Source organism: Carnobacterium sp. GW821-FHT04C06, from assembly GCF_059420345.1.
Genome location: NZ_JBWKTN010000006.1, coordinates 1 through 55,071, shown reverse-complemented (window position 1 = coordinate 55,071; position 55,071 = coordinate 1). Strand labels below are relative to the sequence as shown.

Here is a 55,071-nt window from a genome sequence, read left to right as displayed (position 1 = left end):
ATTTGATGACGACGATGAGTTCGATGATGATGACGAATTTGATGACGACGATGAGTTCGATGATGATGACGAATTTGATGACGACAATGAGTTCGATGATGATAACAAATTTAATAAGAAAAAAAAGAAACGATTTAGTATTCTGAAAAGAAACAACTAAATAAACATTAAACTAGCAGTCTTCTGCTAGTTTTTTTTTTATAAAAAAAGAAGATAGCGCATTCGCCATCTTCTTTGATTATTTATTTATTTTCATTTTCAGCCAATGTTTTTAACTCATCTACTTGAGTACGCACATCTGTAAATAAGCCATTTAATTTCAATCTTGTTTGATCTAGCTCGTAATAAATTTCATTGATGTCATTTGATAACGACTTACGTTGTGCTTGAATTTGAGTTTGATATACATTCGCTTCATTGCTTGCTTGAGTAATGATATCTTTCGCCATCTCTTTAGCATTTAAGACCGCATCAGCTAAATCAATTTTTACATTTGTTAACTGTGTTTTCAATTCAATATTTTCTTTTTCTAGAACATTATATTTCGCTAATTTTTTCTCTGTGTCTAGGACATCAAAGCTATACGTATTGATTTTTTCAAGCTGTTTTTTTAATAGTTGATTTTCTTCGTTCACTTGAGTGTATAATTCAATCGTATCATTTAATTGTTTTTTCGTACTTTGTTGACTAAAGTCCGTACCTTGTTGCATGGTTTCAATACGGTCATGCAATTGTTGTTTTTCAATTGCAGTCATTTTTAACTCTTCTTCTGCCATTACCAATTTTTTCTTCAAACGTTCATTGTCTTTAAATAAGCGAGCATTTTCTCGTTCAAATTTACCAGCAATTGCTTCATAATCATATTTTGTACGATCCTCTTCTTCTTCTTCATCGTCGTCATATTCTTCATCATCATAATCTTCGTAATCATCGTCATCGAATTCATCATCATATTCTTCATCGTACTCATCATAATCATCGTGTTTCTTTTTCTTAAACCAAGCAAACGGTAACATATACTTTCCTCCAATACTTTTATAGTTTAATTGTCCTGAATACAGGCTTCTTGCGATTTTTATTTTGAATTTTCAATTTGATTTTCCTGTACCCTAAACTCCCTTTTATATGGTAAAATGGTACTAGTATTTTAATAAATTGAAAAAATCACTCTTATCAATTCTCAAACATCGTTCATTTTGAAAGGAGAACACTGATGCCACACACAAGTTACTATCTTACGTTAACAGTACTCATGTTTTATTATACCATTATAGTAACATTTCGTGTACTCATTCAACAAGGTTTTCTTAGTAAACCATTCTTTGTTTTCCCAAATTTTAGCCATTCTGTCAAAAAAACAACTCCGAAAACAACTAAAAAAAAGGTAAAAAAACGTCACAATCCCTCTACTATCAAGAAATCAAAACTACCTATTCAAAAGAAAAAACAACCGAAAAAAAAATCAATCATTTTACAAATTAAAAATAAATTCGCAATCATTGGCAAACCAAGTAGAAATCAGTTAATCATTATCAGCATTATCAGTTTCACTGCTTATTTTATTAGCAACAGTATGGAAACACTCATCATTACTTTTTTATACCTTTGCTTGATTTATGCAGTTTCATTAATCTACCTTGCTTATGTGGAAACAAAAGAAGAAAATGAACGTTTAAAACAAGAAGTTCTAAACGCTCGCAAACGACGTAAAAAGAAAAAACAACTAAAAAAGACGAACTGATTTTTAATATGAGAAAATCAGTTTTTTTTATTCCTCAAATAAAGAACGTTGATATTTTTTAGTGATCGTCATTAAATCTTTAAAGAAACAAGATGCGTAAGGCTTATAGCTTGGGTCTTTCAATCGACTTACTGCTCGTTCAATGACGACAATCTCTCGACTTTCATCAAAAATTGGGAGATTATTTTTTTGTTTAATATTTCCAATTTCAGTAACCAATTCCATTCTTTTTTCGAATAAAGCAACTAATTGCTTATCTAGTTCATCAATTTCATTTCGTTGTTTTTCTAACATTTCACTATCGCCCATTTCTTTTTGTTGAATTTATTCTGTAATTTCAATTAAATTCCCTTCAGGATCTTCTATTACACTTTCATAATAACCATCTCCAGTTATTCGGGGACCATTTTGACAGACAAAGCCGTCTTCTATTAGTCGACGGGTTAACTCATCTACATTGACCCGATTTCCAACTGAAAAGGCAAGATGTGCCCAGCCTAAATGCTTGTTATCAACGCGCTGTGTAACCGTTGCTTGTTGCATAATTTCCAAGCGTGTTTTATCTTGAAAAGTTAAAAAATAAGACTTAAATTGATTTTTCGGATTCTCATAAAGACCACTTACTTCTGCTTCAAAATAATGTTCATAAAACTTTCTCATCACATCAATATTTTCAACCCAAATAGCTACATGCTCAATTCTCATCCATTTTCTCCCTTTCTATTTATTATTCTTTTGGCTCAATAATTTTAATGATTTTTGCTGGGTTTCCTGCAATTACTGCATCTTTAGGAAATGATTTTGTTACTACTGCTCCTGCTCCTACAACCACATTATCCCCCAACGTAACACCTGGAACAATAATCGCCGAGCCACCTACCCAAACATTATCACCAATTGTTATTGGTTTGCCAAGTTCTAAGCCATTATTACGCTCTGTAGGATCAAGTGGATGGGTTGCTGAATAAAGCTGTACACCAGGTGCAAACATCACGTTGTTCCCAATTTTAATCGGACAAATATCTAAAAATGTGCAATCAAAATTTGCATAAAAATTATCTCCTACTTCAATATTGTATCCATAATCTACCCGAATATTAGGCTCAATAAAAACATTCTCGCCTACTTTACCAAGCAATTTTTCTAAAATAAGCTTTCCTTTTTCTCGGTGGTCATTTTGATTGTATTCTTTCACTAGTTTACGAGCGTTCCGCCTGCCTATTCTTAGTTCAGCATCTCCTGGATTGTAAAATTCCCCAGCAATCATTTTTTCTTTTTCAGTTTTCATCTTTCTCCCCCTCATGTAAACGTTATTACTTCTATTATCTAATACTTCGCTTATTTTTACCACTTATTTATCAAGAAATTAAGAACTTTTTCAAGCTTGCAAAATAGAAAAAAGTGACCTACACTTAAAGATAACAGAAACTATCTATGGGAGGGAATTACATGAAAGAAAAAGAATTCAAAGGACACCCTTTAAAATTAAAAAGTTTAGTTAACGTTCGTGACTACGGAGGCTACCAAACAAAATCTGGTACGATTTTACCAAAAAAGGTCTTACGTGGTGCTGAGTTATATGGTCTAGATTCTGGCGATCAAGACATTTTAATGAAGGAATATCAGTTAAAGCAAGTAATCGATTTTAGAACAACTGTTGAAGATCAAGCACGTCCTGACCCCAAACTCCCAAATGTTCAAAATCACTTCATTAATATTTTAGGAGACGATTCCCCAGTTTCTGCAGACCCCGCAGAAATTATGAAGGAAATGAGTCAAACAGGAGCAGAGCCAGAATCTTATTTGTTAGAAATTTATCGTGACTTTGTAACAAGTTCCCATGCACACCAAGGCTATCAACAGTTTTTCAACTTATTGCTTCAAGAAAAAAAGGGCGCTACTTATTTCCATTGTACTGCCGGAAAAGATCGCACAGGTTTTGGTGGAGCCTTATTTTTAAGTGCGTTAGATGCGGATAACGACTTGATTATGGCTGATTTTCTATTAAGTAATACTTACCGGAAAGCTTACAATCAACAAGTTTTAGCTCAGTTAAAATCGGCTAATGCTCCAATTCAACAAATCAATATGGCTAAGGTAGCACTCGAAGTCCGCCCAGAGTATTTAGAAGCCTCTTATCAAACAATGTTAAAAGAATTCGGTTCTGCGGATAATTATTTAAAAGAAGCGCTAGATTTAACAGATGACAAGCGAGAGTTGTTAAAAGAATTGTACTTAACTAACCGCTAATAACCGCTTTTATTTGTAAACGGATATTTTTTTCGCATAAACCTAAACATTCATCTACAGTTAAGTATCTCAATTGGCGATAATAATGATTGAGAGACAACTTTGTTACCATTTTGTCTTTAGGATACATTTTTTGCAAAATTTTCTGCTGAAAATCAAGTTCTGTTAAAGAACCTTTTTCCTTAGGTATCCTAAAAAGCGAAAAGGGAGTCGAAGGATTTGCTGATGTCTTCATTATATAAAGATAGATGTCTGTAACTGGACTTACAAGATGTGTTGGAATGACTGCTATACTATGAGAAGGTGGCAGTTTAGTTTCACCTGTCTCCTCTAAATATATTTTTTCAACTGTTGCTAGGAATTTTAAAACAAGAAAGGCTAACTGTTGATTGCTAGCATCCGTTATATTTAAGGGGTATTCATTGTAGTTAGTCGATTCTGGATCGTTATTTTTGTAGTTGATTAGTTTCATTGTTAGCCTCTCCTTTTTAAATTATGTATGAAAAGGATCTTCTATTATAGAAGATCCTTTTCTTATTTGTTAATGAGCTTCAATATAAGCATTTTTATACGTGTATTTCGCTCCTACTTGATGATTGTAAACATCTTTTACATAAGATTTTTGCAAGGTTGCTCCTGCTCGTTGGAACATCGGTGAGATGCCTGCTTCATCTAACAGGATTTTTTCTGCTGCTAGTAAATCATTCCAACGTGCTTCTGGATCCGTTGCGTGAATCGTTTTTGAATCTTCTAACAATTGATCATACTTCGCATTACTGTAGCTTGCACGATTGTACGGGCTGTTTGTTTGTTGTAAATCAATAAAGTTTACTGGGTCTGCAAAATCCGCTCCCCATCCGCCTTGTTGTAAATCATAGTCCTGATTTGTCGCCATTTCTAAACGAACCTTGAATGGCAATGAACGGATTTTGATTGTGACACCTGGTAAGCTTGTTTCAATTTGATCTTTTAAGAACGCGCTGATTTTCTTATTCGTTTCATCATCGTCTGCAATTAAGTCAATTTCAAATTTTTCTGTGCCTAATTCTTTTTTAGCAGCATCAAAATATTTTTTCGCTGCTTTTTTATCATATGGCAAGTAGTTCCCTGACTCTTTTCGGAAATCCTCATCTGTCTTAGGATTTGAAGCAAGACTAGGTGGAACAAAACCTGTTAATGCTTTTGAACCATTTGCTAGAATTTCTTCAGTTAGAAGCTTTTTATCGTAGGAAGCCGCAATTGCTTGACGCATATTTTCATTTGCTAATGGCGTTTTTTGGCCGTTGCGTAATTGATTGTATTGCATATACGCTGATCGTGCTTCTGTTTCAACGTCATATTCACTGTCTCCTTGATACTGTTTTGCATATTCACCCGTTAATAGAACACGATCTAATTTATCTGCATCGTATAAATTCAAAGCCGTTGCGGTTTCTTTAATAACTTCTACATTGATAGTATCTAAGTAGACATTTTTCTTATCCCAATAAGTTGGATTTTTTTCATACTTCCATGATAAATTCGTTCCTTCCCAGCCTTTGAAAACAAACGGGCCGTTCGAAAGCATGGCATCACTTGAAGTCCCATACTTATCTTTTTGTTCCGTAACAAATTTTTCATTTTGTGGGAAAAATGTTGGAAAAGCCATTAATGAAACAAAATAAGGAACCGGTGTTTCCATTGTTACCTTAAACTCGAAATCATTCACTGCTTCGACACCTAAAGTAGCAGGATCTGCTCCTTCTTCCATAATACTTTTAGCATTTTTGATTCCTTCAAATAGGTACGCATATGGTGCTGATGTTTTTGGATCAACTACTCGCTTCCATGCAAAAACAAAATCATTTGCTGTTACTTTATCGCCATTTGACCATACAGAATCATCTCTTAATTTAAAAGTATAGGTCAATCCATCTTCACTTGTGGTCACTTTTTCTTTTGCAAGTGCCGGAACTGGATGATTTTTCTTATCTAAACGATACAAACCTTCCATTACTTGATTGAATACGGTAAAACTAACCGTATCTGTTGCAAGTGCTGTATCTCCTGTAGGCAATTCTGCTATTTCTACTAAATTTAAAACCTGCTCATCTGCTAATTTTTTACCTGAATGATCCTTTTTAGTGCTATTTTTACTTTTATCGTCTGCTGTATTGGAACAACCCACAGCCAGTACTACTGAAAATAAAAGTATTCCCAAACCTACTTTTTTTAATTTCATTATGTGCACCCCTTATCTCTTATCCTTCACTTTTAAATCCCCTTTTTAAAAGTGATTGTTATTAATATAACTGATAAATGAGAAAGAAGCAAGATAATTATGAATATTCTGATAATTTACCATTAGACAACTCTCATAAATCGCATTTATGAAAGAAATCAATTAATTTAATTTCACTGAATTGGGTATACAGCATAACAACCAAATACCTTCACTACACCACCTAATAATTCAATTTCTTCAATTGCATGCTGAATTAAGGTTTGTTGATTGTTTACATATAAATCAATTAAGAAAAAATACTCACCTAATACCGTTTTTAGCGGTCTTGATTCAATCTTACATAAATCAATTTGGCGCCAGCTAAAAGCTGCTAGTACTTTATGAAGTGCTCCTGGAACATTATCTGGTAATGTCACGCTCATCGATATTTTTTCTTTATGACTGATTCTAGGCAACTCAACATTCTGATGACTCAGCAAAACAAAACGTGTTTGATTGTTTTCCAACTCTTGAATATTTTCAGCTACAATGGTGAGTTGGTATTCGTCTGCAGATACTTTTGAGGCTACGGCTACAAGATTTTGCTCAGGATGTTGTGAAATAAACTCAGCAGCATACGCCGTTGAAGGTGTTGACTCCACAACGGCTTTGGAAATTTCTGTTGTCAAAAAATGCTGACTTTGAGCTAATGCTTGTGGATGAGAAAGTACCTTAGTTGCTTTTTTCCACTCAGATACATGTCTTGGGTGAACCATTAGATGCTGATGAATTGGTAAAACAAGTTCGGCTTGAATCGACAAATTCGATTGATGATATAAATAATCTAAGGTGACATTTACGGGACCTTCTATTGTATTTTCAATCGGAACAACAGCTACATCTACGCTGCGCTCTTCAGCTGCTTGAATACAGGCAGGAATCGTTGGGTAAGGAATCAACTCTGCATTAGGAAAGGCTAATTGAGTTGCTAAGTAAGTAAATGAAGCGCTAGGACCTAAATAGGCAATTTTCATCATTAAACTCCTCCTCACTTTCCACTTTCTAATGCTGCTAAAATAGCTTGAGCTACCTGTATTTGCGTTAACTGGTCTGTTTTAATAATCAAGTCTGCTGTTTCTTCATAAAGCTTGATCCGTGGTTCAAAAATAGCTCGTATTTCAGTGGGCGTTTTTTCTTGAACTAACGGTCTAGTTGTATCTCCCTTTAAACGTTCTAAAAAGATAGCTGGATCTGTTTTCAAATAGACAACTGGATATTCTTCTGCTAAAATACGACGATTTTCAGGTTTTAAAATAATCCCTCCACCTGTTGAAATAATGGCCTCTTTTGCTACAACTTCTTTTAATTTTTGATGTTCTAAGTCACGAAATCCTTGTTCGCCATAAGTTTCAAATAATTCCGTAACAGACATTCCTTGCTCTTCCATGATTTCGCTGTCAATATCTGCGTGTTCACTGGCTGTTAATTTTGCCAATAGCTGACCAACGGTAGTTTTTCCTGCACCCATAAATCCGGTTAATATGATTTTCCTCATTTAGGCGACCCTCCATTTATTGACATAATGACGCGACATCCTCGAAGAAATTAGGATACGAAACGGAAACCGCTTCTGATCGTTCTAATTCTACTTCTCCTGTCGTTACTAGCAAGGCTGCAATTTGCAGCATCATTCCAATCCGATGATCGCCGTAACTCGTTACGTTTCCTCCGTGAAGAGGCGTTTGCCCTTCAATAATCATGCCATCATCTGTATCTGTAATCACAGCTCCTAATGTGGTTAATTCTTTCACGACTGCGTCAATTCGATTGGTTTCTTTCACTTTTAATTCAGCTGCATCTTTAATGATGGTTTTTCCAGTAGCTTGAGTGGCAAGTAAGGCAATAATTGGCAGCTCATCAATTAAACGCGGAATCATTTCACCACTTATCTCAGTTCCGACTAATTCACTTGTCGAAACAGTAACCGTTCCTGCCAACTTACCTGTTTCTCTGCTTTCATCAGTAATAGTTAGCTGACCATTCATCGCTTTGATAACGTCAATGATTCCCGTTCTTGTTGGATTTAAACCCACATTTTCTAATCGTATTTCACTATTAGGAAGAATTAAGCCTGCCACCATAAAGAACGCTGCAGAAGAAATATCTCCTGGCACAACCATCTTTTGTCCTGTAAACTCTTGCTTTCCTTTTAATCGGATCGTCAACCCATCTACTTCAATATCCCCACCAAATTGACGAATCATATGTTCTGTGTGATCTCTGGTTTTTTCCTTTTCAACAATCGTCGTTTCGCCTTCTGCTTGTAAAGCAGCAAACAAAACTGCGCTTTTCACTTGAGCGCTTGCTACTGGCATTTCGTAATGAATGGCTTGTAAGCTTGTTGACCCTTTGACTGTAACTGGCGGAAATTCAGTACCTTCCTTGCCTTTGCAGTCTGCTCCCATTTGATTTAAAGGCAACATCACTCGATTCATTGGACGCTTTGCTATCGATTCATCTCCAAAAACAGTAGTTGAAAAATCACGTCCTGCAAGAATCCCCATCAGTAAACGAATCGTTGTTCCTGAATTGCCAATATCAATCGCTTGAGAAGGTTGTTTTAATGCATCCCAGCCTTTGCCGTGTACGATAATTTCTTCTGGCATTTCATCAATTTGGACACCTAGTTGACGAAATGCGTTAATCGTACTTAAACAATCGTCTGCTCTTAAAAAATGCTGAATCCGTGTTTCACCTGTGGCAATAGCTCCAAACATAATGCTACGATGTGACATGGACTTGTCTCCTGGAACTTTGATGGTACCGGTTAAATTGGTCTTATTTGTCATTAATTTCATTGAATGTCGTCCTTTCACTTGTTGTAACAATGGTAGCTACTGTTTTTTTGAATGCAAGATTTAGCTTGTTTTAAGTCTTCTTGGTTTTGGAAAGTTAGCTGCAAAATCCCATTAATTTCTTCTCTTGTTTCTAAAATTTTCAAATTGATTACACTAATTTTTTCTTGTGCCAAGTAACCTGTTACCTCTGAAATAACACCTGGGTAATCCGGTACATCAATAAATAAATCAAAAAATGCTGGCAAGGCGCCTTCTTTGTGAATCGGCATGGCATCTCTTGTTTCTTTTGCTTGATCAAAAAAATGATAAATAGCCTTGCTGTCGTTCGATTCAAGCATCTCAAGTAGTTGACTCATTTCATCTCGCCAATTTGTTACTAGCTGAATCAATACTTGATTATTTGATAATAAAATATCTGTCCACATCGTTGGATCAGATGATGCTATGCGCGTCATATCTCGAAAACCACCTGCAGCTAATCGTTTCGCTAGCGGGTACTTTACGCTAAAATCCGTCGTCTGATTGACTAAAGAAGCCGCAATAATATGTGGAAGATGGCTCAACATTCCTGTAATCTGATCGTGTTCTGCAGGGCTTAAAATTAAAAATTTGCTTGCTGTTCCATCAAACCACTGTTTAAATTCTTCCACTACTACCTGACTATCTGGTTGATTATCTGCTGGCGTAATCAAATAGTAGGCATTTTCAAATAAATCAACTTTTGCCGCTTGTACACCTGATTTATGTGAACCTGCCATTGGATGCGCACCAATAAAGTGAATCCCTTTGGCTAAAAGTCCTGCTGCTGCATCCATAATAGAGCCTTTTGTACTTCCTGTATCCGTTACTAAAACAGTCGGCTTTAGCGACCAACTAACCATTTGAGTTAAAAAGGTTTCTGTCGCCTTAACTGGGCAACTAAATACTATTAAATCCGCACTTTCAGCTTCTTTTTTGATTTCATTACTCGCTTCATCAATAATTCCTAATGCGCAAGCTATTTTCAGCTGTTTTTGATCTAAATCAATTCCAATAATCGTTACAGCTGGGTGCTTTTTACGGATTGCTAGAGCAATTGAGCCGCCAATTAAACCTAATCCAATAATTACTACTCTTTTTTTCTCCATCCAATCCTCCTTAGCTTTCTACGAATTAAAAATTCTTGATGTATTCACGGTATTCAGCTAATTCTTCTTTTAGACGCTTAAATGAATCTCCGTCAAATTTATCTAATAATGCTTCTGCAACTTCCCATGCCACAACGGCTTCTGCGACAACACTCGCAGCTGGAACTGCACAACTATCTGAACGTTCAATATCTGCTTTAAAGGTTTCTTTTGAATCAATATCGACACTTGGTAATGGTTTATATAAGGTAGGAATTGGCTTCATTACACCACGAACCACAATTGGCATACCGTTGGTCATGCCTCCTTCAAATCCGCCCAAGTTATTCGTCGTTCTTGTATAGCCTGTTTTTTCATCCCATTCAATTGCATCCATCACTTGGCTGCCTGGTCTTCTTGCAGCTTCAAAGCCCACACCAAATTCTGCACCTTTAAATGCGTTGATACTCACTACGGCACGCGCAATTTTAGCGTCTAATTTTTTATCCCATTGTACATAGCTTCCTAACCCTGCTGGCACACCACCAACAACGACTTCAACAACGCCACCGATTGTATCTCCCGCTTTTTTAGCTTCGTCAATTTTCGTCATCATTTGTTGTTCTACCTCTTTATCTAAACAACGCACTGGTGAATTCTCTGATAGCTCTTTGATTTCAGCTGTTGTATAGCTCTTTCCAAGCTCTGCACGAACGCCACCAATTTCTAGCACATGTCCAACGACTTCGATACCAAGTTCATGCAATAATTTTTTTGCAATCGCACCTACTGCTACTCGAACAGTGGTTTCTCTAGCGCTTGATCGCTCTAATACATTTCGTAAATCGCGGTGTCCATATTTCATGCCACCAACCAAATCTGCATGTCCTGGACGGGGTTTTGATACACGACGCATGCCCACTTTTTTTTCGTCAATTGGTTCAATGCTCATAACGGTTTCCCAGTGTTTCCAATCTTTATTTTCAACGGCTAATGAAACAGGCGAGCCCATAGTTCGTCCATGTCTGATACCAGCAGTGATTCTTGCTTGATCCTTTTCAATTTTCATTCGTCCGCCACGTCCGTACCCTTGTTGACGACGTTTTAATTCTTTATCAATATCTTCTTTTAAAAGCGGCATTCCGGCTGGCAAGCCTTCAATAATAGCTGTTAGTTCTGGTCCGTGTGATTCCCCTGCTGTTAAATATCTCATTTTCTGTCACTCCCCTTTGATTAAATAAGCTGATAATTCATTTGTTGAAATGCGCTTCAAACTGGCTTTTCCAATCTCTTCTAAATAGATAATCCGTAAAGTATCGCCTGTTGCTTTTTTATCGTGGTTCATTGCTTTTAATAATTTTTCAGGCTCCCACGGTTCCCAGCTAAGTGGCAAATGAAATTTATCCAACATATCCTTTAATTGCTGCGTTGTGCCAACTGCTGTGAGTCCTTTTTTTTCGGTAATGGTGTTCATTTGAACCATTCCAATAGCAACGGCTTCTCCATGTGTGCAGATGCCATACCCTGCAACTTGCTCAATGCCATGGCCAATCGTGTGCCCAAAGTTTAGTAACAAACGATTTCCAGTATCAAATTCGTCTTCTTCTACTACTTTTCGCTTGATTTCACAACACGCAGCAATAACTTCTACGCTGTGAGCAACTAGCTCTGCCTCATCTTTTAGACTCGCTAGTAGTGTCCAAAGTTCATAATCCGCTATCGCAGCCATTTTCACTATTTCAGCAATGCCTTCACGAATTCGGCGTGGCTCTAAAGTATTCAATGTCATGGGATCAATTAAAACCCCATCAGGTTGAGCAAAGGTGCCGATCAAATTTTTCCCCTGAGGTAGATTAACCGCGGTTTTGCCTCCAATGCTGCTATCGACTTGTGCTAATAGCGTCGTTGGAATTTGCATAAAATGCACCCCTCGCAAGTAAGTAGACGCAACGAAACCTGTTAAATCTCCAATTACTCCACCGCCCAACGCAATCACACCATCGGTACGGGTTAGTCCAGCATCTAGAAACGCACCATATAATGCTTCTGCTACAGTTAAGCTTTTACTCGTTTCTCCCGGTTGTACAACGGCTAAATGAGCTTGAAAACCTGCTTTAGTTAAGCTCGTGATTACCGTTTCTCCATATAATGCCTCAACGGTTTCATCTGTCACCACCACAATACGTTGCGGCTGCCATTTTTTTTTGACCCAATTGCCAACATCTTGTAGCAAGCCCTTTTCAATGGTAAGTGTGTAGCGATGGTCAGGTAAATTTACATTGATTTCCATGAGTTGTCCACTTCCTATTCGTCGATTTCTTTCATGAACGCTGTTAATTTTGTTACTTTTTTCATCATTTTTTCGTAGTTTTCAGGAGTTAGCGACTGCGGCCCATCAGATAATGCGTTAGCTGGATCTGGATGAATTTCCACAATCAAAGCATCGGCTCCAGCAGCTATTCCAGCTAATGACATTGACTCTATCATTTCCCAGCGACCTGTTCCGTGACTTGGATCTACCATAATTGGAAAATGACTTAATTTTTTAATCGCTGGCACTGCACTTAAGTCAAAGGTATTTCGAGTGTAAGTTTCGTATGAACGAATGCCACGTTCAACAAACAGAATATTAAAGTTTCCTTCATTGGCAATGTATTCAGCCGCATGAATCCACTCATCTATCGTACCTGAAATGCCACGTTTTAGCGCGATAGGCATTCCCGTTTTTCCTACAGCACGTAACAATTGGAAATTTTGCATATTTCGGGCACCAATTTGAAGCATATCTGCGTATTTTGCTACTAATGGTAAATTTTCAATATCCATTACTTCGGTAATTACTTTTAATCCAGTTAAATCTGCAGCTTCACGCATGTATTTCAAGCCTTCTTCTTCTAGCCCTTGGAAGGCATATGGCGATGTTCTTGGTTTAAAGGCACCTCCACGTAAAAATTGAGCGCCTCCTGCTTTAGCAATTTTTGCTGTTTCGATAATTTGCTCTCTAGATTCTACCGAACAAGGACCTGCCATTGTAACAAAATGACCATCTCCAATTTTAATACCGTCAACGTCAATTACGGTTGAACTTGGGTGGAATTCACGGCTTGTTAATTTGTAAGTGGATGAAATTTTCTCTGCATTTTCAACACCATCATAGGCTTCAAATAGTGCTTCTTGAATTTTCGTTGTGTCGCCAATAACGCTGATAACAAGTTTTTCTAACCCTTCATTCAGTTGAATTGCTAAGCCTTCTTCTTCAACTTTTTTAATCACCGCTTGAATCTCTTCTTGTGTTGCTTCTGCTTTCATTGTAATAATCATTATCTGTTCCTCCATTAATTGTTTTTAGTTAAAATAATAACTCTTTGATTTCAGCAACCGGCATTTCTTTTCCTGTCCATAATTGAAATGCTGCAGCTCCTTGCCAAAGCAACATCCCTAAACCGTTTAACGTTTGGCAACCCGCCTCTCTTGCTTGCTTAAGCATTATGGTTTCTCTTGGAGTATAGATAACATCTACCACCACTAAATCTTTTCTAAATATACTTCTATCATGAATGGGGGTTTCATTTTCTAATGGCTTCATGCCTACGTTTGTAGCATTGACTAAAATTGCACTGTTTTTCACTTCAATGTGTAATTTATCCGAATCTGCTAAGTCATAAATCTGAATAGTACAATTCGTTTCTTTTTTGATAGTCGCAATTTTTTCTTTATATTTTTCTGGATAACGGTCAAAGATTGCAATTGATGACACACCGTCTAACGCTGCTTGAATGCAGATAGCAGTTGCCGCGCCCCCTGCTCCAAGTAGAGTCATTTTTTTCCCTATAATTTGAATTCCTTCTTGTAGCAAACCACTCATAAACCCTGTTCCATCGGTTATATGTCCTGTTAATACTCCATTGTCGTTGACAATTGTATTGATTGCTCCCGCCAGTTTTGCTGCTGGGGAAAGATAATCCATATAGTGACATGCCAGTTGCTTATTTGGCATTGATAAGTTAGCGCCTCTCATTCCGAGTGTTTTGATAGATTGAATTGCGGATGGAAGTTGTTCTTGTCCAACTTCAAAAGCTAGATACGCATAATCCAACTGTAAACGTTGAAAAGCTTCATTATGCATTTGCGGAGAAATACTATGACGAATCGGTGTTGCAAATAAGCCAATTAGTTCTGTTTTTCCTGTGATTCTTTCTGCCATTTAGTGCTCCTCCTTTGGATAAGTTTTCTTGAATTCAGTTTGGATTAGTGATTTTTAGATCAAAATGCCAATAAAAAAGCATCCACTTTAGATTTGTCAAAAATCTAAAGTGGATGCTAACGGATGAACAGAATCGTCATCACTAAACTATTAAAGCCACATAGATTTTTTCGAAATCTATGTGGCGAATTTGGTCAACTTAAAATTCTCTAGCCATCATAGATACAAACAAGTTTGCGTTGTCTGCACCCATGAGTTTCATGACTACAAACTTATCTAAAATAGCTAAAGTAACGATTATTTAATTGTTTATTAGTATTGTTAGTTAAACTCATGTCACTCACTCCATAACTAAATTTTTGAATTGTTACAAGTATAGAAAAGATTTTTAGGTTTGTCAACTGTTAATTGAAAAAGCTTTTTTATTAGGACTTAATCTAATTGATTATAGTCCTAATAAAGGTGCTGGATTGACAACATTTCCCATTCCGCCATTTTGCGCTGTGCGGATTTCAAAATGTAAATGTGGTCCATCAACTTGTCCCGTTGCGCCAGTTGCACCAATAACTTGTCCTTTTGTGACACGATCGCCTACACGAACTGATTGAGAAGATTGGTGAGCATACAGCGTCCATGTCCCGTTGTCATGTTTGATAACCGTTGCGATACCATAACCTGATACAGGCATTCCGTCTTGTTGTGCAATGACAACCACTCCATCTAATGAGGCGTGGACTGGAGTTCCAACTGGGCTAGCAAAATCAATTCCTTTATGGAAACCGTTTTGGTCGTAACCAGAACGAGGTCCGTAAGACGATGAAACTGGGCTATTAACAGGCATTCCATATGCTCCGCCACCAACAGGCGTTGAAGATGAGCCTTGGTTGTTGTTATTCGTAGTTGTATTTGCTGGTGCTGCTACAGCCGGTGTTTTAACATTTGCTTTTGCAGCTTCTTCAGCAGCAGCTTTTTGAGCTGCGGCATTTTCTTGCGCTTGTTTGTCGGCTGCTAATTTAGCAATTCTAAAGTCCTCGGCTTGTTTTTCAGCTGCAACTTTTTGAGCTAAGAAGGTTTGTTTATCTCCTTCGGCAGTTGATGTATCAGCTGCTAATTGAGCTACAATTGTTTCTTTTTCTAATTTTTGTTGTTGCAACTTGCTTTGTGTTTCTGATAATTCTTGCGCTAATGTTTTTTGCTCATTCACTTTTTTTGACTCTTCTTTTTCTTGAGCTGCAACTTTAGCTTTATCTTCAGCTTGTTGTTTTACCATGTTGCGATTCGCTGAAACGACTTGGCTTACGACGTCAATTCGTCCAATAACATCCGATAAAGACTCGGCTGAAATCACAAATTCAATGTAATTTTCAGATGCGCCATTGACTTGGACAGAGCGGGCTTGCTCTTTTAATTGATCGTTGCGTTGCTCAATTTTTTTAGTTAGCTTCATATTTTCTTTGGCTAAACGATCCACATCATTTTGTGTATTTTGGATATCTGTCAAAATTTGTTTTGATTTGTCTTCATTTTTTGATACAGTATCTTCTATTTTCACTAAATCATCTTGAGTTAATTTTGTTTGACTTTTTAATGTATCGATTTTTTTATCTTGTTCTTCGATTTTTGTATCAATTGTTTCTGCATGAACTGCAATAGTTGAAACAACTGGGCTAGCTAATAGCACTGTTAAAACGGCTAATTGGGTCATTTTTTTATTCACTGCTGTTTCCTCCGCTTTTCTCTTCATATCTATATTTTTTTATTCATAATGTTTGTTTTGTATGAACTGAGTATAGCACAAAAAAGCAGCTTAATAATTTTCGTTTCAGTGACAAAAAAATTACTTACTGTAATATAGTAAATAGTTACACTATACCAATAACGTATATAGCATGGGATTTTTATTAATTGAAAGATACGATGAATCAAAACTTCTTACACGTTCCTCGAGTTCAGAAGCGTCACTCTTCTCTTTTAAGATAATTCCGATGATAACAGGACCACTTCCTCGATTTACTTTTTTCGTGTATTCAAATTTTGTAATATCATCATTTGGTCCTAGTACAACGTTCACAAATTCTTTCAAAGCACCTGGTCTTTGTGGGAAATTCACTAAAAAGTAATGCTTTAGTCCTTCAAATAACAATGACCGCTCTTCAATCTCTTGCATTCGATTAATGTCATTGTTGCCTCCACTAATCACACAAACCACTGTTTTACCAACTAGTTCTTCCTTCATCACTTCTAATGCTGCAACCGATAACGCTCCTGCTGGCTCCGCAACAATCGCTTGCTTTGTATATAAATCTAAAATCGTTGAACAGACTGCACCTTCTTCAACGCTTATCATTTTATAAATCCATTTTTTACAATGTCGGTAATTTATCTGCCCTACTTTTCCAACTGCTGCGCCATCTACGAACTTATCGATTTCTGATAAAGTCGTAACACTCCCTTGAGCTAATGATAGCTCCATTGAAGCAGCACCGGAAGGTTCAACTCCAATGACTTTAGTAGTTGAGCTTACCTCTTTAAAGTAACTGAGCAGACCTGAAATAAGGCCTCCTCCACCAACTGCAGCCAATAAATAATCGGCTTTGATTCCAGCTTTATCTAAATCTGAATTGATTTCCATCCCCACTGTTCCTTGACCTGCTATAATCGCTGGATCATCAAATGGATGAATAAATACAGACCCTTTTTCTTTTGAAAAAGCGCTCGCTGCAAAGGCTGATTCATCGAATGTATCTCCTGTTAACACAACTTTTACCATTTCTCCACCAAAAAATTCTACTTGGGAAATTTTCTGAGCTGGAGTCGTTGTAGGCATAAAAATAGTTGCTGGTATTGCTAATGTAGCACAAGTATAAGCGACTCCTTGTGCATGATTTCCAGCACTCGCACAGGTTACACCTTGTTTCATTTGTTCTTTTGAGAGTTGAGAAATGGCATAATAAGCACCTCGTAATTTAAATGAACGGACCCATTGTAAGTCTTCTCTTTTTAAGTAAACATTGCAATTGTATTTTTTTGAAAGATACAGATCTTTTTCTAACGGTGTCTGTTTTACAATTGGCTTTAAGACTTGATAAGCTTTCTCGATTTCTGTTTTTGTAACAAATTTCTCCACAAAGTAACCTCCTTCTATTGATAATTAAAGTCAACTTTCTTTTCATAATTCGTTAATGCTTCTTGATGGCTTCCTAGGGTCACTGCAATATCGTCTAAGCCATGAATCAGTTTGTGTTTCCAAACGGGGTCAATCGTAAAGGAGTACTCTCCAACGGGACTCTTCACTAGTTGTTGTTGTAAATTAATTTCAATTTTTTGATGACCATTTAATGTAGCTAATGCTTGTCTTGCTTTTTTAGGCAGTTCAATTGGTAAGATGCCATTTTTTGTACAATTCATATAAAAAATATCACTATAGCCTCCCGCAATAATGACGCGAAAGCGGTAATCTAACAATGCCCATGCTGCGTGTTCTCGAGAAGATCCACATCCAAAGTTTTCTCCCGTAATTAAAATCGTTGCAGTTTGCCTCTCTGGATCATTTAATGAAAAATCTTCATTTAGCGTTCTGTCAGGCAAATAGCGCCACTCATCAAATAAAAATTCTCCAAAGCCTGTTTTTTCAATTCGCTTTAAAAATGATTTGGGAATAATTTGATCAGTATCAATGTTATCATTCATTAAAGCAACCGTTGTTCCAAAATGTCTGTTAATTGGCTCCATCTTCATCACACCTCCTGTCTTATATCAATAAAATGTCCGTGAATAGCTGCTGCAGCTGCCATAGCGGGACTAACTAAGTGTGTTCGAGCTCCTTTTCCTTGCCGCCCTTCAAAATTCCGATTCGAAGTCGATGCACAATGTATCCCAGCAGGAACTTGATCTGGATTCATTCCTAAACACATGGAACATCCTGGCTCACGCCATTCAAAACCAGCTTTTTTAAAAATTTGATCCAATCCTATTTTTTCAGCTGCTCTTTTTACTTGTCTCGATCCCGGTACAACCAAGGCACGTATCTCCGCTTTCACTGTTTTTCCATCCACTAGTTTTGCGGCTTCTTTTAAGTCTGATAACCTTCCATTTGTACACGACCCTATAAACACGTAACCTAAAGGGATATCTTCTGCCTTTTGCCCTGGTTTTAAACCCATGTAATCGTACGCTCGTTCATGATTCATGGATTCACTTGCAGGAAAAGCAGTTCCAAAGGGCACGCCCATTTCGGGATTCGTTCCCCACGTCACGTAGGGTGCTAATTCACTCACATCTAGCTGTAGTAATGTATCAAAGTGTGCATCGGCATCCGTCGTTAACGTTTGCCAATCTGACACAGCTTTAGCAAAGTTTTTGGGTGCGTAGCTTCGACCTTCAAGGTAATCAAATGTGGTTTGATCTGGCGCCATCATCCCCATTTTTGCGCCACCTTCAATGGCCATATTGCAAATCGTCATGCGTTCTTCCATGGTCATTCCACGAACCGTTTCGCCAAAGTACTCTACTGCATACCCCGTTCCAAAAGCAACCCCGTATGTTGCGATTAAATGAAGAATGATATCCTTTGCATAGACGCCTTTAGCCAATTTCCCCGTAATTTCAATACCCATTGATTTAGGTTTTTGCTGCCAAATTGCTTGCGTAGCCAACACATGTTCCACTTCACTACTTCCGATGCCAAAACCGATAGCACCAAAGGCTCCATGAGTTGCTGTATGGGAATCACCACACACGATTACCTTCCCTGGCTGTGTTAGACCCGTTTCTGGTCCAACCATATGCACAATCCCTTGATTTTCACTGCCGTTATCAGCCAACGTGATGCCAAATTCTCGACAATTATTTTGGAGAGCTTCAATTTGTTTCTTAGCAACTAAATCTTGGATATGATAAATATCCTCGGTTGGAACATTGTGATCCAATGTCCCATAAGTTTTATCTGGTCTTCTAACTCCTCGATTGGCCAAACGAAGACCTTCAAATCCTTGAGGAGACGTGACTTCATGAATTAAATGCAAATCAACATATAATAGTTGTGGCTCACCGATTTCTCCGTAAATCACATGTCGATCCCATAGCTTATCAAATAAGGTTTTCCCCATTAGTCGCTCCCTCCTTCACGAATTTTTTTACACAACTGTTTTGTAAAGTCAGTCGTTGTCGTACTTCCCCCTAAATCAGCTGTTAGATAACCGTTCCGCATAATTTGGTCCGCTGCTAGTTCAATTGCATTTGCTTCCTCATGTAACCCAAAGCTTTGTCGCAACATTAGGGCGACAGATAAAATCATCGACATGGGATTGGCACAATTCTTTCCTGCAATATCTGGGGCTGAACCGTGGATTGGCTCGTACAAAGAAGGCCCTGATACACTATGGCTCGCTGAAGGCAACATACCTAACGATCCTGTTAAAACCGAGGCTTCGTCACTTAAAATATCTCCAAATAGGTTTTCCGTTACCAACACATCAAATTCTGTAGGGCGTTGAATTAACAGCATGGAAGCAGCATCAACATATAAATGTTCCACCGTTACTTCTGGAAAATCAGTTCTTATTTCCTCCACCGTCTGACGCCATAATTTACTGGTGGCTAGTACGTTTGCCTTATCTACCGAAGTGATTTTTTTCCGTCTTGTCATCGCCAGTTCAAAAGCGTAGCGTACAATTCGATCAATCTCCTTTTTTGTATAGTGCAACGTATCCACTGCATCAAATTCCCGAAGCTCCTTTGGCTCTCCAAAATACAGGCCCCCAGTTAATTCACGAACTACCACAAAGTCGCTTCCTGTCACTATTTCTGCTTTTAATGGCGACAAGTGAGCAATGCTGTTAGGAACTTTAATCGGGCGTAAATTTGCAAATAAGCGTAGTTCTTTTCGTAATCGCAACAGACCCATTTCTGGCGTATTTTCTGAATTTTTCCATTGTTCGCCACCAATTGCTCCTAGTAAAATCGCATCTGCTTGCTGACAAGCGGTTACCGTTTCTGCTGGCAACGGATTTCCTTGTTCTTCAATGGCAATCCCTCCAAAGGGTTTTTCTTGAATTGTAAAACGGTGCTCAAATCGTTCGCCTATTTGGTTTAATACCTGCAAGCCACTCGCCATAAGCTCAGGACCAATACCGTCTCCTGACAAAGCTGTAATTTGGTATGCCACTAATTTATCCCCCTTTTTTCAGTTTGCTCTTTTACTTTGCTGCATGCTTGTAGATACGCTTTTGCGGATGCATTCAACACATCGAAATCAATACCTATTCCGTGATACAGCTCTCCATTTTGTGCTTTGACTGCAACGTGCACTTCTGCCTGCGCATCTTTTCCATTAGTGATTGACTGAATTCGATAGTCTGTCAATTCCACTTCTTGACCCAATAAACGGCTAATTGTATTATAGATAGCCTCAATACTCCCAGATCCTGTAGCCGCATCTTCTAAGATGACCTTTTCATCGGTTATGATGGTTAAAACGGCTCCTTGAACGCCACCAGTAACGTACTGTAACTGCAAATGAGTCAGCTCGTATTTAGCTGATTTTTCTACTTCTTGACTCAGCACAAGGGCGTGAAGATCCTCTTCTGTAATGTTCTTTTTCATGTCGGCTAATTGTTTAAAGCGCTGAAAAGCTCCTTTTGCTTCGGCTTTTTCTAAGTGATAACCAAGTTCTGCCAAACGCGTTAAGAATGCATGTCGGCCAGATAGTTTTCCAAGTGGCAAGCTATTCTTTTCTACGCCTACTAAAGAAGGTGTGATAATTTCATAGGTGTCAGGATTTTTCAAAACGCCATCTTGATGAATTCCTGACTCATGCGCATACGCATTCCCTCCAACTACAGCTTTATTTTTAGGTACCATCATGCCGGATAACCGACTAACCAACTCACTGGTTCGTTTGGTTTCATTTAAAACAATCGTCGAGTCAGCTTGATAGTAGTCCTTTCGAATATGCAATGCTACAGCGACTTCTTCTAAAGAGGTATTGCCTGCACGTTCTCCAATTCCATTGACAGTTCCCTCGACACGCCTTGCACCATTTTCAATTGCGGCGAGCGCATTGGCAACAGACATTCCTAAATCATCATGACAGTGGGTTGAAAAAATCACCTCGTCAAATTGAGGAATCTGCTCTTTTAAATGACGAAAAAGAGCGCCAAATTCAGTCGGATTGGTATAGCCTACTGTATCAGGAATATTAATAATCGTAGCCCCTGCATCAATTGCCGTTTGAACTGCTTGGACTAAAAAGCCCCATTCCGTTCGAGTGGCATCTTCTGGAGAAAACTGTACAACTTCAAAACGCTCTTTTGCATAGCGAACTTGCTCTTGAATCGTTTCTAAAACTTCTGTTTGAGTCATTTTCAACTTATATTTTAAATGAATGTCACTGGTAGCTATAAAGATATGTATTTGTGAAGAAAAAGCTTCTTTAAGAGCTTCGTAGGCACAATCAATATCTTCCTTGACGCAACGAGCTAGTCCACAAACAGTCGCTTTTTTTAAAGCTCTAGCAATTGCTTGTACAGATTCAAAATCACCCTTTGAAGCAATTGGGAATCCTGCTTCAATCACATTTACGCCCCATTTTTCAAGTTGTTTTGCAATTTGAACTTTTTCGTTTTGGTCAAAATGAACACCTGGCGTTTGTTCGCCATCTCGCAAAGTCGTATCAAAAAATTGAATCTCTGTCATTTCCAATTCCTCCTCCGTTGTTTTTATAAAGGAACACCCTTCTTCCTTAATTGAAAGAAAGGTGCTGCTATTTAGTTTAATTTTTTGGATTTACAAAAGGCATCATTTCACGTAATGTTGCCCCCACTGCTTCAATCTGATGACCCTTTTGTTTTTCACGCATCGCTTTAAATTCAGGAAAGCCATTGGCGTTATCTGCTGTAAAGGCTTTTGCAAAGGTTCCATTTTGAATATCTGCCAATACCTCTCCCATTGCTGTTTTCGCATCCTCCGTCACTACACGAGGGCCTGACACATAATCCCCGTATTCAGCCGTATTGGAAATCGAATGGCGCATCTTACCCATTCCACCTTCATACATCAAATCAACAATTAATTTCATCTCATGTAACACTTCAAAATAAGCTACTTCTGGTTGATAACCTGCCTCCACTAGTGTTTCAAAACCCGCTTGAATTAAACGCGTCACTCCGCCACAAAGAACGGCTTGTTCACCAAATAAATCCGTTTCAGTTTCTTCCTTAAAGGTGGTTTCTAAAACACCTGCTCTTGTTGCCCCAATTCCTTTTGCATAGGACAATGCTAAGTCACGTGCATTTCCGGTGGCATCTTGATATACCGCAAACAATGCTGGAACAGCTGCTCCTTCTACAAAAGTTCGACGTACTAAATGTCCTGGACCTTTTGGTGCTACTAAGAAAACATCTACATCCGATAAAGGTTCAATGACATCAAAATGAATATTAAAACCATGAGCAAAGACTAACGCATCACCTGCTTTTAAATTCGGTTTGATTTCAGCTTCATAAACACTTCCTTGATTTTCATCTGGTAATAAAATCATCACTACGTCACTTTGCTTCGTTGCTTCGGCAACTGAAAGCACCTCAAATCCATCTGCTCTCGCTTTATCTGCGGAATCCCCTTCGCGAATGCCAATTACAACTTCATGACCTGTATCTTGTAAATTTTGAGCATGAGCATGTCCTTGCGAACCGTATCCAATCACTGCAATTTTTTTACCTGTTAACGCATCTGTTGCTACTGAATTTTCATAATATATTTTTGCCATTTTTTGTACCTCCAAGTTTTTTAGTTTATTGGGTAGTGCTATAATTCCTGATTATTTTTAGGACTTCGTGTAAAACCAGCAACACCTGTTCGTGCAATTTGTTCAATACCGTAAGGAGTAATTAGTTCAATGAAGGCTTCTATTTTTTCACTTGTTCCTGCTAATTGAATGACGATGTTTTCTGTTCCAACATCAATCACGGTTCCACGGAAGGGTTCCATCAATGCGTTGATTTCAGCACGTTTTTTGAGTGGAGCGGTCACTTTCAATAAAACCAATTCCCGCTCGACATGAGAACAATCCGTAATATCTTTGACCTTTAAAACATCAATTTGTTTCTTAAGTTGTTGAACCACTTGTCTAGCATCTTCCTCCGTTGGAATCGCTGCGACAATGGTGATTCTTGAAATACCTGCTTCAATCGTTTTTCCAACAGCGATGCTTAATACATTGTATTGCCTTCTAGCAAATACACCTGTAAAGCGATTCATCACTCCGGTCATATCTTTAACTGTAGCTGTAATCAATCGTCGCATTTACTCCACTCCTTCCATACAATGATTGGGTTGACCTGCTGCTACCATTGGCAAAACCAACTCGTTGCTGTCTACAATAATATCGATGACCGCAGGACCCGTTTCATTAAAGATAGCCTTCAGATCTGCTTCTAAGGTTGTGGGGGCCGTTAGCTGAATTCCTTTAATACCATAGGCATCTGCTAGTTTTACAAAATTGGGTTGACTATTAAATATCGAATGAGAAAAGCGTTCGCCATGAAATTTTTCTTGCCATTGTTTCACCATTCCTAAAACGCCATTGTTTAAAATAATAAATTTAACATTTAACTGATAGTCGTTTAAAATAGCCAGTTCTTGATTGGTCATTTGAAACCCTCCATCGCCTACAAAGCAGACGACTAATTTTTCTGGATAGGCAAACTGTGCGCCAATTGCAGCTGGAATTCCAAAACCCATCGTTCCTAATCCACCACTTGTGACCAATTGATAACGTTCTTTAAATGGATAAAATTGTGCAACCCACATTTGATGTTGCCCTACATCAGTTGTAACAATTGCTTCACCATTTGTTATTTCTCCAATTAATTCAATCGCTTTTTGAGGTTTGATAATCTCAGTCGAATCTGTGTATTTATAAGGATAGTTTGTTTTTCTTAATTGACTTGTTCGAAGCCATTCTGCTTGAGGAAAAAGTGGTTCCTTCTGCATCGTTAGCAATTGAGTTAGGACTTCTTGACAATCACCATGAATCGGAACATCTGTCTGAATGACTTTTCCCAGTTCAGCTGGATCAATATCAACATGAACAATTGCAGCATTAGGTGCAAATTCAGTTGGCTTCGTTGCTAAACGATCGTCAAAACGGGCCCCAAAATTAAGCAACACATCGCATTCAGACAACGCCATATTCGCTGCATAAGAACCATGCATACCGCCCATTCCTAAAAATAATGGATCGTTATGGGGGATACTTCCTAGTCCTAATAAACTTGTTAAAACAGGGATTTGATGATACTGACTAAACTCTTGCAACGCCTCTACTGCTCCACTATGATGTATGCCCGCTCCAGCTAAAATCAAAGGTTTCTTCGCTTTTTTTAACAACTGGAACACTCGGCTTAGTTGATCCTCGTTAAAAGTAGATTCTGGATGATAACCTGGCAACTCTATGTCAATGGGATGAACGTTGGCTGTTGTTAAGATTCCAATATCCTTAGGAATGTCGATGACTACCGGACCTTTGCGACCGGTTGAAGCGATATAAAAAGCTTCATTGACAATTCTTGGCAATTCTTTTACATCGCGAATTTGATAGTTGTATTTAGTAATTGGTGTAGTTAAGCCGATCATATCTGCTTCTTGAAAGGCATCTTTTCCAATTCCCGGCTGATGAACTTGCCCTGTAAAGACAACTAAAGGAATCGAATCGCTCATTGCATCTGCAATTCCTGTCAAAGCATTCGTCGCTCCCGGACCACTCGTAACTACCACCACTCCAGGCTTTCCAGTTACACGTGCATAGCCTTCTGCTGCATGAACTGCGCCTTGCTCATGTCTGGTTAGGATATGGGGAATGTTACTTTTATAAAATTCATCGTAGAGAGGCAAAACGGCTCCGCCAGGATAACCAAAAATCAAATCTACGTGTTGGTTTTCTAAGGCCTCTACTAAAAGTTTTGCGCCACTTTTCATTGCTTGTTTATTCGATTCCATCGGATTCACCTCTCATTTAATCTAATAAGTCATCTGGAATTTTTAATACCCCACCGGTATGAGCAGAAGTGACTAAAGCCGTATATCTTGCTAAATAGCCGGTTTTTACTTTTGCCTTAAACTTTGGTACTCGTTTTTTCCGTTGCTCTAGCTCTTCATCTGAAACCGCCATATCAATTTTTCGTTGAACTAAATCAATGGTAATTTCATCGCCATCTTCAATTAAACTAATTGGTCCACCTGCTGCTGCTTCTGGCGAGATATGTCCCACCGCAATTCCTCTTGTTGCTCCTGAAAAACGACCATCTGTAATGAGAGCTACCTCTTTTCCTAAACCACGCCCAACAATAGATGAGGTAGGCGCCAACATTTCAGGCATTCCAGGACCGCCCTTTGGTCCTTCATAACGAATCACCACTACATGTCCTCGTGTAACGCGGTGATCGTCAATAGCTGCCACTGCTTCATCATGAGTGGAAAAACAAATGGCTTTTCCCTTAAAAACTTTGATAGAAGGATCAACGCCACCTACCTTGATAGTTGCGCCTTTTGGAGCAATATTGCCAAATAGCATGGACAAACCGCCAACTGGGCTGTAAGGATTTTCCTTTGGATGAATAACCTCCGTATTTAAAATCTTAGCGTTCGCTGCATTTTTTCGAAGTGTTTTTCCTGTTACTGTTATTCGATCGGGATGAATAGCCGTTTCTAAATCAATTAGCTCTTTGATAATCGCAGGTACGCCACCCGCTTCATGGACATCGTGCATTGAATAAGCAGAAGAGGGAGCAATTTTGGATAAATAAGGAACACGAGCTGCGATTTCATTGATTCGCTCTAGTTCATAGTCGATTTCTGCTTCATTGGCTAAGGCTAATGTGTGTAAAACAGTGTTAGTTGAGCCTCCCATTGCCATGTCTAAAGCAAAGGCGTCATCAATGGCATCTTTTGTAATGATGTCTCTCGGTTTGATATTATTTTTCACTAAATCCATCAAATGAAAAGCTGATTGCCTCACCAACTCACGACGCTCATCTGAAATGGCTAAGGCTGTTCCGTTAAAAGGGACTGCCATTCCAAGAATTTCCATCAGACAATTCATTGAATTAGCCGTAAACATTCCCGCACAAGAGCCACAGGTTGGACAAGCATTTGCCTCCATATCTAGAAATTCTTCTTTCGACATTTTGCCTTCTTTAAAGGTTCCTACCGCTTCAAAGACAGAAGAGAGTGTCAATGCTTTACCAGTTGCAGAAAGTCCTGCTTTCATGGGACCTCCTGAACAAAAAATAGCGGGTACATTCGTTCGAACAGCTGCTAATAGCATACCTGGCGTAATCTTGTCACAGTTTGGTATGTAAAAGACGCCGTCAAACCAATGGGCATTAATAACTGTTTCTGCAGCATCGGCAATAATTTCACGGCTTGGTAAGGAGTAACGCATCCCAATATGTCCCATCGCAATTCCGTCGTCTACTCCAATCGTATTAAATTCAAAAGGAATTCCTCCAGCTTCACGAATGGCTTCCTTTGCCAAATCTGCTAGTTCTCTTAGATGAACGTGACCTGGAACAATATCAATATAAGAATTACAAATTGCAATGAACGGTTTGTCCATATCCCCCGAACTTCTTATTTGACCTGTTGCATGCAATAAACTTCTTGCTGGAGCTTGTTCTACTCCTTTTTTGATCGTATCACTACGCATCCTTATCACTCCTTTTCTTTAAAATAAAAAAAGCATCCCTATACAATAAAGTAGGGATGCTTTTAGCGAAGAATCCCGTTTAGCAATCACAAACAGGACTCAAACTACTGATTTTTCAGTGTTCAAAGCCCTTCTAAAGTAATAAAATTGTAATGACTGAATGGAACATTGGCGTTTTTTGGTTAGCTTTAGTTGTTTGAGTCATCATCATTGTATTCTCCTTTTCGTTTGGGTTCTCCATTTATTTTTTAATTTATTTTTAATCTAATTCTTATTTACTAATCTAATTCTAATCTCATGGGATGTCAAGTATTATTTTTTAATTTCCAGACTATTTTTTAATAAAATAACATCAAAAAAAATTGAAGACACGCTAAAAATTCAACTATAAAACAAAATAAAAAGACCCAAGAAACCGGTATACTGATAGTTTCTTAAGTCTACTAAATCAATTAATTATTTTTCCACAACTCTTCTGTATTTATAATAACATGATCTGAATTTCTAACTGTATCTTTTCTGGTAGGGTTGTTTGGGAAACTTGCATTTCCATCAAACTCAATAATTTCTGTTGTATCATTGCCTTTAATAAATTGAGTGTAGCTTCCGCCAGTACCACTGATATTCGTAACATGAAAGGTTAGTTTATTTCCTGCAGTTTCAATATCTACTTCTCTCTTCAACCAACTGTTTAGCCAGCCTCATTTTCTTCAACAAATGCTTTTGTCCGCCACCCTCATGGCCATTGTAAGGATAACAAGTCATCGTTTTTTTTGATTGAATTCGATTGTAGGAAGCAAAATAATTTTTCGCAGGACAAACAGGGTCTTTCAATGCTACTGAGGCATAAACGGGGCAGGTAATCCATTCCGCTAAATTCATAGTATCAAAATAAGTTTGGACATCTAGCACAGCCGTTTCATTTTCTGGATTCATACGCAAATAGTCCGCAATGGCTTTGAAACTTCCTGTTTCTTCTTGAATACGTGTGGCTATATCTGAACTGCTAGGAACATCTGGAAAGGAAGCAAAAATTCGTTCTTTGCCTAGTGCAGCTGTGGCCATTACTAAGGCACCTCCTTGACTTGCTCCAGTAAGGCTGATGAACTTATTGTCAATTTCAGGCAAAGCTTCTGCTGCTTCGACACACCGTAACGCATCCGCGAAGAGTCTTCGTTGGTAATAAACTTCTCGATTGAGTAATCCATGAGTAATTGGCATTGGTAGTAATGGAACTGGGTATGGATGCGCATCTCCTGTTAACCCACCTTGTCCGCGAACATCCATGACAATAGTTGCAAATCCTAATGACGCCCAATGTAAATGGCCAATCGGCTCTCCAACAACTGATAAATACCCTAAATAGTCAATCATGCAAGGAACTTTCCCTTGTCGATTTTTGGGTAAAAGATACCATCCATTTAACACTTCTCCAAATAACCCTGTGAATTGAATGGAAAAAATCTCAATCGAGTCACTCGGGTATTCATAGGGGGTTAATTTTAAAGCCAGTTTTTCTGAAGCTAGTTCTTTTAAGGTTCGTTTCCAAAATTCTTCAAAATCCGGTTTGCGGGTCATTTCGGGTAAATAGTTTTCAAAAACCATTAATCTTGCACTCCTTCCACCGATTCCCCTCGAATCAAGGTTGTGTAAATTCGCTCACTTTTTGCAGGAGTACCCTCAAGCAACGCTAATATTTTTTCTGCCGCAACCGCGCCCCATTTGTACATCGAATAATCAACAGTAGCCAGTCTAGGCTGGATATAACGACTGACCTCCGAATGATCAAAACCAATAATTCGAATATCCTTCCCAATTTCTAGGTCGGTTTTTGCTAAATAATCATACATCCCGATGGCCATTTCGTCATTTAAACAAAAAACAGCGACGTTTTTTTCATTTTTTTCCGCAATCTTTTTAGCTGCCCGCATTCCAGATTCTTTTGTAAAGTTTCCTTCCAGCACCTCGTACTCAATATGTTCAAAGCGTTCCAGTTCTTGCTTGGCAATCGCTAACCGAATATTGCTGTCATATGTGTGGTCAGGTCCCGTTACAATATAGGTTTTCGTTGGACTTTGCGCTAACAAATAATCTAAAGCTAACGTCGTTCCTGCTTGATTATCTAACAAGACATGACAGACTTTTTCTGATTCTAGTTCGCGATCCAATACAACGATATTCAGCTCTCGCTCAGCATATTTTTCGATTTCAGCTGTTGGAAAAGTAGCATCTAAAATAATGGCTCCATCAATTAATTTTTCTGGTAAAAATAAATGGGACTTTGTTCCGGAACACACAATCATATCGTAACCGTGTCTCCCAAGAGTTTTAGTTACGCCTTCAAGGAGCGATCCATAAAATGAGCCTCCATAATTCGTTAAATAAACACCAATCAAATTCGTTTGTTGCCTTTTCAATGTCCGCCCTGCCATATTTGGAATGTAGTTCATCTCATCGGCAATTTTCATAATACGTGACCTTGTTTCTTCTTTTACTTTTGGACTATTGTTCAACGCATAGGAAACCGTTGAAATAGAGACTCCCGCTTGATTTGCAATGTCTTTAATTCCAACCAATTGTCATCCCTCCTTTAATTGTTCTAATTGTGTAACGATTTTTTTAAAGAAAATAAGTTGAAGTTGTGCTGTAACAGAAAAACCAAACAAGGTGACAAAGTAGAATGTCTGACGATAAAACACCGGCAAAATCACTAATAAGACAAGGCCGACTAAGAACATCATCATCACGTAAGGTAAAAAGCGAAACACAATCAACAGCGCATTTTTCATTGTTTCTTTCACACTATTTTTAAACTGACTTTGTAAGGCATAGGGTACGATAAAATAGAGAGCTAAAACTGAACCGATAATTGCCATCGGTAACGTAAAGACTGGAAATGAACGAATGACGTAGGCTGTTACACCAACATAAGGTAAAATCATCACTAAATGAATGCCCCACAACAAGCTACTCTGTTTAAAATTTTCTCGAAAGGCTTTAAAAAACTCCTTGGCAATGGCCAAATGGTCATCCTTATTCGAGCGATAAATCACACTAAATAGCGCTGTTATCGCCGCACCAATAGTAAAAATTGGGAGACATGCAAGGATAAACAAGACATTTAGAATTGCTAAGTTCGCGATTCGATTTAATAAGGTAAACAGCGGGCCATTTAATTTAAAGATATCATTCATGGTCAGTTTCCTTTCCTAGTTGAAAGAAGCCAAAAAGACGATTCTTTTTGGCTTCTCCCCTACTCTTAGTCTTTCGTTTCAAGTTTTTCTTTGTTTTCTTTCATTTTTTCATTTCTTACTTTTTCAATCTTATCCCAGTTGTTTTCTTTCAGGAATGTTTTGTAGTCTGCTAATTTTTTATCAAATCCTGCATCATCTTTTGAGCGAATCATTCCAACTAACGCTGTGCTCCATTTCGTTTTAATGCCGTCAAAGCTTCTAGCTTCTGGAGTACCCGCATCAGGATTGGTATTTTCGATAATGAAATGAGGTTTTAGTTTTCCCTTGCCCCACTCTTGCATTTGATTCACAGAAGCATCTGTTGAACCAACACCTAACGCATTGTTGCGGTCGTGGTTAAAGTATAAGAATTCGCTGATACGATATTTCTCACTATATTCAACTGGATTGTCTTCTTTTAGTTTTAATACTTCTGGTAAAAATTCAATTTTTCCGTCTTGGTTGTATTGATACGTTTCGCCTTCAACACCGTAACGAGTTAAAATTTGTCCTTTTTTATCTAATAAATAGGTGAATAATTGGATTGCTTTAGCAGGATCTTTAGCGTCTTTTGTAATATAGTTTACTAACCAACCAGAAATACCTGTTTGATTTAATGTAGGCTCATTGCCAAGTGTGCTCTTTGGTCCGTCAATCGCCATATACGCATTGCCCTTGTTGTTATTTGAGAAGGTTTGTAGTTGTGGCACAAGTCCACTGGTTCCATTGATAAATAAAGTTGCATACTTACCAGACTTGATTTTTTCATCAAAAGTTGGGCCATCATCAGCGAAGCTATCATCACTAATATTACCATCACGATAGACTTTATTCAATGTCTTCACCCAGCTTAGATAGTCTTTATCTAGGTTACGATCATAGAATTTTCCGTCTTTTTCTAGCGGTACACCTAACCAATCTTGTAAGGGCTCACCTAGCGAACCTGTGGTATCTCCTAATGGGCTAAATCCAAATGGTGTTAACTCTGGATATTTTTCTTTGATTTGGTTCATCACATTTTCAAATTCTGCTTGTGTCGCAACACTTGGTTTGCCTAATGCTTCATAGATATCTTGACGAATGATGAAATTGGTATTTACTGGAATCACACCACTGTCATAGTCTTCTTGCGTGTTTGAGTAGTTTGGATAGCCGTATGTTTTCCCATCATCTAATTGATACCACTTGAAGGTTTGGTCATAGGTTACTGATTTGAAATAAGGATCGTATTTTTTAGCCAAATCATCTAATGGGTATGCCCATGTATTGGCTTTTTTTGCAGCTGAAGAGGTTGGATCAAATAACGTTACAATATCGGGCATATCGCCACCAGAAAACATCGTGTTTAATTTCGTATCATCACCTGTAATGAATTTAACGTCAATATTCAAGTCTTTTTTAATTTGCGCAGTCGTTACGTCATCTCCAAAAGGAATCGTTTTCCAATCAGAGTTTAAATACCAAGTAAGGGTTGTCGGCTCTTCCTTCTTATCTAATTCCCACGCTGGTTTCGTTTTGTCTAGCTTATAACGATCAGCAATCGAGAAATCTTTGCCTCCATCATTTTCTGCATTTTCCCCGCCGCACGCTCCTAATACTACTGCTGTCAACGCTACTAACGATACACCTACTGCCAAACTTTTCATCTTAACCATTTTTATTGCCTCCTTTTATTCTTTAACTGCTCCAACCATCATTCCAGAAATAAAGTATTTTTGAAGTAATGGGTAAATAATCAAAATCGGAATGGTTGTAATCACAATCGTGGCGAGTTGTACGCCCCTTGTAGTGGTTTCAACAATTGCACTTGCACCCATATTGTCCATTCCCTGCATTTGAGACTGAACAATAATTTCATAGATTTTCATTTGTAAGGGATACAAGGCCTTATCGGTAATAAACATTTTCGTTGTCATAAAGTCATTCCATTGTGCTACCCCACTAAACAAGGTAATCGTTGCTAAAGCGGGTTTTGATAATGGTAAAAAGATTCTAAAAAAGACGGTCCAATCATTTGCGCCATCTATCCTAGCTGATTCTTCCAGCGATACAGGAACTTCTCTGAAAAAATTCATTAATATAATCACGTCATAATAACTTAACAGACTCGGAATAATATACACCCAAAAGCTATTTAATAATCCTAATGAACGAATCAATAAATAGTAAGGAATCATGCCGCCTCCAAAGTAAAGCGTAATCACGCCAAACGTTGTATAAAAGCCACGTCCTACCAAACGCTTTTTACTTAAGGCATAAGCCATAATTGAACAAAATAAAACATGAGTTAATGCGCCTAAAACGGTTTTAGAAACAGAGATAAAGAACGCATTTAAAATCGAACCATCACTTAAAACACGCTTATAATTATCAAAGGTTAATTCCTTAGGCCATAACATCAAACCACCATCTGCCAATGCCTTTCCTGAACTAACAGAAGAGACAATTACATTCCAAATTGGAATAATAATGATTAGCGTAAAGAGAACAAGTAAAATCGTATTAATCAAATAGAAAGAACGACTTTCCTTCATTTGAGATTTCTTTTTAATGAGTGCCATCATGTAGCTCCTTTCTAGAAGATTACCGATTGGTTATCATTCATTTTTTTCGTTGCTTGATTTGCTACAAATAATAAAATAACCGATACAACTGAAATTCCTAATCCAACTGCGGTAGCATAAGAGAAATCGCCTTGCGCCAACCCCATTCGGTAAACATAGGAATTAATTACTTCTGATTTTGCTTGGTTTTGCGAGTTCATTAAAACTAATGTCTGATCTAAATTCGACCCTAGTAGACCGCTTACATTTAAAATTAAATTTAACGAAATAATAGGTTTTAACATTGGAATTGTAATGTACCAAATTTGTTTTAATTTATTTGCCCCATCCATTCGAGCCGCTTCATAAAAAGTCGGATCAATTCGAGACATTGTCGCCAAATAAAGAATTGTTCCCCATCCGGCTTCCTTCCAAATATCAGATAAGACCGCAATCCACCAATATTTATCGGCATCTAGCAAATAATTTGGCCCAGCTCCTGGTTCAATCATTCCAACGCCCTCTAAGACTTGATTCAATAGACCACTTGTTGACAGCCAACTAATCAGCATCCCACCAAGAATAATCCAAGATAAGAAATGGGGTAAGTAGGAAACGGTTTGAACAACACGTTTAAAAGGACCACTTTTCACTTCAAAAATCATAATCGCTAAAACAATGGGAATAAAAAAGCCACACAATAATTTCAATAAACTAATGCCTAGCGTATTCACCACTGATTCCCAAAAAAATTGGTCATTCATAATAATGCGGAAATTCTCTAATCCAACCCACGGTGCATCTTTAATTGTATCAACAACTGTATAGCTCTTAAACGCAATTATCAGTCCGTAAATAGGAATATAAGTAAAAATAAACATAAAAGCAATGCCCGGAAGAACCATGGATTGCAATTGCCACTGTGATATAAATGTTTTCAATCGATCTTTAAATTTTTTTCTAGATTTTCGAACGAAAGTTGGACTCCCTCCAGTATTTTGCAATTTTCATACTTCCTTTCTTAAAAAACCTTTTATCGAAACGTTTCTACAAATTATTCTAACACGATAAGTAACCGCTTGCAATCTTTTTATTTTTAAGAACACAACTTATTAAATTAATCCATCAAACTATCTTAAAACGTTGACACATAAGCAATAAAATCATAATAAACTCTTGTACTTAATTTATTATTCTAATCTAATTACATCGAGATTTTTAGTCCTATCAAGTGAAACGTTTAACTTAATACAATTTAAAATGAGCTCCTATATAAAAATGAATTTTATATAGGAGACTCTTTTAAATTATTACCTTGTTTTCATGGAGACAATCACTTGAATCGGACCCGTCGTATTCTTCACAATTTCCTGCATTTGATTCCCTTCAATTTTAAACCCACCTGTACGATAAGGATTTAACGTTCGTTTAAATGGAACCGATTGCTGATTAATAACAACACTATCCTCCGCTTCATGCCATCGATAAATCACCTTAAGCGGCGTCGACAAGTAGGCAAAGTCAACCTTCACTTCCCCTAACTCGCCGGGAAGCATAGGGTCTAAAATCAACGCTTGCTTTTCTACTTGAATCCCGATGAGATGAGTGAAAAATTGGTTCAAATAAATGCCTGGTCCACTAGAATAAATTCGCCATCCGCCTTTTACAAGACGATCTCCAGTTTTTAATTCAGAAAAATGAGTTGCTGCTTCATAGCGTGTATCAAACTTGCCATCAGAGCTGCTAAAGTATGCATTGCTTTGTCTGATTTCCGCATTTGCAACATAGTCCGTCAATAAAATAGGATTGATTGTTGAGAGCGCCTGCCACATTTTTTGACCTTCTCCAACTTTTGCTAAGGCTTCTGAATAACGAATATGCGCATGAACGTATTGCAACCCTATTTCTCGACCAAAGTTTGCAGCTTGTTCCGCACGTTTAAAGTATTGACTAACACCACCTTGGTAATTCGCCGGTTGACTCATCAAATGAACACCATCTGGGAACAATAGATTGTCTTCAATTAGCGCCATATGGTGACGCATCTCTTTTGGAGTCAATAATTCACTAATCATACTTCTTGTCATTGGCAACAAACGATAATCAATCTGTGTTTTTTGATCCGTTGGATGCACAATGTAATCAAATCTTTCACCCTCTTTTAACACAAATCCAGGTAACGTTTGATCTTGTAGCATGTATTTTCGGTAATCTTTTTCGACATTTTGGGCCAGTTCCAGCAACTCTTTTGACCATTCTGGGTTTACTTTTTCTATTCCTATTGCAAATGTTTTTAATGCTTGGTACGTCAACGCTACCGTCCACGTACTTGCCATGTCTTCCTTCAAGCGACTATCGTAAGGCTGTAAGGTATCATCCCAATCGCCATCGCCATAACAAGATAGATACGTTCCCGGTAGAAAATGTGATGTAATATACGCCAATTCTTTTGCAATATGCTCCTTCATACTTTCCTTAAAGCCCGTTGCTTTTTTATCCTTGCGTGACATGTAGGGAACTTCTACTTCCAAAATCGAAACATCCCCAGTTGCTACCAAGTAATCGCCAATTACTTTTAACGGCCAGACAATAATATCCCCGTGACTTTCATCGGCCATTACTTCCTCATAACGATCAAACATAAACCATTGAGGCCAGTTGCCATCCTCAACAAATTGATGTGCAAAAATCATCGTTAAAATTTCCCTTACCACATCAAAACGTTGCGTTGCCATAAAGAATTCGATTGGACCTTGACAGACGTCCCTTGTTCCCCAAGCGGCTCCACCAAACTGTTCCAACCCATGTGGAACCAAGTAGTGAATTAACATATTGTGGGTATACCACCAAACAATGGTATTGTATCGTTCTATTTCAGTGTTTGGCGTCTCTGATGTCAAATTAAAATGACGATGCAAATCTGCTAAATAAAGACGATACGCTTCTGTCGCTTCATTAAAAGACTCTGGTGAAACAGCGGTTAAATCACCTTCTAGGCTAGCTGAAATCGTAATACTAAGCTCGCTCACCTGTTCAAATAATAAACTTGTCACTGGAATCTGCACTTCTGCAAGCTCTTCTTCAAACCAAAAATCACTGGCAATCCATTTAGCGGTTCCATCACTTTCCCATTCCATTCGATACGTTAGATTCGGATATTTTTGATAAGCTAACGTTGCTTGATTAGGTTTTGCAATTAACTGATTTTCTGTAGCATTCACCTTTATATCAGGCGCATTATCAGTTGCGGTATCATTGACAATAATTTCTTGTGTTACAAGCATTTGATACTTTTTCCCTTGCTTAGAATGAACGGTTAGTGCAACTTCTGACTGAGTCGTTTTTGTATAAACTGTAATGGTAATTAAATCATCCACTAGTTGATAATGCCACCGGGCATAATTAAAGCCCATTTCATACGCAGAAGGAATCGCCAGTAATTGATAGCACCCATCTACTAGTAAATAAATACGTTGTCCGCTTGTTTTGAAGGTATTCAACGGATTTCTGGTGTTTGAAATAAAATGATTCATAGATGTATTGCCTGCCACAATTTGCGACTGAAAGACCCCGTACATATAAGAAGTAGTCGTTAACGTCTCTTCTTTTGCATCAACACTCTTACCACTCATTAAAATGTGTCCATTTGGTCGTTCCATTTCCAATTCTTTATTTGCAAGCACCACATGTTCATTCGACTCTGTAAAAAAGGAACTGACTTGACCTGCTAAGAATTCTTCTAACTTTCTAGCGGGGAAAAGTTGGTCTAATTGCCCATTACTTAGCTCTTTTCCATTCAAAACTCCACTAATTTGAGAATTTTTAGTCGCTTTTTCAATTGGAACAAAATTCCCTTTATTTTGCTGAATTTCTTGATATTTCTCTAAAATAAGTGCTTTATTTTCAATCGTTTCGATCTTTAAAGGATGATCCTCTAGTATCATGCCGTAAAAATTAACCTTTTGTTGCTGAAGCAAGACGATTGGGTTCGTTTGTAGCGCCACGTATGCAAACTCATATTGATACACACGATCTTCCAATTGTTCTTTTGCTAAAATAGCAGGAACATTCGTCCCTTTATAGCTTTTCCCAAAAAATTGAAACCCATCTGTTGAAAAATGCGCAGCTCCCGTTAAAGAACCTTGCTGTAGGTATGGATTTTGACCATTTTGAACTTGATTTTGCCTAGAAGCCACTACCACACCCAAATCATCAGATAACACACGGTGGTCAACGTATTGCGAAACATAAGCCTCGTTTGCCAGTAACGAATCAGGTGTAGCTAAGCCTATATCTTGTCCATAAACAACATCAACAACATGCCCGCTTCCTGAAAGCAAAATATCCCAAAACCAAATTCCAGCATCCGTCAATGAAAAAACGACTTCATAAGCAATATCTAAAATTGTGCCTTGCCATTTCAACTGATTTTCCCCAAAGGACATTTGTCCTTTGGCAGCTCCTCCAATTAATGGAAAAGCTTGAATGGCTGTAAGATCATCTAAAATACGAAGGTAAATCCCATTCATTGATCCATCAATGACATTTCCTTTTACTTGATTTAACTGAATTCCTTGGTGCTCCACTTGATATAAATCCCCAGTTGGCAAAAAATTAAAAGTCGTTTTGCCATTTTTCAATACTCTATTTCCCACTACTTACACCTCAATTTTTTACTGTTATCGTTTTCGCTAGTACTTCTGAACTATTGCTTCCCACCATTACTACAAATTCACCAGCATCTGCTTTCTTTTCTAAGTTCACATGGATATATGCCAGTTCCTCTACTGAAATTTCCCATGTAACAAGCTTGCTTTCACTGGCTGGAACGACACATGCTTCAAAGCCTTTTAATTCTTTCATTGGACGAACAACTTCTCCGACAATGTCTCGGACATACCATTGAACCGTTTCCGTTACCGGTTGATTGCTATTGTTTTGAAGTGTGACACTTGCACTGATTTTGCCATCTAGCCCAATCGTTTCTTCTTGAATCACTAAATCTTGATAACTTACCTTATCGTAGCTTAAACCGTAACCAAAAGGATACAACGGTTCATTTGAAACATCTAAATATTTCGATACATATTTGTTATCAGCATCATTCGCATCAATGGGACGTCCCGTATTAAAATGATTGTAATAAACTGGAATTTGTCCAACATTTCGAGGGAAACTCATTGTCAATCTACCTGTTGGCGCGGTTTCACCAAATAAAATTTCCGTAACAGCTTGAGCTCCTTTGGTTCCCGGGAACCACGCCTCGACTAATCCATCAGATAACTCCGCTACTTCTGTCAAATCAAGTGGTCGGCCATTAAATGTCACTACAACAATTGGTTTTCCATGGACTTTCAGCTCACGTAACAACGTCAATTGAGCGGTTGGCAACTGAATATTTGTACGACTACTTGCCTCGCCACTCATATCAGCTGTTTCACCTAAGAAGAGGATTATTTTATCTGTTTTTTCTGCAGCTTTATGAGCAGCTGTTAACTCCTCATCCGTCAGCTCCCAAATGCCTGAAGTTGCAACAAATTCAATGGATTCCTTACGCTTGCTTGCCACTTCTTTAATGGTTTCGGTTTCGCTTGGATTCCCTTTCCAACTCCAGTTCCCTAAAAGATCATGATACTCTACAAAAGGTCCGACAAACGCTACTTTTTCTTGTTTTTGAAGAGGGAGTACATTCTGTTTATTTTCCAGTAAGACAATAGATTCTCTAGCTGCTTGTAGCGCAATCTCTTGATGTTCTTTACTAAAAACAAGAGCAGCTTCTTGCTCTTCATTTACTCCACGATAGGGGTTTTCAAATAACCCTAAATCATTTTTCAGCTCTAAAATTCGTAAAACAGCCTCATCAATTAAATCCGTCGCAATTTTTCCTTCTGCTACTAATTCTTTTAAGAAATGTTGGTAACAAAATGCCATCATTTCAATATCAACACCTGCTTCAAGTGATAATGCGGCGGCTTCTTTTTCATTTGCTGCCACGCCATGTGCGACAACTTCTTTAGTTGCTGCCCAATCAGAAATTAAGACACCTTTAAAGCCAAATTCTTTACGTAAAATATCACGATTTAAATAGCGGTTAGCTGTCGCTGGAATGCCATCTACAGTATTAAAGGCTGTCATTACTAATTTACACCCTGCCTCTAGCGCTGCTTGATAAGCTGGCAAGTAAGACTCTCTTAACTGACGGTCTGACATGTTAACAGTATTGTACTCACGCCCGCCTTCTGGTGCACCATACGCAGCAAAATGTTTGACACACGCCGCGATTGTTAATGGGTCATTAGCCAAGTCACCTTGATATCCTTCAACAAAGGCTTTCGCATACAATTGATTCAAGTAAGGATCTTCTCCCGTACTCTCCATGACACGTCCCCAACGTGGATCTCGCACTAAATCAACCATTGGTGAAAAAGTAACATGTAATCCTGAAACAGCTGATTCAACTGCTGCCACCTGTGCGGTTTTCTTAACTAATTTTGGATTCCAACTTGAAGCTAAGCCTAACGGAATTGGGAAAATTGTCCGATAACCATGAACAATATCTGCCATAAATAGCAATGGAATTTGCAGGCGATTTTTCGATAAATATTTTGACTGCGCTTCCATTGTTGCCTTTGCTCCAGACAATCCTAAAACAGATCCCGCCTCATAGACACTTTTTTCAGTTAATCCTACTTCGGTCATTGGTCCTGTAATTTCTGCTTCTTCTTCTGTATAAAAATTTCCTGTTAATTGTTGTAATTGTCCAATCTTCTCTTCTAATGATAACTGCGCCACTAAGTTTACTAATTCTGTTTGCTTCAAAAAAGTCATCTCCTTATTTTATCGAAACGTTTCGATTGAGTTTGATTCTATTGTAAATGGTTAACGATTTTATTGCAAGCCCTTTCTTTTTAATTTTAACTCAAAAAAATAACCTTAGTCAGCTATCTTGCTACACTAAGGTTTTACTTATTTATCTAGTTTGAAAAATTTTTATTGTTAAATTTTTGACGATACTGATCATTCGCCCACTGACACCACTCTAATTCTGCTAAATCCATATCATAACGACGTTTACAAATTAAATAACGTCCAAATGATGATTCCCAACCTTCACCTGTTAAATCAGCACCAAACTGTTCGTCAATTTCATCTAACGTTTTCTTATGAATTGTTGCTAACTTTTGAAAATAGGCTTGTCGTTCTTGGAAAAGCTCTTCAACACGCTTAGGATCAATAATCGAAATAGCGTATAGCTTTCCTAAAAATTCATCTCTTGTAATTGGTTTAGCTGTTTTCCCTTGAATCCACTCTTGTAAGAATTCTTTTCCTTCATCTGTAATGGAATAGATTTTTTTATGAATTGGGTCATTTTCTGAAATATAGACAACATACCCTAATTTTTCGAGCTTATTTAAGAGCGGATAAATCTGACTGTGATGTGCCTGCCAAAATAATTCTAAGTATCCTTTTAATTCATAACCAGAGCATGGTTTACGAACTAGCATACTGAGTAATGTATAGCCTAATGAATTCATGATGACCCTCCTCTAATCCTTACACTTTTCTCTCTCTAGTATAACATGATTTTAAAAAAAGCAAACTATTATGTCAATATTTATATATGTAAATATTGACATATATATAAGAGTCTTCTATACTAATAAATAGATATACAAGGAGGAATACAAGTGGAAGAAAATCAAGATTATTTGAATGAATTAAATGAACTGCCTGTCGAAAAGCAGGAAAGTGTTTTAAAAGGGTTATTAAAACAACCGAAACCTGCTTGGGCTGTTGCCTTTGCTTGCGTTATTGCCTTTATGGGCATCGGTTTAGTTGATCCCATTTTAAAATCAATTTCAGAACAACTACATGCAACACCTGCACAAACGTCTTTATTATTTACCAGTTACATGCTTGTTACTGGTATTGTTATGCTCTTTTCTGGCTTTATCTCAAGTCGAATTGGTGCAAAGCGAACTTTATTATATGGTCTAGTCATTATTATTATCTTTGCAATTCTAGGTGGACTTTCTAATTCTGTTGGTCAACTTGTTGGCTTTCGTGCCGGCTGGGGATTAGGAAATGCTTTATTTATTTCAACTGCTTTATCTGCAATTGTTGGTGTAAGTGTTGGCGGAACCGAACAATCGATTATTATGTACGAAGCTGCAATGGGACTAGGAATGTCTGTTGGGCCTTTACTAGGAGGAATTTTAGGTAGTTTTTCTTGGCGTGCACCGTTCTTTGGCGTTGCAACCTTAATGGCTGTCGCTTTTATTTCCGTAACCATTTTATTAGAAAAAATTCCAAAACCTGAGAAAAAAGTCGGTTTTTGGGATGCTTTACGCGCTTTAAAACATAAAGGTTTATTGATTACAGGAATTACTGCGCTTTTCTATAATTTCGGTTTCTTTACTTTATTGGCCTATTCACCTTTTAGAATGGAAAGTTACAGCGCGATGCAAGTAGGTTTCGTCTTCTTTGGCTGGGGACTTTGTTTAGCTATCTCCTCTGTTTTCCTAGCTCCAAAATTACAAGAAAAATTCGGCACTAAAAACATGATGTATACCGCATTACTATTATTTGCCTTTGATTTAATGATTATGGGCTTTGGTGCAAACAACAGTACTGTCATTTCCGTTTGCATCATTATTGCTGGTCTTTTCCAAGGGATTAACAACACTTTAATCACCACTGCAGTAATGGAAGTCGCACCCGTTGAACGTTCAATCGCATCTTCTGCTTACAGCTTTATTCGTTTTACAGGTGGCGCTTTGGCTCCCTGGTTAGCTGGAAAATTAGCTGACTGGTATAATCCTCATGTTACTTTCTGGTTTGCAGCAGCAGCCGTTGCTGTTGGCGCACTTGTCTTATTTGCTGGACGTCGTTATTTAGATAATATTGAATAGATTGGGGAAGATTTTATGAATTTATTAGTACCTATGGATATGGATGAAACATCAAAACATGCGTTGCAAGAAGCTATTACACTAGCAAAAAGCTTTAAAGAACAAGGAAAAATCACAATTTTGCACGTTATCAATCGAGAAATTGCTCCTGATGCTGTTGAAACAACGGTTGACTTAGAGTCAAAACTTCACGAAGAAACAAATGCTTACTTAACTAAAGTTAAAAACGTAGTTGAAAAAGCTAATTTAGCGGTAGAAATCGTAGCTCTTGAAGGATTTGCAGCCACTAAAATTCTTGATTTTGAAAAAAAGAATCCCGTTGATTTTATCGTTATCGGTCATCATAATCGTAAAGGTTTGGATCGAATCGTTGTTGGAAGTGTTTCTAAAAAAATTATTCACGATGCAGCTTGTCCCGTTATCGTTGTAAAATAAAACTATTTAAAAAACGTCAAAGGATTTAAAAATCCTTTGACGTTTTTTAATGCTAGCTTTCGTTTTCATTCCCGGTCCAAATAAAAAAATCCAAATTTTCTTTTACGCAATCTATCGCCGTCTCTATTTTTATATTTTTCTTCTTTGCTAAATAATTAAAAGTGTTCGTTAGCATCTCTACATAATTCCCCACTTGAATGTCTCGTTCTACCGCCCAGTTCATCGCCTCAATTCCGTCTGATTCAACAAGTAAACGGTTTAAGGGAACTTTTTCAACCACTTGTTTTACTGCGGCATCTGTTGCAAAAGAGGGACCGATTGAAAAATAACAATCTTGTTCTATATATGCATCTAGATGATCCATACTAGAATACCAATGAACCAAATAACGATTAGGGTACTCTTTTATTATTTCGGCAATTTCTTTTTCCATTCCTTTTGTATGGAGAATTACTGGCTTTTTATGTGTTACTCCATATGCCAACTGTTGTTTAAAAATAGTCATTTGAACATCCATATCTACCTCACACCAAATAGAATCCAAGCCAATTTCACCGATAACGGCAACTTGTTGAAAGCATGTTTCCATCTCTTTCCAGTCACTTTCACCTGCCTTCCACGGGTGAATCCCAGCGCTTAGAATTACTTTTGAATCCTTACATAGTCGTTTTTGATGCTGGTCAAATTCAGATTTTGAGTCACAATTTAAGATTCCAAAAATAGATTCGTCTTTTAACAAGGAGTAAAAATCGGTTTGTTTTATATGAAAATGTGCATCACTTAACATTTTTACCTTACCGCCTTTTTAAATTGTGATAAATTTCAGCTCTTAACGCAAGATTTTCAGTACCCTCTTCACGGGTATCAGTAGATGCTTCGATGTTAAATTCTTTTCTTATTTTAGAAGGACTGCCTCCTACTATTAAAATTCGATCTGATAAATAAAGAGCCTCATCAATGTCATGAGTCACTAGAAGTACCGTTTTATTCACTGTTTGTCTTAAGGTACGCAACCACGCTTGCATTTCACCTCTCGTAATCACGTCTAACGCTCCAAAAGGTTCATCTAACAAGAGAATATCTGCATCACAACGCACTGTTCTTAAAAAAGCGACTCGTTGCCGCATCCCACCAGACAACTCACTAGGGTATGCATTCTCATAGCCTTTCAAACCAAACGCTTCAAGTTGTTGCATCACTTCTTCTTGATTGTATTTTTCTTTATGAATGCGCTGATATAAGCAGACATTTTGTAACACCGTCTCCCATTCTAATAAAAGGTCTTCTTGAGGCATATAGGAAAATTTTAAAGACAATCCCTCCACTACTTTCCCATCTACTAAAATGCGACCATTTTGCTTTTCTGTTAGACCCGTTAACAACTTTAAAATAGTGGATTTCCCGCAGCCACTAGGTCCTAAAATTGTGACAAATTCTCCTTTATCAACTTGAAAGGAAAACTCTTCAATAATTTTCTTCTTTGAATAAGCGAACGCAATAGATTCAACCCTTAATTTCATATCACTCACCCTCACTCAAAAATTGATTTGTGTACTGCTCATCTGCAGCAATTTTTTTAGGAATCAAGTTATTATCAAACAGAAAATCTGTATACCCATCCCAAATTTCAGCCTTCATTTCTCCCCATTTTTCAGGATTTTCACAATAATTTTTTGACACAAAACGTTGCGATTTTTTTAAGAATTCACTATCATAATCACTCGCATATTCATGAAGAATTTCTGCTGAAGCATCTGGATGTTTAATCGATTCCTGATATCCTTTTTTGGTGGCTGCTAAAAATGCTGTAACTGTAGCTGGATCTTCATCAATCATTTTTTTATTCGTTATGATGACGGGTGTGTAATAATCTAAACGCTTATCTAACGTTCGCAAAGGCAGATAGTTTAACTTTGCATTAGCCATTTCAGCCTTAACGTTATCCCAACCTTCGTAAAACCATTTGATGTCCACGTCTTTACCTAATGAATCAAATCCACCACCAGAATCTCCTACTAATGTCAGTTTGTTGAAATCTGCACCAACATTGTTCATAACTGCTTTGATGGTCGCTTCTTCACTTGGCGCTTGCCAACCAGAATAGACTTTTCCTTCAAAATCTTTTGGACTTTTAATGCCACTATTTTTAGCACTCGCAAAGCCGGAAGTGTTGTGTTCCATAATCGTAGCAATCGTCTTAATCGGTAATTTATCCTCTGAAGTCAATGCATAAGTAACATCTTCTTGATAACTGATCCCAAATTGACCTTTTCCCGTTGCAACTAAAGTAGCTGAAGTGTTTTCGTTACCAGGCTCAACAAATTGAACATTTAAACCCGCTTTTTTATAGTATCCCTTTTTCAAGGCTACATACATTCCCGTATGATTTGTATTTGGTACAAAATCTAAAATAACTGTCACATCTTTTAATTTTTTGGCTTTTTGACTTTTTTTCGACTCCTGACTACATCCAACTAAACTGCCGATGAAAATAAATGCTATTATTGCTACTACTATTTTTTTCATATTCTTTTTCCCCTTTTTAAATAAACCAATTTTTCAAGTAATTTTACTACACCATTCATAAATAAACTCAATAAAATAATGACCACTACACAGGCAAATACCTTATCTAACATGTACCCATTTTTCACTCGAATCATGTAATAGCCCAAGCCTGCTGAAGCGTTTAGCCACTCTCCTACAATCGCACCACCAATGCAATATGTTGCTGCAACACGTAAGCCAGAAAAAAATCCGCCAATCGCTGCTGGGATTTTAACCAATCGATACAATTGTTCCTTACTTGCACCAAACGTTTTGAGTAAATTTAATTGCGCCACTTCAACTTTCCCTAAAGCATCTGAAAATGAAACGACCATTGGAAAAAAACACATCAAGATCACCATTACAATTTTAGGTGCCATACCAAAACCCAACCAAATCGAAAATAGCGGTCCTAAAATCATCACTGGAATGGTTTGGGAAACAACAAAATGTGGGTAAATTGAAAACTTAATCGTTTGAGAAGCATCCATTATTAGTGCCATTCCAAAAGCTAATATACTGGCAATCACCAATCCAATCGTTGCCTCAGTCAATGTAACGACTCCATGCATCGCCAATATCGAACGGTTCTCAAACAATGTCTTTATAATCTTAGAGGGCGCTGGCAAAATATACAGCGGGATTCCGCCAATGGAAACTAGCATCTCCCAAATCATCAAAATTGCAAGAAATGTCACTAGCGGATAGACTAACGTTTTCTTTTTCATACTAACTCCTAACCAATAAAAAAACTGCGCCCACGGAAAGTAGGCACAGTAAAAGAACACGTTCACTCCCTACGATGGTACTAACCAACAGGTTCAACGGGTCTAAGCTCACAGCTTACTCTCAGGCCATTTATGACCTCCCCACGCTTTATATTAAGTTTATTTTAATTGACACAAGTGTACTATAAAAAAATTAAGAATACAATGGACAAAATAAATAACAACCGAAATCATTCCTGTGCTATACTTTAATGAGTGACTAGTCTAGTATTACAAACAATAGGGGGATTTAAAAAATGTTCTATCTTTTTTTATTTATTTTGTTAATAATTATTATTCCAAAACACACTAAAGTTGAAAAAGAAGCAAGCCATTTATTTATCGATATGTATAAAATACCTGTCAAAAAAGTGAAAAATCCAGTGAAACAGGTTTTTCTAATAGAAAAATATTTTAATATTAAAGGATTTCATTCTTATCAGATAACGACTCTTTGGATTATCTTTGGATCAATTATTGGTGGTGCTGTCTTAGCTCTATTAGGGGTCGCGATAGGTACCTCTATAAATAATCCCACTTTACTTGGTATCCTGTTTTTTTTAGGTCTATTCATTTTGATTGTGGGTGTAATATATAGTTGGATTCGCATCTTTAGAATGCATTCCAAAATTAGACCTCAATCTTGGATAAGATTATTTAATTACGTCGATCCAGAATTGGATACACAATTTATGCAAGAAAAAAAATGGCAAAAATTCTTATTATTAACTTTAATTGAAAATAAAAACTAACCAAGCAAAGAGTCACGGAACAGTCATTCCGTGACTCTTTATTTTTCTTCAGACCTTACTTTATCTGATTTAAATTCCAAATAATCCTTAAAATCTTCAATCAAATAAGCTTGTGTTTCTTCGGCTAATCCATGTGTTTTAAGTAAGATAAATTGGCTCAATTCCTCTATACATTCTTGTTCCTTTGAATAGTGGATATTATTTTCATTAATTAAGGTTGAAATGCTGACATTAAAGTAATCAGCAACCTTTTGCAAGCGGTCAACCGAAGGAGATTGGTGCTCCCATTTTCGAATCGTGCTATTTCCAAAATTCAAGGTGCGTTCTAATTCTGCAATTGAAATCTTTTTCTCTTTTGCTAATAATCTTATTTTTTCATAAATACTCATTTTATCAACCTTTCTAGCTTTACAAACTAAAAAAGTTTTAGCTAATAATCTAAAATATTTTGACTTTTAGAATATCAACCGTTATAATAAGTTTGTAAGCATAGTTTTATATAACTATTGTGTCTTGGCGGACAAAGTAATAACAAATAAAACAATAAATGGGTTATTTGAACCAATTGGTTATCATTACTATGCTTATACTATACCATAGGCCATTATCCAATTCAATATTCGAAGAATATAATATAAGACGATTAGCTTAACTAATCTTTTTGTTCTTTTTTCACTTTATCTGTTTTAAATTCCAAGTAGTCTTTAAAATCTTGAATCAAATAAGCTTGTAACTCTTCTTTTAAATCACTTGTTTGTAAAAGTATAAAATGGCTTAATTCACTAGCATAGTTATCCTCTTGCTCATTTAGTAACATTGAAATAGACACATTAAAATAATTTGATACCTTATGTAAACGGTCAACTGATGGTGATTGTTTTTCCCATTTTCGAATGGTACTATTCCCAAAATGCAACGTTCGCTCTAGTTCTGCAATTGTTACTCCTCTTTGCTTTGATAAAAATTTAATTTTTTCATAGATATTCATTGGATCACCTTTCTGCTCGCTAAATCGCTTAAAAAATTGATTTTCCAAGTGATCTACAAGCCTTGTTTATATAGTTTATTATGTCTGGCGGACAAATTGTATTTAATTAACAGCAGTTATATTATAACATACCTTATGTTACCTTTCAAATAAATAAAAATGACATTAGATAGATTTCTCTACCCAATGTCATTTTTTCTAATCTAATTCAACTCCATTTGTTGCAATCACTTTTTTATACCAATAAAATGATTTTTTAGCTGAACGATCTAAGGTTCCATTTCCGTCATTGTCTTTATCAACATAAATAAAACCATAGCGTTTTTTCATTTCCCCTGTACCAGCACTGACTAAATCTATACAGCCCCATGGCGTATAACCCCAACATTCAACGCCATCCGCAATAGCTTCACCCATTTCACGAACGTGCTCACGTAAATAATCAATACGGTAATCATCATTGATACTTCCATCTGCTTCCACAGCATCAACGGCACCTAATCCATTTTCCACTACAAACAAAGGTTTTTGGTAACGATCATAAATCGCATTCATCGTCACTCTTAACCCAAGTGGGTCAATTTGCCAGCCCCATTCGCTTGCTTTTAAATAGGGGTTTTTTAATGTAGCAAATACATTGCCTTCCGTTTGACTGTTAACTTCTGGATCGGCACTTGTTAAGCGTGATGAGTAGTAACTGAAAGAAACATAATCGACTGTATTTTCTTTCAATACTTCTAAATCACCTGCTGCTATATCTAAAGAAATATTATTTTCTTTGAAGAAGCGTTTGCTATAGCTTGGATAATAGCCACGAGCTTGAACATCAATAAAGAAATAGCCTTCACGATCTGCTTCAAGAGCTGCCCAAACATCTTTTGGATTACATGTATTTGGATAAGTGGTTCCAGCTGCTAACATGCAACCAATTTTGTTTTCTGAATCAATTTCATGTCCTAATTTTGTTGCTTTAGCAGATGCTACTAATTGATGATGCGCTGCTTGATACTTAGCTTGCATTGGGTTTTCTTCATCACTAACATCCATACCGCCACCGAAAAATGGAATGTGTAAGATCATGTTGATTTCATTAAATGTCATCCAGTATTTTACTTTTCCTTTGTAGCGTTTAAAAATAACGTCACAATAATTTAAATAAAAATCAACTAATTGACGATTTTTCCAACCACCATAATTTTCAAATAAAGCGACAGGTGTATCAAAGTGATTAATTGTAACCAACGGTTCAATTCCATATTTATGACATTCATCAAATAAATCATCATAAAATTTCAATCCTGCTTCATTAGGTATTTTTTCATCTCCATTTGGAAAAATACGTGCCCAACAAATCGATGTTCTAAACGTTTTAAAACCCATCTCGGCTAACATTTTTAAATCTTCTTTATAACGATGATAAAAATCGATTGATTGATGACTCGGATAAAAATCATACGTTGTTGCGATTGCTTCTTTTGGATTTGTCAACGCATCCCAACGACCATGAGCCGCATCAGGTAAAATATCAACGGGTGATAACCCTTTTCCATCTTCTAAATACGCACCTTCACATTGGTTAGCAGCAACTGCACCGCCCCATAAAAAATCTTTTGGAAAATTTGATTCTACTTTACTCATTTTAAATGCCCCCTTAATCTATTTACATGTCTCTGTTTAATTTTGTTTACGGTTTCATCCTATCATATGTAATGCATTACATGTCAAATTAGTTTTTTAAATAAAAAAACTAACAAGAAAAATCTCATTAGCTTTCTTAAACAACTATTTTATTTTGTGTAATATCCGGTAAAATCAATATTCGCGTCAAGCATTCCATCATATCCTTCTAACTGATAGTCACTTGCAAATTGCCACATACCGGTTAAAATTTCAGGTTTTTCATCCGCCCAATAAGCAACCCAATAATTTTTAGTTCTCAACTGTTCTGTATAAAAGCGAGTACCATACCATGATAGTGACGCATACATATCAATTTTCGGATACCCATTTTCAATCATTCGATCAAAGAAGGCATTGGCTTGATTTGTTAACGCAAGTGGATCTGTTGTCAAAACACTATTTTCTAAATCAAGTGCCATAACAGAGTCTTTCGGAACATTGTACTGATTCGCAATTTTAGTAAACCAATCTGCTTCTGCTTTTGCATTTTCAACACTGTTCATCCAGCTAAAGTGGTAAAAATTCACTTTTAAACCTGCAGCCGTTGCTTTTGATATCTGCTCCTTTGCTTCTGGACTATAATACGGAGCATCATCTTCCATACCTTCTGTTAGTTTGATAACAACCGCTTCAATTCCTTGCTCTTTCCATTTTTTAAAATCAATATCACTTGCTTTTTGATAACTTGAAATATCAATTACATTCGGTTGCCATTGAGTTGCTCTTTGACTAAAATTCACTTTTGGAATGCCATCCTCACTACTTGTTGCTTCAACTTGTAAACTTTTCATCCCACACAGCAAAACAACTAAGCCTAAAAGAACTGCTACTTTTTTCTTCATTTTTAACCCTCTTTTCTATTTTTATAAAAACAAACGAATTCATATACTTATTTTAATTTATATTTAAAGATTTAAAAAGTTATTTTTTTGCGTTCTAGTATGTAAAAAGGTCTTCCAATAAAAAAAAGATTGTCTAAGTAATAGACAATCCTTTTATTTAATATTTAAAAAACAACAACAGGAATACCTGCTTCAACCATATCATACAATTGAGTCATAATCGCCGGTGGTGTGTTAATACAACCATGTGATCCAACCGTTTGATACAATGTTCCACCATAAGCTGGTTGCCAAGGTGAATCATGAATTCCAACTCCTGTAGTGTCAATCGGCATCCAATGATCTACTGGTGTCGCATAATCTTCTCCACGCAATGTTGCATTTCGTTCTTTATTCCACACACTAAAAACACCGGGTGGTGTTGGTGTTGCTGGTTTTCCAGTAACAACATCCGTGTCTAACACTTTGGCACCATCTTTGTAATACCACATATGTTGACTAGCCAAATCAACTTCGATATAGGTATTTCCAATATCATCACGTCCATAGCCAGACCCACTTACAATTGGCTTACGATCGGTTAAATTTTTTTCAGCTAAAATATCTTTTGCTAATGCTGGGGCTTCATCTTCTGCGTTGAGTGTCCATCCATAAATACCTGGTGGCACTTGGACTTCTCCTCGATTAGTACTTTTAAAAGTTCTGGTTTTTTTATACGTACTATATTGATTACTTAACTCAGTCACATATTTTTCCACTCCAGCTTCATCTACAGCAACCTCACCCTTGTCATTCTCACCTAGCCAGCTTAGCAAGGTTTCGTGGGGAACCGTTACTGATTGTCCACTGATATTGTAAGTAATGGTTAATTTACTTAACGATTCTAATTTTGCCAAACGATCTTTTAATGCTTTATCATTTGAATAAACAGTTGGTTTTTGATACGTGTCGTCTAAAGTAATGTCTGTCTTACCTTCATCGATACTTTTCTTCAACCAAGCTTTAACTTTAGCTTCATCAAAGGTATTTCCTAGAATTTCTTTTTTGATTGAAAAACCAGTTGCTGTTTTTTCAACTTTCGCATTCTCCGGTTTCACACGTTCAGAGCTTGTTAACGGTAGTTTTGCAAAATAAGCATCAAAGGTAGCCTCATTAAATGTGACATCCTTCATCTCTTCCTTATCACCCTTAGAACCCATCATTCGAACAGGCCATGACCAAGGATTTTGTTTCGATTTCAAATTTTTAAGATTTTTAGTAAAGTCATCTGTAATTCCTATTTCCTGACCCTTAAATGAAAATAATTCTTTTTCACCCTCTGTTACTTTAAATACTTTATCTTGATAATGACTTTTCAAAGCAGCGTTTGCTTCAGAAATTGTTTTATTTTCAATGGCAACACCATCAACAACTGTCTTTGGAAGAAACTTGGTTTGATACCCAATGCTCTTAAAACTATAAAAACCCACTATTAGAATAAGGATTGCTAAAATTATACCAATCGTCGTCTTCTTCATACTCATTGATTTCATTCCTTTTTTAGCAATTAGTGATTGCTTAATTTTCTATGCTACTAATTTTTTGTTAGCATGTATTTATTTTATCATTTTTTTGAAACATATTAAACAATTATAGCACATCTAGCGTTATCTTTTAACATTCTTAAGTAATTTGTCACTTTTATAACCTTCTACATTAGTCTATGAACTTTTTCAATCACTTGTTGCATTTCAATAAAGCTTGGAACTTTTGAAATCCAAATACATAAAAGTTCCTTTGGAAAATCAAGCTTTTGATTCGTAATAACTACATCAGGCTGTAACAAAATAATTTCATCGATTGCAGAAGGTTTGTCACAAAAATCAACAAATTCAATTGAGCGATTAAGATTAACCTCCAAATTTTCTCGAACAAATTGCAACCAAATAGGATAACTATTCACCGCGAGAACTACTATTTTTTTATCTTGTTGATGTTGTGACTGACAAGCGATTAATAATAAAGTTAGCTCTATCATCAAATCCTCAAAATAAGAAATTTCAGTTATCAAATCACGAGGAAGCAACTTGCTGTTTCCTTTTATCACATCTAACCAGTCGCCATAACACGCTTCCACCTCTAAACTAATTCCCTCTTCCGTTTTTTGTAGTAATTTAGACACTTTTCCCAACACTACTTTTGTGTTTAACAATTGATAACAATGCTCTCCGTACTCTTTTTCAATTCCTTTTAAGCTTGTATTTCGGCATACTGCAGCTGAAAAATCCATACAGCATTCAAGCATTTTCCTCGTGGCATTATTAAAAATAGAAGGATGTTCATCCACAACCACTTCTGAAGACAACGATGCTTCTAAGAGAACAATAAATAAAAATCCCTGCTCTTCTCTGCATAAACTAACGTTATTTTCTAATTTTAAACTGTTCAATAGTTTATTTAATGGTTTCTCATATTTTAAAAACGACTCTTTATAAAATAACGATAAATCCGAATCCGAATACAAACCAATTTGAAGATCACACTCTAGTCTTTTTGCAATAATATAACTCCATGAAACGGCGAGATCAATCTGAAAACGTTGCTTCTCAAGAATTGCTTCAAAAAATTCTTGAAACAATCTAAAGGTCACACTATTTTCTTTTCGTACTGATACTATCTCTGAAGAACTAAACAACAAACGACTGTAAAAATAGCGAATATTGATCTCATCTCCTTCAATAATCAACTTGGAAGGATGAATCGTTAAATCAAACTCTAATAAAATAGTATTCAATTTTTTAAAATATTTTTTTGTAGTATCTTCACCAATATGTAAAACTTCCGACCATTCGCCGATAGAGCATTGTTTATTCACTAGTAATCCCTTTAAAATTTCTACCATAGGAGATTGATTCAACACTTTTTCATATAAAATAGCCATTGGCTCATATGGGCATTTTTTTAAATAAAGTCCACTTTTTCGAGTTGTCTCAATTTCCCAATTTTCAGGAAGTAACCCTCTTATCTTTTCAAAATCATTTAAAACAGTACGTTTAGAACAATTTAATTTTATCGAAATCTCACCATAAGTTAGTCCGATTTTCCCTGATTCCAATAAACTAAGAATTGTTAATTGTCTTCTAATATCTTTTTCAATAATTAACTTTTCGATTGTTTTATTCATTTATAAAACTCCTTAAAATAACAAAACTATATTCGTTTAAGTTTTTATTATACTTTATTTACATTAAAAAAAAAGTAGATTTTAAAAAAACAAGTTATTTCAATTGTTATTTTTTCATCCATCACTGCAAAAAATCCTTTTTAAATGAACTCATAATTCCTATATACTAAAGTTAAATTAAAAAAGATTAAAAAATCGGTACCAAAAGGGAGAAAATGAAAATGAAATTAATGAAACCACTTATGCTAGTTGCAACAATTGGGGTAGGTTTAGTCGCTTTTAACCAAGAAAGTTTAGCTCATGGTTATATTTTACAACCTGAAAGTCGAGCATATAAAGGAACTGCCTCAGGCGGAAACTTAAATAAAGAAGTAGGTCGAGCACAATGGGAACCCCAAAGTATTGAAGCTCCTAAAGGCTTTCCTAGTGCTGTTAATAGCCCACAAGACGGAAAGATTGCCAGTGGTGGTGTTAGCGGATTTGAACCAATGGATGTACAAAATACTAAATGGCATCAAACAGACATCACTACAGGTAAATTAGATATCACTTGGCAATTAACAGCTCCTCACAGCACTCATAGTTGGAATTATTTCATTACAAAACAGGGATGGAATCCCAATGAACCACTAAAACGTGAGAATTTAGAAAAAATTTCAACAAAAAATGATTTTGGAAAAATTCCTGAAAAAATAGTTACACAACAAATAACTATTCCTTCAGATCGTACTGGATATCATGTTATTGTAGGTGCATGGGACATTTCAGATACTGACTTTGCTTTTTATCAAGTAATTGATGTAAATGTTAAAAATGGTCCAGTGGAAGAAGATACACAAGCTCCTACTAGCCCAACTGAATTAAAAGCAAACCATACAGCATTTAACCAAATTAAACTTTCGTGGAAATCTTCTACTGATAACGTTGGAATTTCAAAATATGAAATTTTACGTGATGGTAAAGTAATTGATTCAACAAAGGATACTGCCTTCGATGATTTAAACGTAACTGAAAAAACAACTTATCGCTATGAAATCCGAGCACTTGATGCTGCAGGAAATGTATCAAAAAATAGCAAAGCATTAACCGTTAAAACACCAGAAAAACCATTAATAGATACTGAGAAACCTTCAACACCAGAAGGTTTAATGGGACATATGACAACCGCCACCTCTGCAATGTTACATTGGAATGCTTCAACTGATAATGTTGCAGTAACTGGTTATGAAATTTATCGTGATGGAAAATCAATCAAAGTAACAACAGATTTAATGTATACAGATAAAGAGCTTAAAGCAAATACAACTTATAAATATAGTATTGTTGCATTTGACGCAGCTGGCAATCGTTCAGCTAACAGCCAAATCATTTCTGTCACAACAAAAGAGCAAGAAAAACCAGATCCTTCAACAACTTGGAATGCTAATACTGTTTATCTATATAATGAAAACGTAATGTATAATGGTCTAGAATATAAAGCAAGATGGTGGACACAAGGTGAGCAACCAGACATTTCAGATGTTTGGCAATTAATTACTCCTAACGCTTCAGTTGATTGGAACTCAAGCAAAGCATATACTGGTGGAGATAAAGTTGTTTATCAAGGAAATAACTACATCGCAAAATGGTGGAGCCAAAATAATCGTCCTGATCAAACTGACTCTTGGATGTTAGAAAAATAACGAATCTAAAAAGAATCCTTTAGCTATTTTAGCTAAAGGATTCTTTTTAGATTACTATTCAATTACTCACTATATACTTACTTAGCTTTTGCTCTCATCTTATTCTTAAGAGTCATACTGCTTTGAAAAGTAACCCGTTTAGTACTTGATAGATGCTTAAAAATCATTGTCACGTAACTGTACTAGGTAATAGCACTTGTAATAGATGGCTTTAGAATACCTCTAACGTATCTATATTTAGATTTACACCTCTAGCCATAACTTTATTCGCTTCTTATTTTGAAATTATGCTTTTAGCCCATTAGGTATCTTCTAAGCTATCTTTTGCTTTGTAATATACAAAAAAAAGCACCTAGTAAACTACTAGATGCTTAAATCAGTTGCGTGGCAACGTCCTACCCTCACAAGGGGAAACCCCTAACTACTATCGGCGCTGAGAAGCTTAACTTCTGTGTTCGG

At 36.9% G+C, this 55,071-nt stretch carries 49 protein-coding genes, 1 rRNA gene, 1 pseudogene and 1 riboswitch; of the genes and pseudogenes, 6 read left to right on the top strand and 45 right to left on the bottom strand.

All coding sequences use genetic code 11. From position 1 onward, the window contains the following. Positions 1-242: 242 nt before the first annotated feature. On the bottom strand, positions 243-1,016 hold the full coding sequence (locus AC07SW_RS11455; protein WP_119907301.1) for a hypothetical protein: 774 nt from the start codon (positions 1,014-1,016) through the stop codon (positions 243-245). A gap of 197 nt (positions 1,017-1,213) precedes the next feature. Here AC07SW_RS11455 and AC07SW_RS11450 point away from each other — a divergent pair, with 197 nt between their 5' ends. Beyond that, complete coding sequence (locus AC07SW_RS11450) at positions 1,214-1,741, top strand: hypothetical protein (protein WP_119907302.1); 528 nt, start codon at positions 1,214-1,216, stop codon at positions 1,739-1,741. A 27-nt stretch (positions 1,742-1,768) separates the two neighbouring features. Here the strand turns inward: AC07SW_RS11450 and AC07SW_RS11445 are convergent, their stop codons facing one another. From AC07SW_RS11445 to AC07SW_RS11435, 3 genes and pseudogenes are all read right to left on the bottom strand, one after another. Continuing rightward, on the bottom strand, positions 1,769-2,035 hold the full coding sequence (locus AC07SW_RS11445) for a chorismate mutase (protein WP_034572936.1): 267 nt from the start codon (positions 2,033-2,035) through the stop codon (positions 1,769-1,771). A 30-nt stretch (positions 2,036-2,065) separates the two neighbouring features. Then, positions 2,066-2,446: a VOC family protein gene (locus AC07SW_RS11440; RefSeq protein ID WP_034572933.1), complete on the bottom strand. Its 381-nt coding sequence runs from the start codon at positions 2,444-2,446 to the stop codon at positions 2,066-2,068. A gap of 34 nt (positions 2,447-2,480) precedes the next feature. Then, positions 2,481-3,029 (bottom strand): annotated as a pseudogene (locus AC07SW_RS11435) (maltose acetyltransferase domain-containing protein); the annotation flags it as partial. Positions 3,030-3,190: 161 nt separating this feature from the next. Here AC07SW_RS11435 and AC07SW_RS11430 point away from each other — a divergent pair. Beyond that, positions 3,191-3,991, top strand: a complete 801-nt coding sequence (locus AC07SW_RS11430) for a tyrosine-protein phosphatase (RefSeq protein ID WP_034572928.1) — start codon at positions 3,191-3,193, stop codon at positions 3,989-3,991. Here the strand turns inward: AC07SW_RS11430 and AC07SW_RS11425 are convergent. The 30 genes from AC07SW_RS11425 to AC07SW_RS11280 form a co-directional block, all read right to left on the bottom strand. After that, complete coding sequence (locus tag AC07SW_RS11425; RefSeq protein WP_494632918.1) at positions 3,981-4,463, bottom strand: hypothetical protein; 483 nt, start codon at positions 4,461-4,463, stop codon at positions 3,981-3,983. The genes AC07SW_RS11430 and AC07SW_RS11425 overlap by 11 nt on opposite strands. A 69-nt stretch (positions 4,464-4,532) precedes the next feature. Continuing rightward, positions 4,533-6,212 (bottom strand): peptide ABC transporter substrate-binding protein, encoded by a 1,680-nt coding sequence (locus tag AC07SW_RS11420; RefSeq protein ID WP_494632916.1) that lies wholly within the window; start codon positions 6,210-6,212, stop codon positions 4,533-4,535. Between the two features lie 173 nt (positions 6,213-6,385). Further along, positions 6,386-7,228: a prephenate dehydratase gene (gene pheA, locus AC07SW_RS11415; RefSeq protein WP_034573910.1), complete on the bottom strand. Its 843-nt coding sequence runs from the start codon at positions 7,226-7,228 to the stop codon at positions 6,386-6,388. Positions 7,229-7,242: 14 nt separating this feature from the next. Next, positions 7,243-7,749, bottom strand: a complete 507-nt coding sequence (locus AC07SW_RS11410; protein ID WP_081890736.1) for a shikimate kinase — start codon at positions 7,747-7,749, stop codon at positions 7,243-7,245. Between the two features lie 16 nt (positions 7,750-7,765). After that, on the bottom strand, positions 7,766-9,052 hold the full coding sequence (gene aroA / locus AC07SW_RS11405) for a 3-phosphoshikimate 1-carboxyvinyltransferase (protein ID WP_494632915.1): 1,287 nt from the start codon (positions 9,050-9,052) through the stop codon (positions 7,766-7,768). A 14-nt stretch (positions 9,053-9,066) separates the two neighbouring features. Then, complete coding sequence (locus tag AC07SW_RS11400; RefSeq protein WP_135022866.1) at positions 9,067-10,179, bottom strand: prephenate dehydrogenase; 1,113 nt, start codon at positions 10,177-10,179, stop codon at positions 9,067-9,069. 25 nt (positions 10,180-10,204) lie between these two features. Beyond that, positions 10,205-11,371 carry a chorismate synthase gene (aroC, locus tag AC07SW_RS11395; RefSeq protein ID WP_034572918.1) on the bottom strand — a complete coding sequence of 389 codons (1,167 nt, stop codon included), beginning with the start codon at positions 11,369-11,371 and terminating at the stop codon, positions 10,205-10,207. Between the two features lie 6 nt (positions 11,372-11,377). Further along, the gene (aroB, locus tag AC07SW_RS11390; protein WP_463685330.1) at positions 11,378-12,448 is read right to left on the bottom strand and encodes a 3-dehydroquinate synthase; all 1,071 of its coding nucleotides are present in this window, start codon (positions 12,446-12,448) and stop codon (positions 11,378-11,380) included. 14 nt (positions 12,449-12,462) lie between these two features. After that, positions 12,463-13,479 (bottom strand): 3-deoxy-7-phosphoheptulonate synthase, encoded by a 1,017-nt coding sequence (gene aroF / locus AC07SW_RS11385; RefSeq protein ID WP_135022869.1) that lies wholly within the window; start codon positions 13,477-13,479, stop codon positions 12,463-12,465. A gap of 28 nt (positions 13,480-13,507) precedes the next feature. Continuing rightward, positions 13,508-14,362 carry a shikimate dehydrogenase gene (locus AC07SW_RS11380; protein WP_119907311.1) on the bottom strand — a complete coding sequence of 285 codons (855 nt, stop codon included), beginning with the start codon at positions 14,360-14,362 and terminating at the stop codon, positions 13,508-13,510. A gap of 445 nt (positions 14,363-14,807) precedes the next feature. Beyond that, positions 14,808-16,079: a murein hydrolase activator EnvC family protein gene (locus tag AC07SW_RS11375; protein WP_494632913.1), complete on the bottom strand. Its 1,272-nt coding sequence runs from the start codon at positions 16,077-16,079 to the stop codon at positions 14,808-14,810. 150 nt (positions 16,080-16,229) lie between these two features. Then, the gene (gene ilvA, locus AC07SW_RS11370; protein WP_494632911.1) at positions 16,230-17,489 is read right to left on the bottom strand and encodes a threonine ammonia-lyase IlvA; all 1,260 of its coding nucleotides are present in this window, start codon (positions 17,487-17,489) and stop codon (positions 16,230-16,232) included. A gap of 14 nt (positions 17,490-17,503) precedes the next feature. Further along, positions 17,504-18,094, bottom strand: coding sequence for a 3-isopropylmalate dehydratase small subunit (gene leuD, locus AC07SW_RS11365; protein WP_463685333.1), 591 nt, complete (start codon positions 18,092-18,094; stop codon positions 17,504-17,506). Between the two features lie 5 nt (positions 18,095-18,099). Beyond that, complete coding sequence (leuC, locus tag AC07SW_RS11360) at positions 18,100-19,470, bottom strand: 3-isopropylmalate dehydratase large subunit (RefSeq protein WP_311778568.1); 1,371 nt, start codon at positions 19,468-19,470, stop codon at positions 18,100-18,102. After that, a complete protein-coding gene (leuB, locus tag AC07SW_RS11355) occupies positions 19,470-20,528 on the bottom strand; it encodes a 3-isopropylmalate dehydrogenase (RefSeq protein ID WP_494632910.1) in 1,059 nt (352 codons plus the stop codon). The genes leuC and leuB overlap by 1 nt, the downstream gene beginning before the upstream one ends. Then, positions 20,528-22,057: a 2-isopropylmalate synthase gene (locus tag AC07SW_RS11350; RefSeq protein WP_494632908.1), complete on the bottom strand. Its 1,530-nt coding sequence runs from the start codon at positions 22,055-22,057 to the stop codon at positions 20,528-20,530. Before AC07SW_RS11350 ends, leuB begins: the two co-directional genes overlap by 1 nt. Before the next feature lie 76 nt (positions 22,058-22,133). Next, complete coding sequence (ilvC, locus tag AC07SW_RS11345) at positions 22,134-23,171, bottom strand: ketol-acid reductoisomerase (protein WP_494632987.1); 1,038 nt, start codon at positions 23,169-23,171, stop codon at positions 22,134-22,136. Further along, entirely contained in the window at positions 23,168-23,665 is a 498-nt protein-coding gene (gene ilvN / locus AC07SW_RS11340; protein WP_034572894.1) for an acetolactate synthase small subunit, read from the bottom strand. Before ilvN ends, ilvC begins: the two co-directional genes overlap by 4 nt. Beyond that, on the bottom strand, positions 23,666-25,360 hold the full coding sequence (gene ilvB / locus AC07SW_RS11335) for a biosynthetic-type acetolactate synthase large subunit (RefSeq protein WP_202871406.1): 1,695 nt from the start codon (positions 25,358-25,360) through the stop codon (positions 23,666-23,668). It abuts the gene before it with no gap. 16 nt (positions 25,361-25,376) lie between these two features. Beyond that, positions 25,377-27,068 carry a dihydroxy-acid dehydratase gene (ilvD, locus tag AC07SW_RS11330; RefSeq protein ID WP_494632906.1) on the bottom strand — a complete coding sequence of 564 codons (1,692 nt, stop codon included), beginning with the start codon at positions 27,066-27,068 and terminating at the stop codon, positions 25,377-25,379. 452 nt (positions 27,069-27,520) lie between these two features. Next, positions 27,521-27,751, bottom strand: coding sequence for a hypothetical protein (locus tag AC07SW_RS11325; protein WP_034572888.1), 231 nt, complete (start codon positions 27,749-27,751; stop codon positions 27,521-27,523). Then, positions 27,729-28,673 carry an acetylxylan esterase gene (locus AC07SW_RS11320; RefSeq protein WP_034572886.1) on the bottom strand — a complete coding sequence of 315 codons (945 nt, stop codon included), beginning with the start codon at positions 28,671-28,673 and terminating at the stop codon, positions 27,729-27,731. Before AC07SW_RS11320 ends, AC07SW_RS11325 begins: the two co-directional genes overlap by 23 nt. Continuing rightward, positions 28,673-29,644 (bottom strand): LacI family DNA-binding transcriptional regulator, encoded by a 972-nt coding sequence (locus tag AC07SW_RS11315; RefSeq protein ID WP_034572884.1) that lies wholly within the window; start codon positions 29,642-29,644, stop codon positions 28,673-28,675. Before AC07SW_RS11315 ends, AC07SW_RS11320 begins: the two co-directional genes overlap by 1 nt. 3 nt (positions 29,645-29,647) lie before the next feature. Beyond that, positions 29,648-30,262, bottom strand: a complete 615-nt coding sequence (locus AC07SW_RS11310; RefSeq protein WP_034572882.1) for a DUF624 domain-containing protein — start codon at positions 30,260-30,262, stop codon at positions 29,648-29,650. Between the two features lie 65 nt (positions 30,263-30,327). Then, positions 30,328-31,947 (bottom strand): type 2 periplasmic-binding domain-containing protein, encoded by a 1,620-nt coding sequence (locus AC07SW_RS11305; protein WP_494632985.1) that lies wholly within the window; start codon positions 31,945-31,947, stop codon positions 30,328-30,330. Between the two features lie 24 nt (positions 31,948-31,971). After that, positions 31,972-32,862 (bottom strand): carbohydrate ABC transporter permease, encoded by an 891-nt coding sequence (locus AC07SW_RS11300; RefSeq protein ID WP_034572880.1) that lies wholly within the window; start codon positions 32,860-32,862, stop codon positions 31,972-31,974. Positions 32,863-32,876: 14 nt separating this feature from the next. Further along, positions 32,877-33,749 (bottom strand): ABC transporter permease, encoded by an 873-nt coding sequence (locus tag AC07SW_RS11295; protein ID WP_051915752.1) that lies wholly within the window; start codon positions 33,747-33,749, stop codon positions 32,877-32,879. Positions 33,750-34,154: 405 nt separating this feature from the next. Continuing rightward, on the bottom strand, positions 34,155-37,499 hold the full coding sequence (locus AC07SW_RS11290; RefSeq protein WP_494632904.1) for a GH36-type glycosyl hydrolase domain-containing protein: 3,345 nt from the start codon (positions 37,497-37,499) through the stop codon (positions 34,155-34,157). Between the two features lie 10 nt (positions 37,500-37,509). Continuing rightward, positions 37,510-39,663, bottom strand: a complete 2,154-nt coding sequence (locus AC07SW_RS11285; RefSeq protein ID WP_494632903.1) for a glycoside hydrolase family 3 N-terminal domain-containing protein — start codon at positions 39,661-39,663, stop codon at positions 37,510-37,512. A 155-nt stretch (positions 39,664-39,818) separates the two neighbouring features. Beyond that, complete coding sequence (locus AC07SW_RS11280; protein ID WP_034572874.1) at positions 39,819-40,379, bottom strand: PadR family transcriptional regulator; 561 nt, start codon at positions 40,377-40,379, stop codon at positions 39,819-39,821. A 153-nt stretch (positions 40,380-40,532) separates the two neighbouring features. Between AC07SW_RS11280 and AC07SW_RS11275 the strand changes: the two genes are divergently transcribed. Both AC07SW_RS11275 and AC07SW_RS11270 read left to right on the top strand, forming a co-directional pair. Beyond that, positions 40,533-41,756 carry an MFS transporter gene (locus AC07SW_RS11275; protein WP_119907323.1) on the top strand — a complete coding sequence of 408 codons (1,224 nt, stop codon included), beginning with the start codon at positions 40,533-40,535 and terminating at the stop codon, positions 41,754-41,756. Between the two features lie 15 nt (positions 41,757-41,771). Next, positions 41,772-42,191, top strand: coding sequence for a universal stress protein (locus AC07SW_RS11270; protein WP_034572870.1), 420 nt, complete (start codon positions 41,772-41,774; stop codon positions 42,189-42,191). A 52-nt stretch (positions 42,192-42,243) separates the two neighbouring features. Here the strand turns inward: AC07SW_RS11270 and AC07SW_RS11265 are convergent, their stop codons facing one another. The 4 genes from AC07SW_RS11265 to AC07SW_RS11250 are packed head-to-tail and all read right to left on the bottom strand — an operon-like array spanning position 42,244 to position 45,466. Continuing rightward, positions 42,244-42,978 (bottom strand): TatD family hydrolase, encoded by a 735-nt coding sequence (locus AC07SW_RS11265; RefSeq protein WP_494632901.1) that lies wholly within the window; start codon positions 42,976-42,978, stop codon positions 42,244-42,246. Positions 42,979-42,985: 7 nt separating this feature from the next. Next, positions 42,986-43,711, bottom strand: coding sequence for an ABC transporter ATP-binding protein (locus AC07SW_RS11260; protein WP_494632900.1), 726 nt, complete (start codon positions 43,709-43,711; stop codon positions 42,986-42,988). A gap of 1 nt (position 43,712) precedes the next feature. Then, entirely contained in the window at positions 43,713-44,717 is a 1,005-nt protein-coding gene (locus tag AC07SW_RS11255) for an ABC transporter substrate-binding protein (RefSeq protein ID WP_494632899.1), read from the bottom strand. Further along, positions 44,714-45,466: an ABC transporter permease gene (locus AC07SW_RS11250; RefSeq protein WP_119907327.1), complete on the bottom strand. Its 753-nt coding sequence runs from the start codon at positions 45,464-45,466 to the stop codon at positions 44,714-44,716. The genes AC07SW_RS11255 and AC07SW_RS11250 overlap by 4 nt, the downstream gene beginning before the upstream one ends. A gap of 48 nt (positions 45,467-45,514) precedes the next feature. After that, positions 45,515-45,620: riboswitch (TPP riboswitch) on the bottom strand. A gap of 142 nt (positions 45,621-45,762) precedes the next feature. On the opposite strand from AC07SW_RS11250, the gene AC07SW_RS11245 reads away from it, so the two are divergent. Beyond that, positions 45,763-46,257: a hypothetical protein gene (locus tag AC07SW_RS11245; RefSeq protein ID WP_311908603.1), complete on the top strand. Its 495-nt coding sequence runs from the start codon at positions 45,763-45,765 to the stop codon at positions 46,255-46,257. A 38-nt stretch (positions 46,258-46,295) separates the two neighbouring features. On the opposite strand, the gene AC07SW_RS11240 is transcribed toward AC07SW_RS11245, so the two are convergent. From AC07SW_RS11240 to AC07SW_RS11215, 6 genes are all read right to left on the bottom strand, one after another. Beyond that, positions 46,296-46,646, bottom strand: coding sequence for a helix-turn-helix domain-containing protein (locus AC07SW_RS11240; protein ID WP_034572858.1), 351 nt, complete (start codon positions 46,644-46,646; stop codon positions 46,296-46,298). A gap of 263 nt (positions 46,647-46,909) precedes the next feature. Then, positions 46,910-47,245, bottom strand: a complete 336-nt coding sequence (locus AC07SW_RS11235) for a helix-turn-helix domain-containing protein (RefSeq protein ID WP_051915718.1) — start codon at positions 47,243-47,245, stop codon at positions 46,910-46,912. A 198-nt stretch (positions 47,246-47,443) separates the two neighbouring features. Next, positions 47,444-48,883 carry a 6-phospho-beta-glucosidase gene (locus AC07SW_RS11230; RefSeq protein WP_494632897.1) on the bottom strand — a complete coding sequence of 480 codons (1,440 nt, stop codon included), beginning with the start codon at positions 48,881-48,883 and terminating at the stop codon, positions 47,444-47,446. A 149-nt stretch (positions 48,884-49,032) separates the two neighbouring features. Next, on the bottom strand, positions 49,033-49,767 hold the full coding sequence (locus AC07SW_RS11225) for a GH25 family lysozyme (protein WP_119907330.1): 735 nt from the start codon (positions 49,765-49,767) through the stop codon (positions 49,033-49,035). Between the two features lie 164 nt (positions 49,768-49,931). Beyond that, positions 49,932-51,290 carry a L,D-transpeptidase family protein gene (locus AC07SW_RS11220; protein WP_119907331.1) on the bottom strand — a complete coding sequence of 453 codons (1,359 nt, stop codon included), beginning with the start codon at positions 51,288-51,290 and terminating at the stop codon, positions 49,932-49,934. A 167-nt stretch (positions 51,291-51,457) separates the two neighbouring features. After that, positions 51,458-52,930 carry an AcpB/EbpR/MafR family transcriptional regulator gene (locus AC07SW_RS11215; RefSeq protein WP_494632896.1) on the bottom strand — a complete coding sequence of 491 codons (1,473 nt, stop codon included), beginning with the start codon at positions 52,928-52,930 and terminating at the stop codon, positions 51,458-51,460. A gap of 221 nt (positions 52,931-53,151) precedes the next feature. Here AC07SW_RS11215 and AC07SW_RS11210 point away from each other — a divergent pair, with 221 nt between their 5' ends. Further along, positions 53,152-54,612 carry a lytic polysaccharide monooxygenase gene (locus AC07SW_RS11210; protein WP_494632895.1) on the top strand — a complete coding sequence of 487 codons (1,461 nt, stop codon included), beginning with the start codon at positions 53,152-53,154 and terminating at the stop codon, positions 54,610-54,612. Positions 54,613-54,994: 382 nt separating this feature from the next. Here the strand turns inward: AC07SW_RS11210 and rrf are convergent. Next, positions 54,995-55,071: ribosomal RNA gene (gene rrf, locus AC07SW_RS11205) — 5S ribosomal RNA — on the bottom strand; the annotation flags it as partial.

Bases quoted from the DNA above. Each gene is read 5' to 3' on its own strand.
- AC07SW_RS11255 (WP_494632899.1), bottom strand. From the start codon at position 44,717: ATGAAAAAAATAGTAGTAGCAATAATAGCATTTATTTTCATCGGCAGT.
- aroF (WP_135022869.1), bottom strand. From the start codon at position 13,479: ATGATTATTACAATGAAAGCAGAAGCAACACAAGAAGAGATTCAAGCG.
- AC07SW_RS11240 (WP_034572858.1), bottom strand. From the start codon at position 46,646: ATGAGTATTTATGAAAAAATAAGATTATTAGCAAAAGAGAAAAAGATT.
- aroC (WP_034572918.1), bottom strand. From the start codon at position 11,371: ATGAGATATTTAACAGCAGGGGAATCACACGGACCAGAACTAACAGCT.
- AC07SW_RS11220 (WP_119907331.1), bottom strand. From the start codon at position 51,290: ATGAGTATGAAGAAGACGACGATTGGTATAATTTTAGCAATCCTTATT.
- AC07SW_RS11250 (WP_119907327.1), bottom strand. From the start codon at position 45,466: ATGAAAAAGAAAACGTTAGTCTATCCGCTAGTGACATTTCTTGCAATT.
- AC07SW_RS11305 (WP_494632985.1), bottom strand. From the start codon at position 31,947: ATGAAAAGTTTGGCAGTAGGTGTATCGTTAGTAGCGTTGACAGCAGTA.
- AC07SW_RS11300 (WP_034572880.1), bottom strand. From the start codon at position 32,862: ATGGCACTCATTAAAAAGAAATCTCAAATGAAGGAAAGTCGTTCTTTC.
- AC07SW_RS11225 (WP_119907330.1), bottom strand. From the start codon at position 49,767: ATGAAGAAAAAAGTAGCAGTTCTTTTAGGCTTAGTTGTTTTGCTGTGT.
- AC07SW_RS11400 (WP_135022866.1), bottom strand. From the start codon at position 10,179: ATGGAGAAAAAAAGAGTAGTAATTATTGGATTAGGTTTAATTGGCGGC.
- AC07SW_RS11280 (WP_034572874.1), bottom strand. From the start codon at position 40,379: ATGAATTCATTAGGCTATACATTACTCAGTATGCTAGTTCGTAAACCA.
- AC07SW_RS11265 (WP_494632901.1), bottom strand. From the start codon at position 42,978: ATGTTAAGTGATGCACATTTTCATATAAAACAAACCGATTTTTACTCC.
- AC07SW_RS11245 (WP_311908603.1), top strand. From the start codon at position 45,763: ATGTTCTATCTTTTTTTATTTATTTTGTTAATAATTATTATTCCAAAA.
- leuD (WP_463685333.1), bottom strand. From the start codon at position 18,094: ATGGAGCCAATTAACAGACATTTTGGAACAACGGTTGCTTTAATGAAT.
- AC07SW_RS11445 (WP_034572936.1), bottom strand. From the start codon at position 2,035: ATGTTAGAAAAACAACGAAATGAAATTGATGAACTAGATAAGCAATTA.
- leuC (WP_311778568.1), bottom strand. From the start codon at position 19,470: ATGGGGAAAACCTTATTTGATAAGCTATGGGATCGACATGTGATTTAC.
- AC07SW_RS11320 (WP_034572886.1), bottom strand. From the start codon at position 28,673: ATGGTTTTTGAAAACTATTTACCCGAAATGACCCGCAAACCGGATTTT.
- ilvB (WP_202871406.1), bottom strand. From the start codon at position 25,360: ATGGAATCGAATAAACAAGCAATGAAAAGTGGCGCAAAACTTTTAGTA.
- AC07SW_RS11210 (WP_494632895.1), top strand. From the start codon at position 53,152: ATGAAATTAATGAAACCACTTATGCTAGTTGCAACAATTGGGGTAGGT.
- aroA (WP_494632915.1), bottom strand. From the start codon at position 9,052: ATGAAATTAATGACAAATAAGACCAATTTAACCGGTACCATCAAAGTT.
- AC07SW_RS11440 (WP_034572933.1), bottom strand. From the start codon at position 2,446: ATGAGAATTGAGCATGTAGCTATTTGGGTTGAAAATATTGATGTGATG.
- AC07SW_RS11420 (WP_494632916.1), bottom strand. From the start codon at position 6,212: ATGAAATTAAAAAAAGTAGGTTTGGGAATACTTTTATTTTCAGTAGTA.
- AC07SW_RS11425 (WP_494632918.1), bottom strand. From the start codon at position 4,463: ATGAAACTAATCAACTACAAAAATAACGATCCAGAATCGACTAACTAC.
- AC07SW_RS11380 (WP_119907311.1), bottom strand. From the start codon at position 14,362: ATGGCAGAAAGAATCACAGGAAAAACAGAACTAATTGGCTTATTTGCA.
- AC07SW_RS11270 (WP_034572870.1), top strand. From the start codon at position 41,772: ATGAATTTATTAGTACCTATGGATATGGATGAAACATCAAAACATGCG.
- ilvN (WP_034572894.1), bottom strand. From the start codon at position 23,665: ATGCGACGATTGATTACAGCTACAGTTAAAGATATGACCGGAGTGATG.
- AC07SW_RS11295 (WP_051915752.1), bottom strand. From the start codon at position 33,749: ATGGTTCTTCCGGGCATTGCTTTTATGTTTATTTTTACTTATATTCCT.
- AC07SW_RS11430 (WP_034572928.1), top strand. From the start codon at position 3,191: ATGAAAGAAAAAGAATTCAAAGGACACCCTTTAAAATTAAAAAGTTTA.
- aroB (WP_463685330.1), bottom strand. From the start codon at position 12,448: ATGGAAATCAATGTAAATTTACCTGACCATCGCTACACACTTACCATT.
- AC07SW_RS11455 (WP_119907301.1), bottom strand. From the start codon at position 1,016: ATGTTACCGTTTGCTTGGTTTAAGAAAAAGAAACACGATGATTATGAT.
- AC07SW_RS11230 (WP_494632897.1), bottom strand. From the start codon at position 48,883: ATGAGTAAAGTAGAATCAAATTTTCCAAAAGATTTTTTATGGGGCGGT.
- AC07SW_RS11410 (WP_081890736.1), bottom strand. From the start codon at position 7,749: ATGAGGAAAATCATATTAACCGGATTTATGGGTGCAGGAAAAACTACC.
- AC07SW_RS11350 (WP_494632908.1), bottom strand. From the start codon at position 22,057: ATGACAGAGATTCAATTTTTTGATACGACTTTGCGAGATGGCGAACAA.
- AC07SW_RS11310 (WP_034572882.1), bottom strand. From the start codon at position 30,262: ATGAATGATATCTTTAAATTAAATGGCCCGCTGTTTACCTTATTAAAT.
- AC07SW_RS11450 (WP_119907302.1), top strand. From the start codon at position 1,214: ATGCCACACACAAGTTACTATCTTACGTTAACAGTACTCATGTTTTAT.
- AC07SW_RS11260 (WP_494632900.1), bottom strand. From the start codon at position 43,711: ATGAAATTAAGGGTTGAATCTATTGCGTTCGCTTATTCAAAGAAGAAA.
- pheA (WP_034573910.1), bottom strand. From the start codon at position 7,228: ATGAAAATTGCCTATTTAGGTCCTAGCGCTTCATTTACTTACTTAGCA.
- AC07SW_RS11215 (WP_494632896.1), bottom strand. From the start codon at position 52,930: ATGAATAAAACAATCGAAAAGTTAATTATTGAAAAAGATATTAGAAGA.
- AC07SW_RS11235 (WP_051915718.1), bottom strand. From the start codon at position 47,245: ATGAATATCTATGAAAAAATTAAATTTTTATCAAAGCAAAGAGGAGTA.
- ilvD (WP_494632906.1), bottom strand. From the start codon at position 27,068: ATGCGTAGTGATACGATCAAAAAAGGAGTAGAACAAGCTCCAGCAAGA.